The sequence below is a fragment of the Saccharophagus degradans 2-40 genome (assembly GCF_000013665.1).
GTDB classification, from domain to species: domain Bacteria; phylum Pseudomonadota; class Gammaproteobacteria; order Pseudomonadales; family Cellvibrionaceae; genus Saccharophagus; species Saccharophagus degradans.
The window spans coordinates 3390514-3448184 of sequence record NC_007912.1; the positions used below are offsets into that span (position 1 = coordinate 3390514).

48 protein-coding genes and 2 tRNA genes (2 of these 50 only partly in view) are annotated in these 57671 nt (G+C 47.4%); 16 read left to right on the plus strand and 34 right to left on the minus strand.

Annotation, left to right across the window (positions count from 1 at the left end; translation table 11 throughout):
- Both queG and SDE_RS13995 read left to right on the plus strand, forming a co-directional pair.
- Window positions 1-549 carry the 3' end of a tRNA epoxyqueuosine(34) reductase QueG gene (gene queG / locus SDE_RS13990; protein WP_011469150.1) on the plus strand. Its footprint begins 561 nt before the window's first position, so 549 of the gene's 1110 nt are visible here — the last part of the coding sequence; the start codon falls outside the window, past its left edge; the stop codon is at window positions 547-549.
- A 143-nt stretch (window positions 550-692) separates the two neighbouring features.
- Window positions 693-3248 carry a glycoside hydrolase family 3 C-terminal domain-containing protein gene (locus tag SDE_RS13995; protein ID WP_226986430.1) on the plus strand — a complete coding sequence of 852 codons (2556 nt, stop codon included), beginning with the start codon at window positions 693-695 and terminating at the stop codon, window positions 3246-3248.
- Window positions 3249-3340: 92 nt separating this feature from the next.
- On the opposite strand, the gene SDE_RS14000 is transcribed toward SDE_RS13995, so the two are convergent.
- Entirely contained in the window at window positions 3341-4576 is a 1236-nt protein-coding gene (locus SDE_RS14000; RefSeq protein ID WP_011469152.1) for an MFS transporter, read from the minus strand.
- 130 nt (window positions 4577-4706) lie between these two features.
- Complete coding sequence (orn, locus tag SDE_RS14005) at window positions 4707-5252, minus strand: oligoribonuclease (RefSeq protein ID WP_011469153.1); 546 nt, start codon at window positions 5250-5252, stop codon at window positions 4707-4709.
- Window positions 5253-5424: 172 nt separating this feature from the next.
- Here orn and rsgA point away from each other — a divergent pair, with 172 nt between their 5' ends.
- The 3 genes from rsgA to asd all read left to right on the plus strand — a co-directional run bounded on the left by rsgA (window position 5425) and on the right by asd (window position 8347).
- Window positions 5425-6456 carry a small ribosomal subunit biogenesis GTPase RsgA gene (gene rsgA, locus SDE_RS14010; RefSeq protein ID WP_011469154.1) on the plus strand — a complete coding sequence of 344 codons (1032 nt, stop codon included), beginning with the start codon at window positions 5425-5427 and terminating at the stop codon, window positions 6454-6456.
- A gap of 7 nt (window positions 6457-6463) precedes the next feature.
- The gene (locus SDE_RS14015; RefSeq protein WP_011469155.1) at window positions 6464-7294 is read left to right on the plus strand and encodes a sulfurtransferase; all 831 of its coding nucleotides are present in this window, start codon (window positions 6464-6466) and stop codon (window positions 7292-7294) included.
- A gap of 192 nt (window positions 7295-7486) precedes the next feature.
- Window positions 7487-8347, plus strand: coding sequence for an archaetidylserine decarboxylase (gene asd / locus SDE_RS14020; RefSeq protein WP_011469156.1), 861 nt, complete (start codon window positions 7487-7489; stop codon window positions 8345-8347).
- Window positions 8348-8390: 43 nt separating this feature from the next.
- Here asd and SDE_RS14025 read toward each other — a convergent pair whose 3' ends face one another.
- The 12 genes from SDE_RS14025 to SDE_RS14080 form a co-directional block, all read right to left on the minus strand.
- Window positions 8391-9779: an HD-GYP domain-containing protein gene (locus tag SDE_RS14025; protein WP_041324715.1), complete on the minus strand. Its 1389-nt coding sequence runs from the start codon at window positions 9777-9779 to the stop codon at window positions 8391-8393.
- 220 nt (window positions 9780-9999) lie between these two features.
- Entirely contained in the window at window positions 10000-11064 is a 1065-nt protein-coding gene (gene hemE, locus SDE_RS14030; RefSeq protein ID WP_011469158.1) for a uroporphyrinogen decarboxylase, read from the minus strand.
- Window positions 11065-11119: 55 nt separating this feature from the next.
- The gene (locus SDE_RS14035) at window positions 11120-12538 is read right to left on the minus strand and encodes an FAD-dependent oxidoreductase (protein ID WP_041325793.1); all 1419 of its coding nucleotides are present in this window, start codon (window positions 12536-12538) and stop codon (window positions 11120-11122) included.
- Window positions 12539-12587: 49 nt separating this feature from the next.
- Entirely contained in the window at window positions 12588-17033 is a 4446-nt protein-coding gene (gene gltB / locus SDE_RS14040) for a glutamate synthase large subunit (RefSeq protein WP_011469160.1), read from the minus strand.
- Between the two features lie 362 nt (window positions 17034-17395).
- Window positions 17396-18880 carry an SPOR domain-containing protein gene (locus SDE_RS14045; RefSeq protein WP_011469161.1) on the minus strand — a complete coding sequence of 495 codons (1485 nt, stop codon included), beginning with the start codon at window positions 18878-18880 and terminating at the stop codon, window positions 17396-17398.
- Between the two features lie 34 nt (window positions 18881-18914).
- Window positions 18915-20003, minus strand: a complete 1089-nt coding sequence (gene aroB, locus SDE_RS14050) for a 3-dehydroquinate synthase (protein WP_011469162.1) — start codon at window positions 20001-20003, stop codon at window positions 18915-18917.
- Between the two features lie 161 nt (window positions 20004-20164).
- The gene (gene aroK / locus SDE_RS14055; protein WP_011469163.1) at window positions 20165-20674 is read right to left on the minus strand and encodes a shikimate kinase AroK; all 510 of its coding nucleotides are present in this window, start codon (window positions 20672-20674) and stop codon (window positions 20165-20167) included.
- A 2-nt stretch (window positions 20675-20676) separates the two neighbouring features.
- The gene (gene pilQ, locus SDE_RS14060) at window positions 20677-22860 is read right to left on the minus strand and encodes a type IV pilus secretin PilQ family protein (protein ID WP_011469164.1); all 2184 of its coding nucleotides are present in this window, start codon (window positions 22858-22860) and stop codon (window positions 20677-20679) included.
- A gap of 3 nt (window positions 22861-22863) precedes the next feature.
- Window positions 22864-23403, minus strand: a complete 540-nt coding sequence (locus SDE_RS14065; RefSeq protein ID WP_049762653.1) for a pilus assembly protein PilP — start codon at window positions 23401-23403, stop codon at window positions 22864-22866.
- 7 nt (window positions 23404-23410) lie between these two features.
- Window positions 23411-24025, minus strand: coding sequence for a type 4a pilus biogenesis protein PilO (locus SDE_RS14070; RefSeq protein WP_011469166.1), 615 nt, complete (start codon window positions 24023-24025; stop codon window positions 23411-23413).
- A 1-nt stretch (window position 24026) separates the two neighbouring features.
- Window positions 24027-24590: a PilN domain-containing protein gene (locus SDE_RS14075; protein WP_011469167.1), complete on the minus strand. Its 564-nt coding sequence runs from the start codon at window positions 24588-24590 to the stop codon at window positions 24027-24029.
- 1 nt (window position 24591) lies between these two features.
- Window positions 24592-25659 (minus strand): pilus assembly protein PilM, encoded by a 1068-nt coding sequence (locus SDE_RS14080; protein WP_011469168.1) that lies wholly within the window; start codon window positions 25657-25659, stop codon window positions 24592-24594.
- A gap of 156 nt (window positions 25660-25815) precedes the next feature.
- Here SDE_RS14080 and SDE_RS14085 point away from each other — a divergent pair, with 156 nt between their 5' ends.
- Window positions 25816-28356 (plus strand): penicillin-binding protein 1A, encoded by a 2541-nt coding sequence (locus SDE_RS14085; RefSeq protein WP_011469169.1) that lies wholly within the window; start codon window positions 25816-25818, stop codon window positions 28354-28356.
- Between the two features lie 117 nt (window positions 28357-28473).
- On the opposite strand, the gene rpmE is transcribed toward SDE_RS14085, so the two are convergent.
- A complete protein-coding gene (gene rpmE / locus SDE_RS14090) occupies window positions 28474-28686 on the minus strand; it encodes a 50S ribosomal protein L31 (RefSeq protein ID WP_011469170.1) in 213 nt (70 codons plus the stop codon).
- A gap of 176 nt (window positions 28687-28862) precedes the next feature.
- Here rpmE and SDE_RS14095 point away from each other — a divergent pair, with 176 nt between their 5' ends.
- Complete coding sequence (locus SDE_RS14095; RefSeq protein ID WP_011469171.1) at window positions 28863-31073, plus strand: primosomal protein N'; 2211 nt, start codon at window positions 28863-28865, stop codon at window positions 31071-31073.
- Between the two features lie 3 nt (window positions 31074-31076).
- Here the strand turns inward: SDE_RS14095 and SDE_RS14100 are convergent, their stop codons facing one another.
- Window positions 31077-32177 (minus strand): carbamoyl-phosphate synthase large subunit glutamine-dependent, encoded by a 1101-nt coding sequence (locus SDE_RS14100; RefSeq protein WP_011469172.1) that lies wholly within the window; start codon window positions 32175-32177, stop codon window positions 31077-31079.
- A 334-nt stretch (window positions 32178-32511) separates the two neighbouring features.
- Here SDE_RS14100 and SDE_RS14105 point away from each other — a divergent pair, with 334 nt between their 5' ends.
- The 7 genes from SDE_RS14105 to ubiB all read left to right on the plus strand — a co-directional run bounded on the left by SDE_RS14105 (window position 32512) and on the right by ubiB (window position 38786).
- Window positions 32512-33072 carry an SPOR domain-containing protein gene (locus SDE_RS14105; protein WP_011469173.1) on the plus strand — a complete coding sequence of 187 codons (561 nt, stop codon included), beginning with the start codon at window positions 32512-32514 and terminating at the stop codon, window positions 33070-33072.
- A 127-nt stretch (window positions 33073-33199) separates the two neighbouring features.
- Entirely contained in the window at window positions 33200-33739 is a 540-nt protein-coding gene (gene hslV / locus SDE_RS14110; protein ID WP_011469174.1) for an ATP-dependent protease subunit HslV, read from the plus strand.
- A gap of 112 nt (window positions 33740-33851) precedes the next feature.
- A complete protein-coding gene (gene hslU / locus SDE_RS14115; RefSeq protein WP_011469175.1) occupies window positions 33852-35168 on the plus strand; it encodes an ATP-dependent protease ATPase subunit HslU in 1317 nt (438 codons plus the stop codon).
- A gap of 12 nt (window positions 35169-35180) precedes the next feature.
- The gene (locus tag SDE_RS14120) at window positions 35181-35585 is read left to right on the plus strand and encodes a gamma-butyrobetaine hydroxylase-like domain-containing protein (protein WP_011469176.1); all 405 of its coding nucleotides are present in this window, start codon (window positions 35181-35183) and stop codon (window positions 35583-35585) included.
- Between the two features lie 135 nt (window positions 35586-35720).
- Entirely contained in the window at window positions 35721-36470 is a 750-nt protein-coding gene (gene ubiE / locus SDE_RS14125) for a bifunctional demethylmenaquinone methyltransferase/2-methoxy-6-polyprenyl-1,4-benzoquinol methylase UbiE (protein WP_011469177.1), read from the plus strand.
- A 33-nt stretch (window positions 36471-36503) separates the two neighbouring features.
- Window positions 36504-37163, plus strand: a complete 660-nt coding sequence (locus tag SDE_RS21400) for a ubiquinone biosynthesis accessory factor UbiJ (RefSeq protein ID WP_011469178.1) — start codon at window positions 36504-36506, stop codon at window positions 37161-37163.
- 18 nt (window positions 37164-37181) lie between these two features.
- Window positions 37182-38786, plus strand: coding sequence for a ubiquinone biosynthesis regulatory protein kinase UbiB (gene ubiB / locus SDE_RS14135; protein ID WP_011469179.1), 1605 nt, complete (start codon window positions 37182-37184; stop codon window positions 38784-38786).
- 36 nt (window positions 38787-38822) lie between these two features.
- On the opposite strand, the gene SDE_RS14140 is transcribed toward ubiB, so the two are convergent.
- The 9 genes from SDE_RS14140 to SDE_RS14180 form a co-directional block, all read right to left on the minus strand.
- Window positions 38823-39620, minus strand: a complete 798-nt coding sequence (locus SDE_RS14140) for a MipA/OmpV family protein (protein WP_011469180.1) — start codon at window positions 39618-39620, stop codon at window positions 38823-38825.
- Window positions 39621-39710: 90 nt separating this feature from the next.
- Window positions 39711-41843 (minus strand): polyribonucleotide nucleotidyltransferase, encoded by a 2133-nt coding sequence (pnp, locus tag SDE_RS14145; protein ID WP_041325797.1) that lies wholly within the window; start codon window positions 41841-41843, stop codon window positions 39711-39713.
- A gap of 235 nt (window positions 41844-42078) precedes the next feature.
- Window positions 42079-42348: a 30S ribosomal protein S15 gene (rpsO, locus tag SDE_RS14150; RefSeq protein ID WP_011469182.1), complete on the minus strand. Its 270-nt coding sequence runs from the start codon at window positions 42346-42348 to the stop codon at window positions 42079-42081.
- Between the two features lie 166 nt (window positions 42349-42514).
- Window positions 42515-43456, minus strand: a complete 942-nt coding sequence (gene truB / locus SDE_RS14155) for a tRNA pseudouridine(55) synthase TruB (RefSeq protein WP_011469183.1) — start codon at window positions 43454-43456, stop codon at window positions 42515-42517.
- Between the two features lie 3 nt (window positions 43457-43459).
- Window positions 43460-43846 (minus strand): 30S ribosome-binding factor RbfA, encoded by a 387-nt coding sequence (rbfA, locus tag SDE_RS14160; protein ID WP_011469184.1) that lies wholly within the window; start codon window positions 43844-43846, stop codon window positions 43460-43462.
- Between the two features lie 31 nt (window positions 43847-43877).
- Window positions 43878-46604: a translation initiation factor IF-2 gene (gene infB / locus SDE_RS14165; RefSeq protein ID WP_011469185.1), complete on the minus strand. Its 2727-nt coding sequence runs from the start codon at window positions 46602-46604 to the stop codon at window positions 43878-43880.
- A 70-nt stretch (window positions 46605-46674) separates the two neighbouring features.
- Window positions 46675-48156 (minus strand): transcription termination factor NusA, encoded by a 1482-nt coding sequence (gene nusA, locus SDE_RS14170; RefSeq protein WP_011469186.1) that lies wholly within the window; start codon window positions 48154-48156, stop codon window positions 46675-46677.
- 93 nt (window positions 48157-48249) lie between these two features.
- On the minus strand, window positions 48250-48705 hold the full coding sequence (gene rimP / locus SDE_RS14175) for a ribosome maturation factor RimP (RefSeq protein ID WP_011469187.1): 456 nt from the start codon (window positions 48703-48705) through the stop codon (window positions 48250-48252).
- 290 nt (window positions 48706-48995) lie between these two features.
- Window positions 48996-49072, minus strand: a tRNA-Met gene (locus SDE_RS14180).
- Window positions 49073-49322: 250 nt separating this feature from the next.
- Between SDE_RS14180 and SDE_RS14185 the strand changes: the two genes are divergently transcribed.
- Window positions 49323-50327 (plus strand): XdhC family protein, encoded by a 1005-nt coding sequence (locus tag SDE_RS14185; RefSeq protein WP_011469188.1) that lies wholly within the window; start codon window positions 49323-49325, stop codon window positions 50325-50327.
- Window positions 50318-50959: a nucleotidyltransferase family protein gene (locus tag SDE_RS14190; protein WP_041324718.1), complete on the plus strand. Its 642-nt coding sequence runs from the start codon at window positions 50318-50320 to the stop codon at window positions 50957-50959. The genes SDE_RS14185 and SDE_RS14190 overlap by 10 nt, the downstream gene beginning before the upstream one ends.
- Here the strand turns inward: SDE_RS14190 and SDE_RS14195 are convergent.
- From SDE_RS14195 to ftsH, 9 genes are all read right to left on the minus strand, one after another.
- Complete coding sequence (locus SDE_RS14195; RefSeq protein ID WP_041324719.1) at window positions 50956-51909, minus strand: YbgA family protein; 954 nt, start codon at window positions 51907-51909, stop codon at window positions 50956-50958. The genes SDE_RS14190 and SDE_RS14195 overlap by 4 nt on opposite strands.
- 148 nt (window positions 51910-52057) lie before the next feature.
- Window positions 52058-52480: a hypothetical protein gene (locus SDE_RS14200; protein WP_011469191.1), complete on the minus strand. Its 423-nt coding sequence runs from the start codon at window positions 52478-52480 to the stop codon at window positions 52058-52060.
- 5 nt (window positions 52481-52485) lie between these two features.
- Window positions 52486-52965 carry a Panacea domain-containing protein gene (locus SDE_RS14205; protein ID WP_011469192.1) on the minus strand — a complete coding sequence of 160 codons (480 nt, stop codon included), beginning with the start codon at window positions 52963-52965 and terminating at the stop codon, window positions 52486-52488.
- Between the two features lie 215 nt (window positions 52966-53180).
- Window positions 53181-53265 (minus strand) — tRNA-Leu (locus SDE_RS14210).
- Between the two features lie 7 nt (window positions 53266-53272).
- Window positions 53273-53662 (minus strand): preprotein translocase subunit SecG, encoded by a 390-nt coding sequence (secG, locus tag SDE_RS14215; RefSeq protein WP_011469193.1) that lies wholly within the window; start codon window positions 53660-53662, stop codon window positions 53273-53275.
- Window positions 53663-53681: 19 nt separating this feature from the next.
- Complete coding sequence (tpiA, locus tag SDE_RS14220) at window positions 53682-54422, minus strand: triose-phosphate isomerase (RefSeq protein WP_011469194.1); 741 nt, start codon at window positions 54420-54422, stop codon at window positions 53682-53684.
- A 197-nt stretch (window positions 54423-54619) separates the two neighbouring features.
- Window positions 54620-55960, minus strand: a complete 1341-nt coding sequence (glmM, locus tag SDE_RS14225; RefSeq protein ID WP_011469195.1) for a phosphoglucosamine mutase — start codon at window positions 55958-55960, stop codon at window positions 54620-54622.
- Window positions 55961-56016: 56 nt separating this feature from the next.
- Window positions 56017-56853, minus strand: coding sequence for a dihydropteroate synthase (gene folP / locus SDE_RS14230; RefSeq protein ID WP_011469196.1), 837 nt, complete (start codon window positions 56851-56853; stop codon window positions 56017-56019).
- A 75-nt stretch (window positions 56854-56928) separates the two neighbouring features.
- Window positions 56929-57671 carry the final stretch of an ATP-dependent zinc metalloprotease FtsH gene (gene ftsH / locus SDE_RS14235; protein ID WP_049762796.1) on the minus strand. The gene runs 1174 nt beyond the window's last position, so 743 of the gene's 1917 nt are visible here — the last part of the coding sequence; its start codon lies off the right edge, out of view; the stop codon is at window positions 56929-56931.

Below are 57671 nucleotides of genomic sequence, written 5' to 3' on the forward strand. Positions count from 1 at the left end.
CCCGTGGAAACACAAACCGCAGAAAATCTGTGTGGCGACTGCACAGCATGCTTAAAGGTATGCCCAACAGATGCCTTTCCAACCCCTTACACGCTCGACGCTAAACGCTGTATTTCTTACCTTACCATTGAGAACAAAGGCCCCATTCCAGAAGAGTTTCGCGAGCCCATAGGCAACCGAGTATTTGGCTGTGACGACTGCCAAGCCATTTGCCCGTGGAATAAATACGCCACCCCCACGGACGAGAAAGACTTTCACCCGCGCCACGGGCTAGAAGCGGCGAAACTTAACACGCTGTTTAGCTGGGACGAGGCAACCTTTCTAAAAAATACTGAAGGCTCGGCCATTCGTAGAATTGGCTTTGAAAAATGGCAACGCAATTTAGCGGTAGGCATAGGCAACGGCCCTAGCTCTCCCGAAACCATTGATATACTTAAACAAAAGCTTCACACCAGCACCCCGCTTGTAGCCGAGCATATCCACTGGGCGATAAAGCAACTGCAAAACCCAGATCGCAAACGCAAGCGCAAAATCAAAGCACAAGCTTAGGCCTCACGCTCATAACCTTTTATTAACCCCCTCCCCTCTATACTTCGTCATCAACTACGGGCAACAGGCCCATACATCATCCAAGCTGCACTTAAAATATGCTGCTAAGCTTAAAAAACACTCAACTCAAAAGAAGTATGAACATGAACCTTAAACACCTCTTTCTGGTTGCTTTGGCGCTAAATATTGCTGCGTGCAATGTAAAAGAGCCCGCGGCGACAAATGATAACCACATTAGCTACCAAGCCGCTCGCGAAGCGCGCTTGGCAAAAGTTGAAGCCGAAGTTGAACGCCTGCTGCCACTATTAACACTAGAAGAAAAAGCCTCTTTGGTTCATGCGAACAGCAAATTCTCTATCGCCTCTATCGAGCGGCTAGGCATTCACGAAATGTGGATGTCTGATGGCCCCCACGGCGTGCGCTATCAAATCGAACGCCACGGCTGGGCACCAGCAGGCTGGACAGATGACAACTCCACTTACTTACCACCGCTTACTACCGTAGCCGCCAGCTGGAACCCCGAAATAGCTGCCCTTCACGGCGATGTACTCGGCGCAGAAGCTCGCCACCGCCGTAAAGATGTAATATTAGGCCCAGGCGTAAACTTAGCTCGCCTGCCACTTTATGGTCGTAACTTTGAATATATGGGTGAAGACCCCTTCTTGGCATCACGTCTTGCTGTGGCAGAAATTAAAGCCATTCAAGAAAATGACGTGGCCGCCTGTATCAAACATTTCGCGCTTAACAATCAAGAGCTGAATCGCACCGGCGTAAACGCCAAACCCGATGAACGCACATTACGCGAAGTGTATTTACCCGCCTTCGAAGCCGCCGTTAAAGAAGCGGGCGTGCACACCATAATGGGGGCCTACAATGAATTTCGCGGTACCAACGCCAACCAAAGCAAACATTTAGTAATGGATATTCTAAAAGGCGAATGGGGCTACAAAGGCGTGTTACTCACAGACTGGAACGTAGATATCAACACTTACGATGCCGCTGTTAACGGCCTCGATATCGAAATGGGTACAAATGTAGATAGCTACGACGACTACATGCTTGCCCAACCAATGATCGACATGATTAAAGCGGGCAGCATTCCAGAGTCAGTACTTGATGATAAAGTTCGTCGCATACTGCGCGTGCAACTCAGCATAGGCATGATGGACAAATACCGCTTATCTGGTGAGCGCAATACTGCCAAGCATCACGAAGCTGCACGCAAAATTGCATCTGAAGGTATTGTGCTACTAAAAAATGAAAACATTCTGCCGCTAAATAAAAACAAAATTAAAAACGTATTGGTGCTTGGCCCCAACGCAGACAAAGTGCACGGTTTAGGCGGTGGCTCGTCAGAAGTGCCAGCACTTTATGAAATAACCCCGTTACAAGGGTTAAAACAGAAGCTGGGAGATAATGTAAACATTACCGTTATGCGCGCACGCTATGACGGTGTGTTAATGCCTATCGCCAGTGATTATGTTACTTCTCGTCACTGGACCGGCACACCTGCATGGAACATGGTGCGTTACTCGGATGCTGCGCGCACCCAAGCTATTGGCGACTCCGCCATTGTTGATTCGGCTTATTCTTCGCCTGCAGGCACGACTAAAGAATACGTCACCATGACCGCCACAATTAAACCGTTAAAATCGGGCGAGCACACACTCAAAACATCGGTGATGGGCGATTTCGAATTAAAAATTAACGGTAAAACCACAGTAAAACATAGCAGCACTAGCGGCGATGTAGTAACCCAAAAAATCGCCCTCAACGGCGGTGAAACATACAGCTTCGAAATTTTATACAGCGGCAATAAAAACTTTACCTTGGGCTGGGATGCACCGGGAGATTTATTTACCGCAGAAAAAGAATACATAGCCGCCGCGAAAAAAGCGGATGTAGTGTTTTACTTTGGCGGCCTAACCCACGGCGACGACCGCGAAGCAATTGACCGCCCTCACATGAAGCTGCCTAACCATCAAGACCCAGTTATTAGCAAAGTATTAGCTGCAAACCCGAACACGGTTGTATTTTTAATTGCAGGCTCTGCTGTAGAAATGCCGTGGGCCGATAAAGCTAAAGCTATTGTGTGGGGCTGGTATGGCGGTATGGAGGCCGGTAACGCCTACGCCGATATGCTATTTGGCGATACCAACCCCAGCGGCAAAATGCCAATAACTTTACCAAAGGCACTGGAAGATACTGCTCCAATCGCACTGAATGATTACAACCCTGTTGAATCACTCTACACCGAGGGCGTGTTTATTGGTTACCGCTGGTTCGAAAAACAAAACATCGAGCCGCTATTCCCGTTCGGTCATGGTTTGTCTTATACCCAGTTTAAGTACAACAATATAAAGCTCTCTAGCGCGAACATTAAAGGCGACCAAACCGTCACCGTAAGCGCAACCATTACCAATACTGGCAAAGTGGCCGGCGCTGAAGTTGTACAACTGTATTTGCATGACGAGCAAGCAAGCGTAGAACGCCCAGCAAAAGAACTTAAAGGTTTCCAAAAAGTGTTTTTAAAGCCGGGTGAAAGCAAAGCGGTAAATATTACGCTTAATAAACGCGCCCTTTCATTTTGGGATGAAAACAGCAACGACTGGCTTGCAGAAACAGGTAAATTTAATGTGCTATTGGGCGCATCAGTAAGCGATATACGCTTACAAACTAGCTTCCAATACCAGCAGTAATTAGCACAGCACTTAAATATTTAAAAAACTGAAAGAATTAAAAGGCCCGCATTAACATCCGTGAATGCGGGCTTTTTGTTATTTAAATAACCTTACTTTTTTACGCGATAGGCCATATACCCCATAAGCGTTGCGGCAGACACATAAACCGCCACACCAGACATAAGCGCCTGAATACTCATACCGTTATCAATTAACACGCCAAATAAAATAGGACTAACCGCTGTAGACCAAACTGCGAACGAACTCGTCATAGAACGAATTGCGCCTAGCTTCTCGGTGCCGTAAACCTCGGCCCACAAAGCGGCACCTATTGGGCCACCGCAACCAATTGAAACGCCAAGTAAACCAAGCATTGCCCAAGCCACCCAAGGCCCATTAGCGAAAGCAAGTAACAGCAAGGCGAATACAATTGGCAGCGCTTTGAATGGCAGTAATCGAGTTGCGCTAAAGCGATCAATTAAAAAGCCCACCCCCATTGAACCTAAACCGTGCACAACACCATAAAAAATAAAGCACGCGGCAAACCATTCGGGGCTCCACTGTTTTTGTGCAAGAATAAAACCTTGATGAATAAACACCCCAGTTACCACAAATGGACCAGAGAGCATTACCGGCAAAGCCAACCAAAAACGATAATCCCTTAGTACCTGCTTGCGCCCCACAGCTTGGGTAGCTGGTTGGTCTTTTACGCTCGCTTCTAAACTTTGCGCTTTTATCTCTGAGTCTACCTGCAAACCAAGCTGGTGTGCCCGGCGCACAACAAACAGCATACAAGGAATAAACACAACGGGAATAAGTAACGCGAATGCCGCCCAGCTCATTTGCCAACCGAATTTAGCTATAAACAACACTGCTAAAATAGGCAGTATTACCTCGCCCACAGGCACACCCATTGTTGCAATACTTAGCGCCTTACCTCGGTTTTTATCGAAGCTGCGCGCCATTGTGGTTATACCCGTATGGGGGAACAAACCCTGTCCGAATAAACGCACAAGAAAAAAACCAATCACCAACAAAACAATATTGTGCGTAAACGCGAGCGTTAAACAGCCAACAAAAAGCCCCAAAGCCACGGTACTGGCAAATCGCCGCAGCGACCATTTATCAATCCAGCCGCCTACAAACATTAATGCCGAACCCGACACCAAGGTTGCAAAGGAATAAGCTGCACCGTAGGTTGATGCACTTAAGTTAAGATCCGCCTGAATTGCAGCGCCGTACCAACTAATAAAAAAAGATTGGCCAAAATTGCCAAAGAAAACGGCGAGAAAACCAAAAACGAGCAAGGGCCAGCCCTGCTGTAAGAACTGCCAATAATTACGCACAACACACCAACTAGAATAAATTACATCGACACCATGCTAAGCGCTGCCCAGCACAGAAATATTACGACAAAACAATTAACAACGTTGCGATCAAGCCGCTAGATCGCAACGTACGAGGAAAGGAAATACATTACAACTTAATAAAATGCTCACGATAGTGCTTAAGTTCAGCAATAGAGTCTTTAATATCGTCTAGCGCCAAGTGTGCGCCTTTTTTTGTAAAGCCGTTCAACACTTCGGGCTTCCAGCGTACAGCTAACTCTTTAAGTGTACTTACATCTAAATTGCGGTAGTGAAAATACGCCTCTAAACGCGGCATATAACGCGCTAAAAAGCGTCTATCTTGACCTATCGAGTTACCGCAAATGGGCGATTTACCTGCTGGCACCCACTGCTGCAAAAACTCGATAGTTTGTTGCTCGGCCATCGCGGTGCTAACAGCGCTATTTAAAACGCGCTCTGTTAAACCCGATTTACCGTGCTGATTGGTATTCCATTCATCCATACCATCCATCACCGCTTTGGGCTGCGCTATGGCTAGCATTGGGCCTTCTGCGAGCACATTTAACTGCGCGTCGGTCACTATGGTGGCAATTTCTATGATTACATCGCGGTCGGGTACCAGACCGGTCATTTCTAAATCAATCCAAATTAGGTTGTTATCGCTGATTGTCATCGTATTTTCCACTACAATAGCCAAAATCTCAGTTTAGCAGCTCGCTCGGCCCCTCGGCTATGCAGCGGTTACTTATACTGGGGTGAATAGGCAATTTAATTTAGCTTTTAATTTCGCATGCACCACAACCGTGAAGAACCCTATGCCCCACTGCCAAGAGCAACACTAACCCATGGCCAAACGAAGATTAAGCAAGCGTCAAGTCGACCGCATTCGCGAACGCCAGTCCCAACGGTTAGACACCTCAGTAGCCGCACCAGATGGAAAACAACTAGGCTCAGAGCAAGCGGGGCTAGTAATAGCCCACCACGGCAAACAAGTGCAAGTAGAAACACTTGATAACAGCGATGACTCACCGCGTCGTTTGCGCTGCCATTTACGCGCCACACTCGGTAGCGTTGTCACAGGCGACCGCATTGTTTTCCAAGAAGATGATAGCAGTGGCATTATTGTGGCCATTCAACCTCGTTCTAGTACACTAGTGCGACCAGACAGCTACGGTAAACTTAAGCCTGTGGCTGCCAACGTCGACCAACTACTTATTACCATAGCCTGTGCACCAGAGCCTTTCTCTGGGCTAATTGACCGCTACCTTGCCGTTGCCGAAAACCTACATATACGGCCTGTATTGCTATTCAATAAACTAGACTTGTTGCAAAGCGATGAAATAGATAGCGCAATTGCCAATAAAGTGGCCAAATTGCGCACGCTATACACCTCCCTTGGTTACCGCTGTATTGACACCTGCGCAAAAAATGGCGACGGCTTAGACGAACTACGAAACACCCTGCAAGACAACACTAGCGTGTTTGTTGGGCAGTCTGGGGTGGGTAAATCGTCCATAATCAAAAAATTATTACCCGACCAAGAAATTGCCATTGGCGCCCTTTCCGATGCTATTGATAAAGGCCGCCACACCACCACCCACTCGGAATTGTTTCACTTTCCCTTTGGCGGTGACTGTATAGATTCACCCGGTATTCGCGAGTTTGGCCTTTGGCACCTTAGCCCAAAAGAAGTGACCTACGGGTTTATCGAAATTAGAGACATTGCTGGCCTGTGCAAATTTAGAGACTGCTCACACACTCACGAGCCCAGCTGTGCAGTGTTAAACGCCGTTGAAGACGGAAGCTTGCACCCAGAGCGTTACGAAAACTTCCAACGCATTGTCCAATCGCTAGACGACGTAAACATGCAAGGTTAATTCACACATGCCAGATAGACTGCCCTTAATCGCCGAGCCTGCTGCGGTACACGCCTTTTTAAAAACGCACCGAGAAGCCGTTTCCACTTACCCTGTGTGCATTGTCGACCTGTGCAGCGAACAAACCTATCGCCACGGTCATATTGAAGGGGCTATCTCTATACCTGTGGGTATTTTAATGAGCGGCCAACCGCCAGCGGCAGGTAAAATTGCGTCGCAAGACCAACTGTCACGCTTATTTTCTTACCTAGGCACCACCAGCGATACCCACTTTATAGTGTATGACGACGAAGGCGGCGGCTGGGCCGGGCGCTTCGTGTGGACGCTCGACGTAATAGGTCATAAACATGTTACCGTTATCGACGGAGGCCTCATTGCGTGGCAAGGTGACGGCCTGCCGCTTGTGACAGAACCGTTTAGCCCAGAACCCGAAAACTACCCCGTAACCATTGATTCCACGCAAATTGTTACTGCACAAAATATCGTCGCGTCGCTAGGCGCCCCTGATTTCGCTATTTGGGATGCACGCAGCCGTGCGGAATACACAGGCATGAATAAATTCGCCGCCCGCGGGGGGCACATTCCTGGCGCAACCCATTGCGAGTGGACAACGCTAATGGATCCTGCGCGCAATTACCGTATTCGCACAGATGCCAAAGCGCACCTCGATAAGCTCGGCCTAAACGCAGAGAAAAATATTGTCACGCACTGCCAATCTCACCACCGCTCTGGCTACACCTATTTAGTTGGTAAATATTTAGGCCTTAACATTAAAGCTTACGACGGTAGCTGGTCGGATTGGGGCAACACCGATGGGTTGCCCATCGAGGGAATTTAAACGTTTAAGCTAAATTCGAAGCAATCGCAGCTGGAATTTTTGACGAGATACGACGAGAATGCACGACTAATAATTTAAGTACAAAACAGCCGTTAAATAAACCAGCGCGGGCCATTTGGTTGCAACCATAATTTACGCCACCGAAGTTAGCCGCAATTCAAATATAAAAAACGCCCCAAATTGGACCAAAGAATGAAAGACGACTTATTCATAGCATTGCAACGCATTATTCCGCACCACGCCTTTTCGCGTCTTGTGGGCTGGTTTGCAGCTACTAAAATACGCTGGATTAAGCATTTATTTATTACAAAATTTATTAATGCTTACAACGTAAATATGGCAGAAGCATTAGAGCCCAACCCAGAAAATTACGCCAACTTTAACGACTTTTTTGTGCGCGCACTAAAACCAGATGCACGCCCAATTGCCAGCGAAGCAAACGCAATAGTCAGCCCCGCCGACGGCGCAGTAAGTCAGCTAGGGGAAATATCTGGCGATAAAATTTTTCAGGCTAAAAACCACTGGTTTTCTATTAAAGAATTGCTGGCCTGCGATGACGAATTAGCCGAGCAATTTATGGGTGGTAGTTTCGCAACAATCTACCTCTCTCCTTCTGATTACCACCGCGTTCACATGCCAGCAGCTGGCCTGTTAACTCAGATGAACTACATCCCAGGGGATTTATTCTCGGTTAATCCTGTTACCACAGAAAACGTTGCAGGTTTGTTCGCGCGCAATGAGCGCATTGCCGCAATATTCGATACGGAGTTTGGGCCTATGGCCGTGGTTATGGTGGGCGCAATGATCGTAGCTTCCATAGAAACCGTGTGGGATGGGCAAATCACACCTGCAAGCCGAGAAGTTAAACGCAACGTCTACAGTAAACCTCGCGAAATAAAGCTAGGTAAGGGCGATGAAATGGGACGTTTCAAATTAGGCTCAACCGCTGTACTGCTGTTTCCAAAGGGCGCGATTAAATGGAAGGAAGATATTAAAGCGGAAACCACCCTAAGAATGGGGGAAATGATTGCAGAGCTGCAAACACAGGCCTAGTTTGCAACAACGCCCAGCCAAAGGTTGGGCGCTGCGCATTAAATTAATTAAAGCCGGGCAGAAATTTTACCTTGCGCTTAAACAATGAGAGTAAGCCTTTGCTCTCTTTCATTGCGATATAGTTATCACGTATACCCGCCACATCGATATCGTAAGAGCCTGGCTCCAAATCTTGTACAATTTCCACCCGCTCTAACTCACTTGGATGCACCTTACCTGCATCGACTTTTTGCTGCTTTTCTTTTTCATCTGCAGCCAAATCAACCAATACCATTTCGTACAAGGGCTGCTTGTACGCATCGGTAACAACCATTACTTTTGGCTTTAAACGGCGCTCGAAGTTTTGCTCTACAACTACGCCCACTTCACCGGTAGATAATTCCACTAAAGTGCCAGTTGGGTACAAGCCAATAGCGCGAATAAACTCTACTACCAACTCCTCTTGGAACTCAATTTCGCGCAAGTCATATAGCTTGGCTACAGCTTTTGAGGGTGGCAGAGGTTTTTCCTGACCGCGCGGGTTGGTTGTTTCATCGTAGAAGGTAACTATGCCTGCAATTTTACCCAGTAATGGGATTTTATCCCCACGCAAGTGCTGCGGAAACCCAGAGCCGTTTACTCGTTCGCAGTGGGTTTTTACTACGGAGGTAATACGCGGTTGAACGTCGGATAATTTACGTAAGATCTCAACACCGTAATCTACAAACTTTTCGTAGGCTTCTTGTTCATCCGATGTACGATCAGGCTTTTCTAGCAGATAGGTAGGTAACTTAGTTTTGCCTATATCCTTTAGAAGCACCCCCATGGCTAGCACGTCCAAATCCTGCTTTGGCAGGCCAATATGGCGCCCAAACAAGATAGCCCAAACAGCCGAACGCACTGCGTGGCTATAGGTGTAAGCATCTTTTTCACGTACGCGACTCAACCACGTAAACGCATCTGGGCTGCGAATAACACTATCCACCATATGCCCTGCTACCCGTTTAGCTTCGCGCACTGGGAAGTTGGAATGATCTTGATTCACCTGCTCCATCACCGCACCCACAGCATGGTAAACCTGCTGATGCAGCTCTTTTGCCTTGCCCATTTCTTTTTCTAGCGGGGCAATAGTGGTGTAGGTGTTGCGGCGTATTTTAAGCGGAGCCACATCCGGCATTGGCGCGCGTCGCGCGTTGCGGTCGGGCTTGCGCGAACTAACAGACGCGCGACTTGATGATAATTTACGCAGGGTGTTTTTAAGCGGGGCTGTGCCCTTTTGGACATCGATATAGACGAAGCTACAGTGAACCTTAAGCTCTTTTATCTCGTCGAGATCGCGAATATAAAAGCCCTGCAAAGGGAACGGTGTTTGCGACCACGGTCTATCTAGCCCGGATACAAACATCCCAACTGTGAGTTCATTAACTTGAAGCTTTACTTGCTTAATTGCCACACAAATTCCCTTACAACGGTAGTTTTGTCCATCCCTGTCAATCATTTCACAATGATTGAACATCAGCTGGAGCAGCATACCTCATTCTAAAGGCGGTGTATTTACCCGCCACTTTCTATCGGCTGATTATAAACCAGTCAATTACAATGAAGAAATAGCTGCCGGCTAATGTATTCACAATTTTGCTAATCTATACCGCAATTTGTGTGATTTAATAGAGTTACTTATGATATTGAGCAGAAAGTTCGCCAACTGCACGAATAAATGCTCCAGCATGCTCTGGGTCAACGCCAGGCGTAATGCCGTGCCCCAAGTTAAATACATGGCCTGTTCCCGCTCCATAGCTCGCTAAAATACGCGCTACTTCTTCGCGAATGCGATCTGGTGATGCGTACAGTATGCTTGGGTCCATATTCCCTTGCAGAGCCACCTTATCGCCAACACGCGCTCTCGCTTGACCGATATCAGTAGTCCAATCCAAGCCCAAACAGTCTGCCCCAGCGTCAGCCATAGCTTCTAGCCATTGTCCGCCGCCTTTAGTGAAAAGTATAACCGGTACTTTTCTGCCTTCGTTCTCGCGCTTTAAGCCTTTCACAATTTTGGCCATAGGCGCAAGCGAGAAGGTTTTGTAAGCGTCGTGAGATAAAGCCCCACCCCACGAGTCAAATATTTGAACAGCCTGTGCTCCGGCATCAATTTGCGCGTTTAAGTAGGCGATAACAGAGTCGGCAAGCTTATCCATCAACTGCGCAGCAGCTTCTGGATGGTTATAGATAAGCGCTTTGGTTTTTTGAAAATCTTTACTCGAACCGCCTTCCACCATGTAGGTTGCAAGGGTCCAGGGGCTGCCAGAAAAACCTATTAATGGAACTCGCCCATTTAGCTCACGGCGAATAGTGCTCACTGCATCCATTACATAGGGTAAATCTTGAAGGGGTTTAATCACTTCGAGCTTTTCGATATCTGCAGCAGTAGAGATAGTCTTCTTAAACTTGGGGCCTTCACCGGTTTCGAAGTAAAGCCCTAAACCCATCGCATCGGGAATGGTGAGAATATCGGAAAACAAAATTGCTGCGTCTAGGGGATAGCGCTCAAGCGGCTGAAGCGTCACTTCACAAGCGCGCTCGGGGTTAGTACACAACCCCATAAAATCACCTGCTTGCGCACGTGTAGCGCGATATTCAGGTAAATAGCGCCCAGCTTGGCGCATCATCCATACGGGGGTTTGGTCTACAGGTTGGCGCATTAGCGCCCTTAAGAAACGATCGTTTTTTAGAACAGTCATGCGATTAGGGCGCCAATTTGCTTGAGCCCTCTACCCAATAGGCGAGGGCTTATTATTAAATGTCTAAATAATCTAGAATACCTTCCGCGGCTTCGCGGCCTTCCCAGATTGCAGTAACAACCAAGTCGGAACCACGCACCATATCACCACCAGCAAAAACTTTATCGTTAGTGGTTTGGTATTTAAACTTTTGCTCTGCAGGCGCTACAACACCGCCCCAGTTGTTTAAGTTAATACCATGTGTTTCGAACCAAGGCTCTGGGCTTGGACGGAAACCAAAAGCAATAAGCACTACGTCGGCAGGAATAATTTCTTCACTACCAGGTATTGGCTCTGGGCGACGGCGACCATTCTCATCAGGCTCACCCATTTGAGTAGTCACAACTTTAACGCCTTCAACGCGGCCTTCGCCAACAATAGCGATTGGTTGACGGTTGAATAAGAACTCAACACCCTCTTCGCGCGCATTTTGCACTTCGCGTACAGAACCTGGCATGTTGGCTTCATCGCGTCGGTATGCACAAGTAACTTTTTCAGCACCCTGACGAATAGAGGTACGGTTGCAGTCCATAGCGGTATCACCACCACCAAGTACCACAACTTTTTTATCTTTAACGCTAATGAAGTCTGCAGGGTCTTTTTCAAAACCTAAGTTGCGATTCACGTTAGATACTAAAAACGGCAGTGCGTCGTATACACCAGATAAATCTTCGCCAGGGAAACCACCTTTCATGTAGGTGTAGGTTCCCATACCCATAAATACAGCGTCGTATTCTTCAAGAATTTCTTCCATCTGAATATCTTTACCTACTTCGGTATTCAAGCGGAACTCTACACCCATGTCGGTGAAAATTTCGCGACGACGAGACATTACTGTTTTTTCGAGTTTGAACTCTGGGATACCAAAGGTTAACAAACCACCAATTTCTGGGTTGCGATCGAATACAACAGGTTTAACACCGTTGCGAACTAAGATATCTGCACAACCTAACCCAGCTGGGCCTGCGCCAATAATTGCCACGCGTTTTTTGGTCCAGGTTACTTTGGACATATCCGGGCGCCAGCCCATCGCAAAGGCAGTGTCTGTAATATACTTTTCTGCGTTGCCAATCGTTACCGCACCAAAACCATCGTTAAGTGTACAAGCACCTTCGCACAAACGATCTTGCGGGCACACGCGACCACACACTTCAGGCAAAGAGTTGGTTTGATGGCATAGCTCAGCGGCTTCAACGATATTCCCTTCAGAAACCAGTTTTAACCAGTTAGGAATATAGTTGTGCACGGGGCACTTCCATTCGCAATAGGGGTTACCACACTCTAAACAGCGGTGTGATTGATCTGCCACCTGCTCTTGCGAAAAGGGCTGATAAATTTCTACGAATTCATGTTTACGAGTGGATATATCCTTTTTAGTAGGATCTTGCCTACCCACTTCTATAAATTGAAAATCGTTTTTTAAACGGTCAGCCATAGTTTCAGCCTCAACTACCTTTAGGGGCGACATCGTCGCCCAAAATCAATTATTCACCGCGCTTTTTAACGCTTACCAACAAAGAGTCTAGGCCTGCGGCCTTGGGCTTAACCAACCAGAACTTACCAACGTAATCGTTGAAGTTGGCCAGTAAAGTTTTACCCCACTCACTCTCTGTTTCCTCTACGAACTCTTCTATAACACTGCGTAAATGGTTGCGATGCGCTTCGAGTGCCTCGGTATTTACACGGGTAATATCAACAAGCTCGTGATTGTAGCGGTCAACGAAGTTATTGTTTTCATCTAATACGTAAGCAAAACCACCGGTCATACCCGCGCCAAAGTTAACGCCGGTTTCACCCAAAACAGTTACTACACCGCCAGTCATGTATTCACAACAGTGATCGCCGGCGCTCTCTACCACTACGTGGGCGCCAGAGTTACGTACACCACAGCGCTCACCTGCGCCGCCTGCAGCAAATACTTTACCGCCTGTCGCACCGTACAAGCAGGTGTTACCCATAATGCTTGTATTTTGGCTCGCAAACGTTGAACCCTTAGGAGGACGAATAACAAGCTTACCGCCAGCCATGCCTTTACCAACGTAGTCGTTAGCATCGCCTTCTAGGTACATATTCAAGCCGCCAGCGTTCCAAACACCAAAGCTTTGACCCGCAATACCGGTCAACTTAAGGGTAATTGGCTTATCTGCCATGCCTTGGTTGCCGTAGCGCTTGGCAATCTCACCCGAAATACGTGCGCCAACAGAGCGATCACAGTTGGTGATATGGAAGTTAAACTCACCACCTTGCTTAGCTTCAATAGCTGGCAACACCTCCTCGACCATACGCTCAGCTAACAAACCTTCATCGAAAGGTCGGTTGCGATCCACACCACAGAACTGCGGTTTAGTTTGCAGATATTCGTCGGTATAAATTATCGGGCTTAGGTCCAGCTTTTGTTGCTTACTGGTTTTACCGTCTAACAGCTCTAACAGCTCTACGCGGCCGATAAGCTCTTCTAGGGTGCGCACACCCAGTTTCGCCATCCACTCGCGGGTTTCTTCAGCAACAAATGAGAAGAAATTAATCGCCATTTCTTTGGTGCCGATGTAATGATTACGACGCAGTTTATCTTGCTGGGTAGCAACACCGGTTGCACAGTTGTTTAAGTGACAAATACGCAAGTACTTACAACCTAATGCCACCATTGGTGCAGTACCAAAACCAAAGCTCTCGGCACCCAAAATAGCTGCTTTAATTACATCTAAGCCAGTTTTTAAGCCGCCGTCGGTTTGTACGCGCACTTTACCGCGCAAGCCATTTGCACGCAGCGTTTGGTGGGTTTCAGAAAGCCCAAGCTCCCAAGGCGAACCCGCATAACGAATAGACGTGAGCGGACTTGCCGCAGTACCGCCGTCATAACCAGAAATAGTAATCAAATCGGCATAGGCTTTAGCTACACCCGCTGCGATTGTTCCTACACCTGGGCGAGAAACAAGCTTTACCGATACCAATGCATGCGGGTTTACTTGCTTCAAATCGAAAATGAGCTGAGCTAAATCTTCAATTGAATAAATATCATGGTGTGGTGGCGGAGAAATAAGCGTTACACCGGGCACGGAATATCTTAAGCGCGCAATCAGGGCGTTAACTTTTCCGCCTGGCAGCTGTCCACCTTCACCAGGTTTTGCGCCTTGTGCCACTTTAATTTGAAGCACATCCGCGTTAACCAAGTAGTGGGGTGTTACCCCAAAGCGACCACTCGCAATCTGCTTAATTTTGGACATTTTTAATGTGCCAAAACGAATGGGGTCTTCACCGCCCTCACCGCTATTCGAACGACCACCTAGGGTGTTCATCGCTTCCGCTAGAGCTTCATGAGCCTCTGGGCTTAAAGCGCCTAAAGACATAGCCGCAGAATCGAACCGGCGAACAATCTCAGAAACTGGCTCCACCTCATCAAGAGGGATAGGCGTTGTACCACCGCGCAAGCCAATTAAGTCACGCAACGTTGCCACCGGGCGATTGTTTACAAGCTCTGCGTAGTCACGCCACTCGCTGTAGTTACCTGACTTCACCGCTTTTTGCAGTGTTTGAACTACGTCTGGGTTAAACGCGTGATATTCCTGACCGTGTACATATTTCAGTAAACCACCCGGTGCGATGGGCTTGCGTTTTTTCCACGCGTCCACGGCAATAGCTTTTTGATCCGCCTCTAAATCGACAAAGCCTGCGCCTTTAATGCGGCTGGGTGTACCTACAAAGCAGGTATCAATTACATCTTCATCTAGACCAATAGCTTCGAACAGCTGAGCACCACGGTATGACGCCACTGTTGAGATACCCATCTTAGATAGGATTTTCAATAGGCCTTTGTCCAAGCCTTTTTGATAGTTACGGTAAGCATCGCCGGTATCCATTAACAGCTCACCAGACTCGATGAGGTTATTGAGCACGTAATAGCTCAAGTATGGATAAACCGCTGTAGCACCATAACCAATTAAAGTGGCTGCGTGGTGCGAATCGCGAATGGTACCGCTCTCTACAATTATATTGGCATCGCAACGCAAGCCTTCACGCGTTAGGCGGTGATGCACAGCACCAGTAGCCAGCAAAGCATGAATGGGTAAGGTACCTTCTTTAAGCTCAATATCACTAAGGATAACTAATGCCGTACCTTGCTTTACAGCAACAACGATTTTTTCTAGCAGCAGTTCAATAGCTTGCTTTAAATTCAACGTGGACGCGTCGTAATTTAAGTCAAAACGCTTGGCGTCATAACCTTTACGATTCAAATCCAATAAAGCGCGGAATTTAGCTGGCGACAATACAGGGCTAGATAAAATAACGCGGTTGGCGTGATCTTCTGTTTCATCAAATACAGATAGCTCGCGGCCAATACACGTCTCTAAAGACATAACAATGGCTTCGCGTAGCGGATCAATCGGCGGGTTAGTAACCTGCGCAAATTGCTGACGGAAGTAATCGTAAAGCGAGCGCTCTTTCGCAGACAGTACTGCCATAGGAGTATCGTCGCCCATAGAGCCTACTGCTTCTTGCCCTGCTTCAGCCAGCGGGCGCAATACTTGATCGCGCTCCTCAAAGCTTACTTGGAACATTTTCATTGCGGTTTTAACTTCATCCGCAGTCAGGCCATTCTCGGCTACATCGCCAGCAAGCTTAGATTCGATGCGCAAGGCGTTATCTTGCAGCCATTTTTGATATGGCTGGCCCTTTTTAAGCATCTCATCGATATCTTTGGTGTGGTGTAACTCACCAGTAAACGTATCTACAGATAAAATCTGACCTGGCCCTAAACGGCCTTTAGCCACCACATCTTCTGGTTTGTAATCGTAAACGCCGATTTCAGACGCCACCGTGATGCAATCATCTTTGGTGATAACCCAACGAGAAGGACGCAACCCGTTGCGGTCAAGCGTACATACAGCGTGACGGCCATCAGTCAACACTAAGCCCGCAGGACCATCCCACGGCTCAATGTGCATAGAGTTATATTCGTAGAACGCTTTAAGCTCATCATCCATATGCTCAACATTTTGCCAAGCAGGTGGCACAAGCATACGCACTGCACGATGCAATTCCATACCGCCCGTTAACAGCAATTCAAACATGTTATCTAAGCTGGATGAGTCGGAACCGGTACGGTTAACCAATGGAACAATTTCGTCCACATTGGGAAGTAAATCTGTTTGGAATTTTTTAGTTCGCGCCACAGACCAGTTGCGGTTACCCATAATGGTGTTAATTTCACCGTTATGAGCCAGCATGCGGAATGGCTGCGCCAACGGCCAGCGGGGCATAGTGTTTGTGGAGAAACGCTGGTGGAATACACATATTCCCGTTTCTAAGCGAGCATCAGCCAAGTCTAAGTAATAACGCGGCAAGTCTACAGGCATCATAAGCCCTTTAAAGGACAATACGCTGCTACTTAAACTCGCAATATAAAACGCTTCGTCTTTCGCCAGTCTTATCTCTGACTTTCGACGGGCTACAAATAGCTTGGAATTAAATGCTTGTAGATCGGCATCTGCACCATTTACCAGTAAGTGGTAGATAGATGGCTCGGATTCGAGCGCTATAGGGCCTAAACATTCAGAGTTAGTTGGCACTTCTCGCCATAGGATTTCTGTTAACCCTTGTCTTGCTAACTCTTCTTCTACAACAGTTTTAGCAGCTTCAGCAGCTTTACTGTCTTTGCTGAGCATAACAGCACCCACACCATAGGTGTCGGCGAGCGTGAAATTCAATTCGGCCGCTACAGTACGAAGGAAAGAATCAGGCTTCTGAATTAGCAAACCACAACCATCACCTGTCTTTCCATCCGCAGCGATACCGCCGCGATGCGTCATGCAGGTTAACGCTTCTATGCCGGTTTGCAGTAACTTATGGCTCGCCTGTCCCTTTAAATGGGCAATAAGGCCAAAACCACAGTTGTCTTTAAACTCATCCAGCCGATATAGACCAGTACTCATAGGCTTATTCACTTCGTTCGAACATTAACTTCTAGGCGAAATCTTCAGGATACCGCTAGTGGCTCCACCCCTGCGCCATATTTAAACAGCTAACTTTAAGGGGCGCGTAGTTTTCTACGCAAGATTCACACCCAACTCATGTTTTGCACACACCTTCGTTGAAATACCGAAGGGTTCAATTCGCTTTTACGCGGCGCAGCAGTACGATAACTCGTAAAAACCTACTGCCTTAGACAAAAAAGCCCCTAATTTAAGGGGCTGCATACAAATGGGCGCAGAATGTTAACTGCGAAACGTAAGAATGGCAAGTACAAATAGAAAGATGCGCGGTTAGTCTTCTTTTAAAATTAGGGAAAAAGAAGTTATTTTCGTCTATTTTCGCGGATATCAGCCTGAATAGTCTTGAGCTGCCTAGGCCAAGGCCCGCTCTGTCGCTGCGTTAGTGGTAAGTCGGCAATGGCGGATAACGCCTCCTCCTTGGAAGAATACACGCCAATAATCACCACGTACAACTGCCGCCCTTCGCGAATTCCCTGATAGATACGCAAATTAGCACTATTGGGCTGCCTACGCACAAACTGCAGTAACGCCTCCTTTTTGCTCGCAGCAAGCACTTGCAGCGTGTAGGCGTCTCCGTTTTGTGCAAGCAAATAGCGCTCGTGCTCTTCTATAACGCGCTCATCACCACTAACTTGCGGTACTGGTGCTTTTTGCGGTGCAGTAGGCTTAGGCTCATTTACAACTTTTGCAGCCGGTTGATCGCCCCCACTAATTACCTCCTTTTGAACGATCTCAGAAGGAGCGCTACTTACACTCACTTCATCGACCGGTGCCACATCGTTTTCGACACTCTCCACCACCCCCTCAGGGAGAGTATCAAGCACCACTCTCTCACCTTCAGAGCGCTCAGGCTCGACCTTTGGCTCTTTCGCAACAGCTTCTTTTACCTCTACAGGAGGCAGAGGAATCGATTTCTCAACCCTTTGCGAAGTGCTTGATTCAGCTTTTTGGTCTCCGTCATCGCCTGCGAAGAACACCCAAATTAAGACCCCCAGTAGCACTGAAAACGCGACCAAATGGGCTACGGGCAGCCCACCAGCAAAACCACCCGCACGACCAGCTTCAACCTCTTCATCCAGCCCGTGCTGTGACTGCGCATTAAGTAAACTTAGCGCCACACCGGGCACTCCTTTGGATGCATTCCAAAGCGACTGGACCCCCTCAGAAGAAATCTCGCGACCACTCACCCCTCTCAAAAAGCCTGACAATTCTGTGGGTGAAAACGAAGGCACATCGAAATCGTAAACAGGAACATCCAACAAACCGAGAGCGTCAACTCTAGAAACAAAGTCTTCGCTTGCGAAAAGAACCAAATGAAAACCGCTCCCCCCTATTTGCTGCCCCTGCAATAAACTTATCAGCCCTCCGAGAGACTGATCATCAAGCTCTTGCGCATCATCAACAACTAGCACCCCTAGCCGCTTATCATCAGCTAGCGCACGGGTAAAATGACGCAAAGCGACCAGCAGCTCCCCCGAAGAAGCTCCACCCTCAACTGGCAAACCAAAATCACCCGCTACCTCTGCCAGCAACGACGTGAAATCTTCAGAGAAAGCAGCCGCGCTTATTTGAACGACATTAGCTTCTGGCTGTAACAAGGAGACCAACTGAAGCGACAGGGTGGATTTACCCGCCCCCGATCGCCCCTGCACAATAGGCAAACCTTCCCCAAAACGAATGAAGTGTATAACCTGCTGCAGCAGCCCATTGCGTGCTGGGGTTGAGTAATAATAAGGCAAACCATCGCCACTGCGCTCGGTACTCGCAAATATATCCTCCTGATCCATATCTCCCAGCCTCTTAAAGATTGCGTTTTACCCGCTAACCCAGCTGCCCAGTACGACCCAAAGTCGCAGCTAGCGCGTCAGCATCAAATGAATCGGTCACAATGGAAGAACCCGGTTTATTTGGTAACACCAAGCGCAAACCACCATCCAAGACCTTTTTATCCACAGCCATGTACTTCATAAAATCTTCTGGCGACATCGATTCCGGCGGCGCAATAGGCAAACCTGCAGCAGCAATCAGCGCTACTGCACGCTCACAAAACGGCTTATCTATCCATCCCATCCGACAAGACAATTCACAGGCCATCACCATACCGGCGCCCACCGCTTCACCATGCAGCCAATTACCATAACCTTGATCACTCTCAATCGCATGGCCAAACGTATGCCCAAGATTCAATATCGCGCGAATACCTGACTCGGTCTCATCTTGAGCAACAACATCGGCTTTAATTTGGCAAGACCGCTCAATTGCGTACTCGAGTGCATCAACATCCCTTGCCATCAATGCCTTTACATTAGACTCTAACCAGCAGAAAAATTCATAATCTGCAATAAGACCATATTTGATAACCTCTGCCATTCCGGCAGACAGCTCTCTATCAGGCAATGTTTTTAATACATCGGTATCAATAACCACCACATTCGGCTGATGGAAAGCACCAATCATATTCTTGCCAAGCGGATGGTTCACGCCGGTCTTCCCCCCCACAGAAGAGTCAACCTGAGACAGCAGTGTGGTTGGCACTTGAATAAAACCAACACCACGCTGATAAGCTGCAGCAGCAAAGCCGGTCATATCACCTACAACACCACCCCCTAAAGCCACCAATGTGGTCTTACGATTGTGCTTCCCTTCTAGCAAAGCATCAAATATTTGGTTTAGCGCTTCTAAATTTTTATAAGACTCCCCATCAGGCAATACAACCTTATGCGCTTTATCCATCCCCTCGAACAACGAGAAAAAACTGTCGCCATACAGCGCATCGATCGTTGTATTTGTAACAACCAGCACCTGTTTCGCCGCCAAATAAGGTAAAAACTTTTCAGGGTTAGCTAACAGGCCAGCGCCAATAAAAATCGGATAGCTCCTATCCCCCAAGTCTACATGTAAGGTCTTCATGATCTAAATAGCTCAAAATTTGAATAGTTTTATGGTGACTTAGCACATCGCCAGCGCAAAACAACGCTAAAGCAAATTGACTACAAAGTGGCATGTTAGCGGTTATTCACACTCCCGCCAACACGATAAGATTTAATTAGAGGAAATTTGACAAAAGTGCGTTAGGCATTCAGCAGTTCAGCAATATGCTGAACAACGAAACGAGGGGAGCGCCCATCAGTTTCAACCACACACGTTGCCACCTCCCTATAAAGGGGGTCGCGCAATTTTATAAGCTCAATAATTTTTGCGCGCGGGTCAGCCACTTGGAGAAGAGGCCTTTTTTTATCTTTACATGTGCGCTCTACGAGCTGATCAATACTTGCAGTCAAGTAAACCACAGCACCTGCTTGAGACAGCATTTCACGATTAACTTCACGCATTATTATACCACCGCCGGTTGCGATGACAGCACCTGAGGAATGCACAAGCTCACCCAAAACTGCAGATTCACGTGCACGAAACCCTTCCTCACCCTCTACGTCGAAGATCCAAGGAATGTCCGCACCAGTGCGCTCCTCGATTACCGAATCTGTGTCATAGAAATGAAATGCAAGACGGGCAGCTAATAACCTACCGATGGTAGATTTGCCGGCCCCCATGGGGCCGACCAATACAACGTTATCAATCACATTTATTCAGTAAAGTTAGAAGCCATAATACGAGGAGTGATAAAGATCAATATTTCGCGCTTATCTTCGGATTTGAAGTCGTTGCGGAATAATTTGCCTACAAAGGGTATATCACCTAACAATGGCACTTTAGTCTCACCGGTAAAGGTATTGGTTGTGTAGATACCGCCAAGCACAATAGTTTCGCCATCAGCCACTAACACCTGAGTCTCTAACTGAGTAATATCAATTACAGGTATGCCACTGTTTGCATCGATAGAACTAATTGAATCTTGGTTGATAACCAAATCCATTATTACTCGATTATCTGGCGTAATTTGAGGCGTAACTTCAAGCTTAAGTACAGCCTCTTTAAATGACGTAGTCGTACCACCACTTGCCGACTCCTCTTGATAAGGTATTTCAGTACCCGACTCGATAGAAGCCTTTTGTTTATCACCAGTAATAACTTTTGGCTGAGACACAATTTCTGCGTAACCAGAGTTTTCTAACGCTGAAAGCTCCATGCCTAGCAAGAAGTTCGAACTAATAACGTTCCAAGTGAAGGCCCCCGCGGGATTAAACACTCCTAAATCAACCAAAGACGAATCCAATAAGCTTCGCTCATCATCAGTCACGCCATCACCATCAGTATCGACGAACAAGGCTTCTGGTCCAGAACCGTCCGCAGCAGTCAAGCCAGTAAGACGCCCTGTCATTTCGAACTTTGTGTCACCAGAAACAGAAGTTTCCACCGCATCACCAGCCATTCGCACTCCAAGCTCTTTCCTGAAGTCGCTATTCGCTATCACGATGCGAGCCTCTATCATCACCTGACGAACAGGGATATCAATGCGGTCTACCAACCTACGAAAGTCGTCTATTTTCTCTTCCGTGTCAGTCAAAATTATCGAGTTAGTGCGCTCATCAACTATCGCCTGACCTCGTTCAGAGAGAATGCTACCCGTTGAGTTTCTTTCGCTGCCAGAACCGGAACCGCCGGGTGCTCCGCCGCTTTCACCACTTGAGGTATCAATAAACAAGTTAAACAACTCACGCGCATTGGCATAGCGAACGCGAATATACTCTGTACGCAACGGTGCCAACTCTTGCAACTGCTTTTGAGTCTCAATCTCTTGCCGCTCTCTAGCTGCAATTTCTGCGGCCGGCGCTACCATTAACACAGAACCCACTTGGCGCTTATCTAAGCCCTTGGTTTTTAACACCAAATCCAAAGCTTGGTCCCAAGGCACATTTTCCAACCGAAGCGTAATACTGCCTGAGACGGTATCGCTGGCAACCAAGTTAAGGTCAGTAAAGTCAGCGATCAACTGCAAAACGGACCGAACCTGAATATCCTGAAAATTTAGGGATAACTTATCACCAACATAAGCAAAGCGAGACTTCTTCTCTTCTATCTCGGCCTTACTTAATGGCTTAACACTCACCACGTACTTATTATCTGCCTGATAAGCTAGGTAATCGTACTCACCATTAGCTGTCACATGGATAACCGCAGCACCACCTTCTTTTAAAGTGGAAACCATGGATACAGGGGTTGCAAAATCTAAAACATCTAACTTCCTGCGCAAACTTTCAGGCAATTCAGTATCCAAGAAACGCACCTCAATACCGGTGGCCACTTCCTGAATATCCACATCCACTCCAGGATTAGTGAGGGAGATTATAACCTTACCCTCTCCAACCTCGCCGCGACGAAAATCCACAAGTGAAATCGCGGAACCGGCACCTACACGCACCTCTTCTGGACTGTTATTTAATACAACACCAGCAGGAGAATGTGCAGCAACAGCACTCGACTTTGATACATCAGCACCGATTTCTACAATTAGCTCATTCCCTTCCAAGCGAGTCGTATAAGGCGCCAAATTACTTAGGTTAACAATCAATCTTGTCTTACCGCCCGCATCAAGCACTACGGCACTGTCGACATCACCAACAGAAACAGAGTATTTCTTTTGTGCAAGACTATTTGTGGTGCTGGAAAAATCCAAAACAATTCGTGCTGGCTGCTCGATGGTATACCCCTGAGGCGCATTAGGCACAGAATCAAACAACATTCTAATTTCCGCTTTAGCCCCTGGCAGCTCAGCAAACCTCAAATCTTGAAGGGAGGCACCATTCACCAGGCCAGAAAACGCCAACAAGCCAGCGATTAATATTAATTTTGTATTTTGCGTGAACATGCTTTAATCCTTCTCAGATAATGCGAGAATGCGAGGCCTTTCTATCCAGCCCTCAAGACCATCAGAAACAATTTCGAGCAACTCAATCTGCGTCTGCGCAGTAGATGTTATCCGACCGTGATTTTTCCCTATGAAATTACCTTCGGCCACCCGAGTCACAAACCCCGTTGGATCCGCGATTAACGCCCAAAGTTTTCCACTTTTAGTTATCGTGCCAACCATAGTAAGCTGACCCAACTCATATGACTCCAGATATTCCTTCTCCCTGTTCATATCTGGTTTAACGTCACTTCCTGTCCGACCATACACGCGCTGAGTAACATCTACAGGGCGATCAAACGGGCTTCGCTCAGCAGCGGCTGAATATACAAATGATTCGTATGGCCGAAATGGTGGCAATGGCTCAATAGCCCTAGCAGGCTTTGCCTTTACAGATTTAACATAATTTTTAAGCTCGGAGTGGTCGCTTGCACCACCACACCCATAAATGAGCACCACGAAGCACCACAGCAATAAACTCTTTGAAAACCGCAAGTAATTCATATTCAACCTACTCCTGAGCTTTATATTTGTAGGTTTTAGCTAGGATATCCAAACGCAACTGGCCTGTTTCCTTATTCTTGATCGAGATCTCAAAATCCCCGAGGGTCACGATCCTTGGCATGCCTGCCACCCCGCTCACAAACGCCCCAAATTCATGATACCCCCCTAAAACCTCAATCTTTATCGGTAGCTCAACGTAAAACTCTGTATTTCTAGACTCTAGGGGGTCTATTTTAATCATTTCCAAACGACTATCTGCTACTTTAGAATCCAAATCTTCTAGCAAGTCTGGAACCTCAATTTCTTCCGGTAGCTGCTTAATTACCTCACCAAAAGACTCTTCCATCTTGACCATCTGAGTTCGATAAGCATCTAGGTTTGCCGCCTCATGCGCTTTCCCCTCGAAAGATACTTTCAACGTTTTCTCTTGGCTTTTTGCTGCCTCCAAAGTTAAGTTTTTATCCTTAACCACAAAGAAGAAGCCCCCTGCAACGATTAAACTGAAAGCAATTAAAAAAAGAAAAATCCGCCCTGGTAAAGGCCATACTCCAACCCGATCCCAATCGACATCGTTTATATCGAAATTCTGAAGCTGCTCAATATATTTATTTAAATCAGCCATGTTAGCCCTGAGCCTCCCCATCGCCTGGCAGCACCATTTTCAAATGGATTGTGAATTTTGCCGCTTGCTCTCCCAGCTCAGGAACTGCATCAACAGTTTTCAAATCTGGCTCATCAAAATATTTAGAAGCGTTTAACTTCCTCATAAATGCTGACACACGACTATTTGACTCGCTTACACCATCGATAGTGAGAGCATTCCCAACTCGCTTGAGCGATGTAACATAAATCCCATCTGGCACAGCTTTAGCAAACTCATCAAAATAGCGAACAATAAGCGGCCTAGTGCCTTGCAGGTCTTGAATAACCTTCATCCGATCAGATAATTCTCTGCGCTTCTTTTTAAGCTCTTGAATTTCCTTTACCTGCTCAGAAAGCATTTTAATTTCGTTATTCAGTATATTGTTTCGCTCATTCTGATAAGCAATAGCATTATCAACACTTGCTATCCAAACATACGCAACCAAGCCAGCGAGAATACATACCCCCACCAGCTGCGTGAAAAACTCTTTCTTTTTCTCTTGGCGATACTCTTCACGCCAAGGAAGTAAATTTATGCGAGCCATATTATTCGAAGCTCCTTAGCGCCAAACCAACTGCGATCATTAGCGACGGCGCATCATTCGATAGCGCGGTTGCGTTAACGCGAGAGGAAACAGACATATTGGCAAATGGATTTGCGATGGTAACCGAAGTGCCTAACTTTTCTTCTACTAGGTTAGACAATCCCTCCAAGCTAGCAACACCGCCCGCAATAACGATATGGTCTACATCGTTATACTGGCTCGAGGAAAAGAAGAACTGCAAAGAACGTGTAACCTGTTGAACCACAGCATCCTTGAAAGGCTCCAACACTTCTGGCTCATAATCATCAGGTAAGCCACCTTGTTTCTTAGCCAACCCAGCCTCTTCAGCAGAAAGGCCGTATCGACGCTGAATTTCTTCCGTAAGCTGCTTACCGCCGAACAACTGCTCACGCGTGTATATTGTTTTTCCGTCGACCAACACACTTAGCGTCGTCATGGTCGCCCCAATATCGAGTACCGCCACAACCTGTTCGTCTTGATCTTCTAGTTGCTCTTGCACAAGCGCAAATGCACGCTCCATGGTATAGGCTTCTACATCAATCACTTTAGGGTTGAGGTCGGCAAGCTCTAGCATGGTTGCGCGAATATCGACGTTTTCCCTTCGGCACGCAGCCAAAAGCACATCAACACGGTCTTCACTTTTGGCTGAGGGCCCCTGAATATCGAAGTCAATGGCGACCTCTTCTAAGGGGTAGGGAATATATTGGTCTGCCTCGATAGATATCTGCAACTCCATATCGTCTTCGCTCAGATCCGCTGGCATGTCGATCACCTTGGTGATAACCGACGAGCCTGCGACCGCGACGGCAGCATCTTTGATTTTGGTACGAGAGGTTTGCACAACAGCTTTGACCGCCTGCGCGACAGCCTCCACATCATTGATGTTTTTCTCGACCACGGAGTTGGCAGGAAGAGCGCGCACGGCGTAATTCTCAACCCGATAGCTATCTCCATGCCGGCTAAGCTCCAAGAGCTTTACGGACGTTGAACTCACGTCCAATCCCAGCATGGGGTTCTTTTTCTTAGTGAACAAGTTGAGAATACTCATTTTTCTATCTAATTCCGCTACTTAGCTTACGTTTATGTTATAGCACTTTAAGTATAGGCTGCAACAAGCGCTTGCATAGGTAAAGTGTGAAAAAGGTCTTATAATGGCAATTCATCGTCATTTTCACGCCAAAATTGAAGGCTCATGTAATCCACAATGAAAATAAAATCCAAATTTTTAGCCGTTACCCTATGGTTCATCGCCGCTGGCATAGGTTGTAGTTTAGTCGGATTATCCGGAACATACCTTTACCTTAGCCCACAATTACCATCGGTGGATACATTACGTGACGTACGCCTCCAAACCCCGCTTAGAATCTACTCTGCTGATGGAAAATTAATCGGCGAATTTGGCGACCAACGCCGCACCCCCGTTAAGTTTGACGACATTCCGCCACTTTACATTCAAGCCCTGCTCGCGGCTGAAGACGCTCAATTTTTCACCCATCACGGCGTATCAATTAAAGGGATTAGTCGCGCAGTGGTAGAGCTTGTTACCACGGGTAAAAAAGGCTCTGGGGGCAGCACCTTAACCATGCAGGTTGCCCGAAATTACTTCCTCACCAAACGAAAAGCTTTTATACGTAAGTTCAACGAGATTCTTCTAGCCCTAAGAATTGAGAAAGAGCTCACAAAAGAAGAAATTTTTGAACTTTATGTCAATGTTACCTTTTTAGGGAAGCGTGCCTACGGCATTGAAGCTGCCGCACAAGTCTATTACGGCAGAACACTTAACGACTTAACCTTACCCGAATTAGCAATGATAGCAGGCCTTCCTCAGGGCCCCTCCTTCCAAAACCCTATTATTAACCCAGAGCGCGCCAAGGAGAGACGCAATTGGATTCTAGGACGCATGTTTGAACTTGGCTCTATCAACGAGGAAACCTACGCTCAAGCCGTTGCCACCCCCGTCACAGCCAAATACCACGGTGTAAATTTAGACGTATACTCGCCTTATGTTTCAGAAATGGCACGAAAGAAAGCAATCGAGCTATTTGGCTATGCCGCATATACGGATGGCTACCGAATATACACAACCGTCGACAGTCGATTACAAGACACTGCTCAGCAAGCCGTTGTAGAAGGGCTGATCACTTACGACCAACGTCACGGCTACCGAGGCCCCGAGCAAAACCTTCCGCTCGACCAACTCGACATTAAAACAGATGAGAGCGGGCTATCAACGACCGACTACGGCCCCTGGCTTGAAACACTCAAAGCCACCCCCTCTTACGGCAACCTCAAGCCGGCACTAGTGACCGGCGTAGAAGATCAACGTATTCACGTACTTACCGAGGAAAACGAAATACTCACCCTCGAGTGGGATCAAGGCTTATCCAGCGCGCGCCCTTATATAACCGAAGACTCGCGCGGCCCTTCCCCAAAACTAGCCGAAGAAATTGTCGCACCGGGCGACCTGATTCGCATCAAGCAGCAAGATGGCATGTGGAGACTGAGCCAAATTCCAGAGGCTCAAGCTGCACTTATCTCTCTATCGCCGCAAAATGGCGCTATTAGAGCGCTCGTCGGCGGCTTTGACTTTCACCAGAGCAACTTCAACCGTGTAACACAAGCCCGCAGACAGCCAGGCTCTAACTTCAAACCATTTGTATATACCGCCGCGCTAGAGCACGGCATGACCGCCGCCTCCATCATTAACGACGCCCCAATCGTATTCGAAGATGGGCAACTCGAAAGCACATGGCGACCAGAAAACGACGGCGGACGCTTTTACGGGCCTACTCGCCTAAGGGAGGCGCTGTACCGATCCAGAAACTTGGTTTCGATCCGAATCTTACGCAACACAGGTATCTCCAATGTGATTGACGGCATGTCGCGTTTTGGTTTTGACGAATCTGAACTTCCCCGCGACCTATCTCTAGCGTTAGGCAGCCACGATTTAACCCCTTTGCAAGTGGCAACCGGTTACGCGGTATTCGCCAACGGGGGCTATAAGGTTGAGCCTTATTTAGTGGAAAAAATTCTAAACTTCGATGGTCGCGCCGTGTTCGAAGCCTTACCGCCAACAGTATGTAACGGCTGTGACGATGGCGAATATCTCGCGCAACTTAGCAGCCAAAACGATTCGGGCGCCGAAGAGGATAGCTCTAACAACCCCTACCAAATTCAGGGCGACCCCTTCCAGTTCGACTTTGAGGTTAAGAGCCTGCTAGGTATTTTAGAGCCTAGCGATTACCCCAAAGCACCAAAGGTGCTCGACGACCAAGTCGCTTACATCATGGACTCAATCCTAAAAGATGTTGTTCAAAAAGGTACTGGCTACCGCGCAAAAGCCCTAGGTAGAACTGATTTGGCAGGGAAAACCGGCACCACCAACGGCCCCAAAGACGCTTGGTTTTCCGGCTACAACGGTAATCTTGTGGCCACTACTTGGGTTGGGTTTGATCAGCATTCGCCACTTGGTAAAAATGAATACGGCGGCTCTGCAGCATTGCCAATTTGGATAGACTTTATGAAGGAGGCGTTAAAAGGCAAGCCGAATACACATCGCGCCCAACCTCCAGGCATGGTTACCGTACGCATAAACCCAGAAACGGGCGAACGCGCTAGGATTGACGACCCAGACGCGATATTCGAAACATTTAGAGCGGAGCATGTGCCACAGTTTAAATCACAGAACGACGCCACCAATCAGGCCATGCCGTACGAAGAGAGTATTACAGAAGACCTTTTCTAGCGTCTTATTAGGAAGGGCAAATATCCAGCCCTTCCTATAAGCTGCAACTTCAATTAGCCGCAGACACAAAAAAGCCGGCGAATAGCCGGCTTTTTAATAACTAACGCGAATCGCCAATTATTTAGATTTGATAGCACCAAAACGCTTGTTGAAGCGATCGATACGGCCGCCAGTATCGGCAGTCTTCTGCTTACCGGTGTAGAATGGGTGGCATTCTGAACACACGTCAATATGAATATCTTTAGCTAAAGTTGAACGAGTTTTAACAACATTACCGCAACTGCACGTTGCATTCATATCGCCGTAGTTTGGTTGAATATCTGCTTGCATGATAAATGCCTCTAATGATTTTAGTGCACCGCCATTCGATCACTTGTGTCGAACACGGTACATCGTTTATGTTACCGGCCTAAATTTAAGACCGCGCATGGTACCAGAAAGCGCACGCAAAGCAACACAAAATCGTCTACATATCGATCACTCTGCAATAGGCCAACGCCAACTTAATGAATAAGCTCTACCTAGAAATCGCCCTACCCGTTCCTTTGCGCCGCACATTTGACTACCTCACCAATTTTCAGGGTGACCCAAATGGGCTAATAGGCTGTCGCGTACAGGCGCCGTTTGGCAATCAAACCTTAATTGGCATAATCATTGGGGTGAAGGCGCAGTCGGAAACTCCTGCCGACAAAATGAAAGACATTCACACCATTATTGATGACACACCACTTATATCTCACCTAGATTTGCAGCTATTTAGCTGGGCTGCCAATTACTACCACCACTCTCTAGGCGAGGTATTACACGCGTCCATCCCCCAAAAGTTGCGCCAAGGCGAACGCCAAGAGCACGAACAACTCATAAGCGCGTGGAAACACACCCCCGAAGGGATGGGATTGCCAGAAACAGCATTAAACCGCTCTAAAAAGCAGCAAGAAATACACAGGTACCTGCTACAAAACACACAATTTACCCGCTCCACGGCACAAAGGCTTGGTTTTTCCACCTCTGCAATAAAAGCACTTAAAGACAAAAATCTTATCGAAGAAATTTTAGTTAAAGACTCGATTGAACAAGTGCAAACAAATAATAGCTTGCTCAACAATACGCCACTCACCCTAAACCAAGAGCAAACAGCCGCACAAGAAAGCGTTATTTTTCACCGCTTTGGGGCCTACCTGCTTGATGGTGTAACAGGCAGCGGCAAAACCGAAGTGTACCTACAACTGGTGGCCAGAGCCTTACAAGCAGGCACACAAGCACTTGTACTTATTCCTGAAATAGGCCTGTCTCCCCAAACAGTAGGCCGATTTAAAGACAGGTTTAGCGTAGAAATAGCCGAACTCCATTCCTCCATTAACGAAGCCAAACGCGCCGAACATTGGCAAGCAGCAAAAAGCGGCCGTGCAAAAATAGTGATAGGCACGCGCCTAGCTGCCTTAGCCGCACTTAACAAACCCGGCATTATCATTGTGGATGAAGAGCACGACCTCTCATATAAACAACACGACGGCTTTCGTTATTCGGCGCGAGACATATGCGTTTACCGAGCCAAACAGCACAACATTCCCGTGGTATTAGGCTCTGCAACCCCTTCACTAGAAACCCTAAACAACGCCATTACTGGTCGCTACCAACATTTAAAACTCACCCAGCGAGCAAGCACAGCCACACCGCCTCATATCGAAAGTATCGACATTCGCAACCAGCAATTGACAGCAGGACTGTGTGAATCGGCAATAGAAGAAATTAGGCACACCCTACAACGCCAACAGCAGGCGCTGGTATTTCTTAATCGCAGAGGGTTTGCCCCGTCGCTCTTTTGTCATCACTGCGGCTGGCAAGCCAAATGTACGGGCTGCGAACTACCTATGACCTTTCACTCGCACCCAAGACACCTACACTGCCACCGCTGCGACAGGCAAAACGGCGTACCTCGCGCCTGCCCAAGCTGCAAAAACCAAGCATTCAGCCATCGCGGTAGTGGTACCGAGCAAATCGAGCTCTTTTTGGCGAAGCAGTTTCCAAATACTCCAGTAATACGTATAGATAGAGACACCACCAGCTCTAAGAAGGCGATGCAAAAGCTATTAGAGCCCGCTTACGCAGGCACGCCTTGCATACTGGTTGGCACACAAATGCTAGCCAAGGGGCACCATATTCCCGGTATTAACCTCGCTGTTATTGCCGATGCAGATCAAGGCCTTATGAGTGCCGATTATCGCGGTGTAGAACAAGTTGGCCAACTTGTTACTCAAGTGGCCGGCAGGGCTGGGCGCGCATCGTCAACGGGTAAAGTACTTATCCAAACCCACCAACCAGACCACCCGTTAATGCGTGTGCTTATTGCGGAAGGCTACAATAGCTTTGCGGTGCAACTGCTAGCAGAACGCAAACATTCCGGCCTACCACCTTACGGATACTCTGCTTTAATTCGCAGCGAGTCCAAGCGGCCCGAAAACGCGCTTGCCATATTACAACTGATACATGGCGCGATTAAAAATACTGGCAACAAACACACCATCACCACCATCGGCCCAATGGCAGCCCCTATAGAAAAAATAGGCAACAGGTTTAGGTTTCAATACCAACTTTTCTGTAATTCAAGAAAGGAGCTTCACGCAACTTTAAAAGCCGTGCTAAGCGAGGTAGAAGTTAAAGCGGAGGCGAGAAGAACGCGCTGGTCGGTGGATATTGATCCGGTGACCAGCGCTTAAAGATCAATCTATTTCACAGCTTCTTACTGGATCTCCATCAGTATCTGGGTCCCCATTTTCAGGGTCCGGATCAAAATCATTTTCGGAAGCCACACCACTACACAAGTAAAGAGGCGCGCTTCTCGCTATAGTAACCGTAGTAGAAGAGCACCCTTCAGTAATGCAAGGCCCATCATATACACCGTTACCTAAATCGCGTACGCCGTTCTGATTCGTATCAACGAACGCCTCTCCAAGCGTGTACATACCATCTTCATTCTCATCTACGAACGGCTCAGGTAAATCGACAAACGTCTCTCCTTCGTCATACAGGAAATTACCATTAAGATCTGTAAATGACTCAGCCCCCTGAGTAAAAGCCATCACACTCGCATTAAAGTCTGGTGCATTTTTACTGCTGCCTGCGCTTTCCCAATTAACGGAACATGAACCATTTGAAAGAGTACACGATGAACCAACTAGTCCCGATTCAGGGCTCCAAAAACTTACCTGAATACCATCGAATGCGGGGTTTCCAAACTGATCGCTCGCCCGAATATTAAGTGTTACGGACACACCATCTGTATTTCTGGAGTTATCTACCCCCCAATCAGGGCCTGCTGAAAGTGAGAACCGATTTGCCACAGGAATCCCACTTGAAATAATAATATCGCTGGATGTGGCAGTAACATTGGAGCCATCCAATGAGGCAATCACTCGGACAGGCGTAGCAACAGTACCACTTGCGAGCGATACAAATGCATTTCCTTCACTATTGGTTCTAATACCTTGAGTAGAGCCCTTAAGCTGAACCCCGCCCACATCGGTGCTCAATGAAAAGCTTAAAGCCACGTTTGATTCTGGGTTTCCTGAACTATCCGTCGCCCGAAACGTGAGGATTGTATTTTCATTCCCACCTTGCCCCCGCAAATAAATTTGCTTGGCGGAAGCTGAAACAAAAGAAATATTGATCACTCCGTCATCTACTTCCACTTCAGTTTCGCCTCCAGGAGAAGGGGTAGAAATATTCGGATTATCCCCAGGTGCGCCACCACAGGCCACCAGCAGTACAATAAATCCAATTAATGCAGTCAACCTGCTCAAAGAAACTGTTACGTAGTCCATAATTTCCACTCGCTGGGTAAATGAATGAAGGTACTTGAGAGCAACTTACCAGCACCATCATAACTTGCCATTTGCAACGTCTAACATTTTAGCTTAAATATTAACGCCTACAGGCTCATTAAAGCTCGATAATAGCTTAGAACATTGAGCTAAGCCAATAAAACCCAAGCAAATTTTGGTTTTGAGGCGCTATAGTTGTGATAAGCTAGACGTTCTCAAGCTGTGCACCAGCGCGCATTTTTTTCTAATTTGTAAATCGAGCAACGCCCACCATTAACAGGTTCTCGTATACACTAACGCCCCCGTTCACTCCCATTAGGACAGCAATAGCACCATGGCCCGAGATTACGCCAAGAAAAAGCCCCCTCAAGCAAGTAAACGCAAAGCAGAACCGCGGGTACCAGCGTGGGTTTGGTTGTTTACGGGAGCCGTGCTAGGTGCATTTATTATGTTTTTGATGCGACTTGCGGACATGTCTCCGCAAGAAACGGCCAAAGAAGTAAAAGAAAAAACAGCCGCTAACTCGGCCAAGAACGAGGAGCAAAAGCCTCGTTTCGACTTTTATGAGCTGTTAAAAGACGCAAAAGTGCCCACCCCAAAACCCGATACTAGCGGCCCCTCTGGTGCAGCCACCGAACCGGAAGCACCGGCGACTGAATATATTTTGCAAGTGGCATCATTCAAAAATAAAACAGATGCCGAAGCGCTGCGAGCGCAATTAATTTTGCTAAATTTGGAAGCCACAGTGCAGGACGCCAAAGTTAGAAACGGTGAAACTTGGTACAGAGTGTTAGCGGGCCCTTACCAATCACGCTCAAGAATGTCTAAAGCGCGCAGCACGCTTATATCTAACCGCTTCGAAGCCCTTGTGCTAAAACGCAATATCGAGAATTAATTCGTACATCAATCTACGCTAAGTTGAGCCAATCCCCTTGGCTCGACTTGAAATAGCCCAAGCCACCCCCACTTTCTCTATCAAGCAGCCTTCGCGGCACTCCCCCATTTAGAAGTAGGATATATCTGTGGAACAATATCGCGGCACCACCATACTGTCTGTGCGCCGAGGCAATAAAGTTGTCATTGGTGGAGACGGCCAAGTTTCTCTTGGCAACACTATTATGAAAGGCAACGCTTGCAAGGTGCGTCGCCTGTATAAAAACCAAGTTATTGCAGGTTTTGCTGGCGGCACCGCTGACGCATTCACCCTGTTTGAACGCTTTGAAGCTAAGCTAGAAGCACACGACGGCCAACTTGTACGCGCAGCTGTTGAACTAGCCAAAGATTGGCGAACAGACCGCGCCCTGCGCCGCTTAGAAGCTTTGCTTGCCGTAGCAAACAAAGATGCCTCACTGATAGTAACCGGTAATGGCGATGTTATTCAGCCAGAAAACGACCTTATTGCCATCGGCTCTGGCGGCGCCTTTGCCCAATCGGCAGCGCGCGCACTACTAGAAAATACCGAGTTAGAAGCCAGAGATATTGTCGAGAAAAGCCTCGGCATAGCCGGCGATGTGTGTGTTTACACCAACCACCACTTCACCATTGAAGAGCTGAGTTTCTAATTTCAATCATTCGCAAACATTGCGAACACGACTTGATACTGCACAAAAGTGCAAAAATAGATTTTACCGGCGCCAAATCGCGTATTTGGGCTGACGACTTCGGGAATTAATTATGTCCACTATGACACCACGTGAAATAGTTCATGAATTGGACCAGCATATTGTTGGTCAGCAGGATGCCAAAAAAGCAGTAGCCATTGCGTTGCGCAATCGCTGGAGAAGAATGCAGCTAGATGCCAAGCTACGCACAGAAATCACCCCTAAAAATATTTTAATGATAGGCCCAACCGGGGTGGGTAAAACTGAAATAGCCCGCCGGTTGGCCAAACTTACCAACGCACCATTTATAAAAGTAGAAGCCACTAAATTTACAGAGGTGGGCTATGTTGGCCGCGATGTAGAGTCAATTATTCGCGATTTGGTGGATAGCTCTATAAAAATGATGCGCGAACAAGAAATGACCAAAGTGCGGCACCGCGCTGAAGAAGCCGCCGAAGAAAGAATTCTTAACGCATTGCTGCCACCGGCCAGAGGCGAGGATGGCGCAGTAGAAGATTCCTCTACTCGCCAAATATTCCGCAAGAAATTGCGCGAAGGTCAGTTAGACGATAAAGAAATTGAGATAGATGTTTCTGCCACCCCAGTGGGCGTAGAGATAATGGCTCCTCCTGGCATGGAAGATATGACCAGCCAGTTGCAAAATATGTTCTCGAGCATGAACACGGGCAAAACAAAAAAAACAAAACTTACTGTTAAAAAAGCATTCAAAAAATTAACAGATGAAGAAGCGGCTAAGCTTGTTAATGAAGAAGAATTAAAAGCACAAGCCATAGATGCCGCCGAGCAAAATGGCATTGTGTTTATCGACGAGATAGACAAAGTAGCCAAGCGTGAAGGCAATAGCGGCGCAGATGTATCGCGCGAAGGTGTACAGCGCGATTTGCTGCCACTTATTGAAGGCTGCACGGTTAGCACTAAGCACGGCATGATCAAAACAGACCACATTCTGTTTATAACCTCTGGTGCATTCCATGTTTCCAAGCCCTCAGACCTTATCCCAGAGCTGCAAGGGCGCCTACCTATACGTGTTGAATTGCAAGCGCTTACGCCAGACGATTTTGAGCGTATTCTTACAGAACCAACAGCATCGCTTACTGAACAACACCAATCGTTACTGGCAACAGAAGGCACACAAATCGAATTTACCGCCGACGGAATCCGTAAAATCGCCGAAATTGCTTATCAAGTAAACAAAAGCACCGAAAATATTGGCGCCCGACGCTTGCACACAGTGCTAGAAAAATTATTGGAAGAGATTTCGTTTGCCGCCGGTGAAAGCGATAACAACGTAACTATCGATGCTGCATTTGTTGATGGCCAGCTTGGCGAGCTCACCAAAAACGAAGATTTGAGCCGATTCATCCTTTAACGGAGCACGAGAGTGACTACAGTAACCCCAAGTAAAATAAAGCTTCACCGCAAATCCTGCGTGTTAGAGGTTGAGTTCGGCGAACAAAGCTATCACTTAAAAGCCGAATATCTGCGTGTATATTCGCCTTCAGCCGAAGTAAAAGGCCACGGCCCAGGTGAAGAAGTGCTGCAATTAAACAAGGAGAATGTCGCCATTACCGGCATAGAGCCCCTAGGTAACTACGCTATTAAGCTTATTTACAGTGATGGCCACGATTCCGGCATATATTCTTGGGGCTATTTAAAAGAGCTTGGTGAAAATTACGAAGCAAACTGGGCCGACTACCTAGAACGGGTAGAAAAGCACAAGACTGAGCAAGCAGAAGCAGAAGCCACAAAAGATGTGAGCGCAGTAAAGTGGGTTAACCCCAACTAGTAAACCTTCAGGGCCGAGCAATCGGCCCTTTTCCTCAATACTCCCCCAAAACCTACCCGCTCACCACTAATGGCCACCACTGGCTGGACGCGGTAGAATAGCTGCCTTTCGCGAATACGCCATTAGAGGTCAACCATGTCTGACGAGCAAACCACACACTTCGGTTACGAAAAAGTAGATGTTAAAGACAAAGCTAGACGCGTTGCCGGCGTATTCCACTCTGTGGCAGCTAAGTACGACATTATGAACGATGTCATGTCCGGCGGAATTCACCGCATTTGGAAACAGTTCACCATTGAGCTGTCTGGCGTACGCTCTGGGCACAAAGTATTAGATATTGCCGGCGGCACTGGCGACCTTACTAAAAAATTCTCCCGCATTGTAGGCCCAACCGGCCAAGTAGTGTTGGCAGATATTAATGAATCCATGCTCAATGTCGGCCGAGATAAGCTTATAGACAGCGGCGTTGCCGGCAACGTGGTGTACACCCAGGCCGATGCACAATACCTTCCCTTCCCAGACAATACTTTTGATTGCATAACGATTGCATTCGGCTTGCGTAATGTTACCGATAAAGACTTGGCAATTGCGTCCATGTTGCGCGTGCTAAAACCCGGTGGGCGCTTATTGATACTAGAGTTCACCAAACCACAAAATGCATTGGTAGAAAAAGCGTACGACTTTTACTCATTTAAAATTTTGCCCACCATGGGACAAATAATTGCCCAAGATGCAGACAGCTACCGCTATTTAGCAGAAAGTATTCGCATGCACCCAGACCAAGAAACGCTAAAAGGAATGATGGATGCAGCTGGTTTCGCACAGACCAAATACCACAACATGACAGGCGGCATAGTAGCGTTACACACCGGAATTAAACCTTAAAGCAGCAACGAAAACACATACAACGAGCGCACTATGAACCAACAGCCAGATGGAAACACCGTAACGCCCACTCCACTCGCTAGCGCTCTGGCTATGACGATAGAGCTAGCTATCAACAAAGCGTTAACAGCCGACCCTGCCACCCGAATAAAGCTCAATGCGCTAAACGGTAGAACTCTTCAAATAAACTGCAACCAACCTACACTTAAATTACAATTTTTGTTTTGTGAAAACCAAGTACTGGTAAACGGCAACCCCCTGGACGACGCAGATGCACAAGTCAGAGGCAGCGCAGAGGCATTTTTACGCGCCGCCACACAGCAAAATAATCACACGCTGGCCGATACAGGGTTAACTGTACAGGGTAATGCCAACCTACTTACCCATGTTCAAGAAATTGCAAAAAACATAGATATAGACTGGGAAGACCTGCTCGCCCCTATTGCGCCCCCCGCACTAACTCATATAGCCGCTACGGGCATTCGTGCGCTAACAAGCTGGGCAAAAGAAACCAAAAACTTTATAGAAGAAAACGCAGCCAATGTGCTTACTGATGAGCTACGCGCAATACCTGCGCAGCAGGAGCTAAATATCTTTTATGACGATGTGGACAATGTCGCAGCCAGAGCACAGCGCCTAGAAGCTAAGCTAAACGCGTATTTTGCGCAAAAAAACAACATTAAAAACAACTAACCAAACGGAAACAGTTAAGTGCGCAGACTTGCTCGACTTACCCGCATTATTCATACATTTTGCCGCTACCGCTTAGACGCCTTACTGAAAGACGTAGAGGTAAAGTCGCGCTACAAATTATTACTCTTTCCCTTCTGGTTTTACCCCAAGCCCGATATAAGCCGCGGTCGTGCGCTGCGCAACAGTCTCGAAGAACTTGGGCCAATTTTTATAAAGTTTGGTCAGTTACTGTCTACCCGCCCCGACCTTATTCCCGATGACATCATCGAAGAACTTAACTACCTGCAAGATAGAGTCGCTCCATTTAGCAATGAAGAATTTAAACGTATTGTTGAACAGGCGCTTGGCAATAACACTAACGCTCTGTTTAAAGAGTTTTCTGAAAAACCATTAGCATCAGCCTCTGTTGCACAGGTACACACTGCTACGCTGCACACAGGTGAAGATGTTGTCGTAAAAGTGGTGCGCCCCAATATAGAAAAGATAATCCAAAAAGATGTTGCTCTACTGGAGCTGTTAGCGCGCACCATCGAAAAGCTAAGCCCAGAAGGCCGCAGATTTAAATTAAGCGAAGTAGTGGCAGATTATAAAGACACTATTTTTGACGAGCTGGATTTAAAACGCGAGGCAGCCAACGCAAGCCAGTTGCGCCGCAACTTTGAAGGCTCGCCCCTGTTGTATGTTCCCGCCGTGCACTGGCAATACTGCACAAACAAAGTAATGGTAATGGAAAGGATTTACGGCATTCCTGTTACCGATATGGAAAAAATTAACGCACAGAGTACAAATTTAAAACTGCTTGCAGAACGCGGAGTAGAAGTATTTTTTAAGCAGGTTTTTGAACACAACTTTTTTCATGCAGACATGCACCCCGGCAACGTTTTTGTGTCGCCAGCCAACCCGCAAAACCCAAGTTATATGGCTGTGGATATGGCCATTATTGGCTCACTCACAAAAGAAGATCAGTACTACCTTGCGCGCAACTTACTCGCCATGTTCCGCAGAGATTACCGCCAAGTAGCAGAGCTGCATGTAATGAGTGGCTGGGTACCGGCGAATACGTCTATAAGTGGTTTTGAATCGGCAATACGTACCGTGTGTGAGCCTATTTTTGAACGCCCACTTAAAGATATATCCTTTGGTGAATCGCTGGTAAATTTATTTAGAACCGCTCGACGCTACAATATGCCAGTACAACCACAACTGGTACTGCTGCAAAAAACCCTGTTAAACATAGAAGGGCTAGGTCGACAGCTCTACCCAGACTTAAACCTGTGGGATACGGCACACCCATACTTAGAAAAATGGCTAAAAGAGCGCTACCAAGTTAAAACGCTTTTCAACAACTTAAAATACCATGCACCAGAATGGCTAGAAAAATTCCCAGAAGTGCCCCACTTGGTATTCAACGCTTTAGAAAAGCTGAACAACCAGCCAGCTAACGAGCATAAGCAGCAAATAAGCTCCGCAACACAACGCACAAACAAAGCCCTAACCTGGCTTGGCTATGGCACCCTAATGGCGGGCCTAGCAATTACTCTGGCGACGTATACCGCAATCCCACAATCGGCCATTGTGCTTATTGCTGCTGGCGCCACCTTGTTAGCTGTAACCAAACGATAATGTGTGCGATTGGACGGAGTACGCCGTCCAACCCACTTAATTTCGCTTATAAAAAACCCACGCCACACCAGCAGATATTACCCAGTGATTTGTTGTTTCCATTAATGGGCTACCTTCAAATACAACGCCCTCTAAATTGTCGTAACGAATACTTGTACCGTAAATAATGTTGCCGTACCTCGCTTTGGCTCCAACCTTTACAAACGCGCCACTGTAACCGGCAGTTGCGGCATAGGCTGGCCTTTCTACCGTAGCAAATGCATCTTCAACACTGTAATAATAACGGTGGTATTTTTCTGAGGCGTAAATTACGCCTACATCCGCCTTTGCGTCCCACTCACCGTAAAACTTTGGCCACTGATAGGTAAGTTTGGGGGCAAAGTTATAACCTATATACTCAACTTTAGACGTATCTATTGCCACCACACCGCGCAACGGCAGTCGAGCCGCCCAACCTGTGTGGAAATTTTTACCGGTTATGTTGATATTAAACGAAGGCCCAATTTGCGCTGCGCTCGCAAGCTCCGGCATACCGGCTCGTAAACGGTTATCGTGGCTATCGCCATTAAGCGCTAAATCTGCACTTAAATTAAATTCAAAACGATCGGAAGCGTATATTTCGCCCTCCACACCTTTGCGATCTATTTTAAGAAAATCACCGTGATACTTAACAAATGGAAAAGGTAAAAATTGTATTTGTGTTTCTTTCGAACCGCGGTAGTCGTGAATATATTGCCCACCGAGACCAATACCTAATTCCATTTCTCCATCAAACACTGCACTCGCATTGACTGCATAGCACAATGCCAACGCACCTATCCAATAACGCTTCACCTAGCTTGCCCTCAAATTCCAAACATAAAAAAACCCGCTTGCTTATTCATAACGAATCGCGCAGCGGGTTTTGTTAACAGGTTAAGGCGATTACTCTTCGCCTTCTCCTGCTGGAGCTTCTGCAGTTTCTGCTTCTGGAGCAGGCAGTAACTCTTTGATGGATAGCTTAATACGACCGCGCTGGTCAATATCCATACACTTCACTTCAATGTCTTGACCTTCTTTCAAGTAGTCAGAAACATTTTGTACTCGCTCGTGAGCGATTTGTGAAATGTGCACCAAACCATCTTTACCAGGCAAGAAGTTAACAAACGCACCGAAATCAACGATACGTACAACTTTACCTTGGTATACAGCACCAATCTCTGCTTCTGCAGTAATCTCTTCAATACGCGCGATAGCAGCTTGCATACCGTCACCATCGTCGGCGTAGATTTTGATTGTGCCGTTATCGTCGATATCGATAGATGCGCCAGTCTCTTCAGTAATAGAACGGATAGTTGCACCGCCTTTACCAATGATGTCACGAATCTTGTCTGGATCGATTTTCATGGTGTGGAATTGCGGCGCGTTCTCAGACAACTCTTTACGTGGAGAAGCGATAACACGGTTCATTTCCGCAAGAATGTGTAAACGCGCGTCCATGGCCTGCCCTAAAGCAATTTCCATGATCTCTTCAGTGATACCTTCAATTTTGATATCCATCTGTAGAGCGGTAACACCATCGGCAGTACCGGCAACTTTAAAGTCCATATCGCCTAGGTGATCTTCATCACCCAAAATGTCGGTAAGAACAGCAAAGCCGTTGTCTTCTTTAACCAAGCCCATTGCAATACCAGCAACAGGTGCTTTCAGAGGTACACCAGCATCCATCAACGCCAAGCTCGCACCACATACAGAGGCCATAGAGCTAGAACCGTTAGATTCAGTGATTTCACTTACTACACGCATGGTGTAAGGGAAATCTTCTTCTTTTGGTAAAACTGCGCCAATACCGCGACGTGCCAAACGGCCGTGACCAATTTCGCGACGACCTGTAGCCCCCATACGACCACACTCACCTACAGAGTAAGGAGGGAAGTTGTAGTGCAACATAAACGGATCTTTACGCTCGCCTTCTAATGCATCAATAATTTGTGCATCGCGGGCCGAACCTAAAGTAGAAACAACCAAAGCCTGAGTTTCACCACGGGTAAACAGTGCAGAACCATGAACCTTAGGTAAAACACCCACTTCTACGTGTAGTGGACGTACAGTCTTACTGTCGCGGCCATCGATACGCGGCTCGCCTGCAACAACACGTGAACGAACAATTTGCTTTTCGATTTTAGCAAACAGGCCTTTAACTTCATCTGCAGATACGCCAGATTCTTCGGTAGCCAATTCAGCAACCGCTTGATTGCGCAACTCAGACAAACGATCGTAACGCTTTTGCTTGTCGGTAATGCGGTAAGCAACACCTACAGAATCCGCAAAACCGTGCTCAACTTTAGCCTTTAGCTCTGCATTAACTTCTTCTGGCTTCCAATCCCAAACAGGTTTGGCGGCGTCTTTGGCAAGTTCAGCTACAGCTTGCACAACAGCTTGCATTTCTTGGTGAGCGTATAGCACTGCACCTAGCATAATATCTTCTGGCAGCTCTTTAGCTTCAGATTCAACCATAAGCACTGCATCGGCAGTACCCGCTACAACCATGTCTAGCTCAGACGTTTTTAAAGTTGAGTAAGTTGGGTTTAATAAGTAGCCCGACTCTTGCGTATAACCTACACGCGCGGCACCAATTGGGCCGTTAAATGGAATACCAGAAATAGCGAGAGCAGCAGAGGTACCTATCATGGCAACAATATCTGGATCAACGTCTTTCTCTGCAGAAATAACAGTACAAACTACCTGCACTTCATTTAGAAAACCGTTTGGAAACAATGGTCTAATCGGACGGTCGATTAAACGAGACGTTAAAGTCTCTTTCTCTGAAGGGCGCGCTTCGCGCTTGAAAAAACCACCGGGGATTTTACCCGCAGCATATGCTTTTTCTTGATAATGAACAGACAGCGGGAAGAAATCTTGCCCTGGCTTGGCTTCTTTAGAACCTGTAACAGCAACTAATACTGAAGTTTGGCCCATTGAAGCTAATACTGCACCAGAAGCCTGACGCGCAATGCGACCTGTTTCTAAAGTTACAGTGTCATTACCATATTGAAATTTTTTAATTACCGGATTCACTTTTTTATCCTTTTGACTTGGAGTGCCCCATTGCACTCTTTTTACCTTTTATTACCAATACATACTAATACGGGTAGCCGCTACAAAGCCTGTGGCAACGCAAATAGCTACCCTCTCCATTCCAGCAACAATTCTTCATACTGAAACCGAGCTATCACACCCACGTTTTTGGGGAATTCCAAAAACCTAGGAGCAAAAGACGAAAATGCCCGCAACTAGGCGGGCACTTTGTAGCTTAGCGGCGTAGACCCAAGCGTTGGATCAAGCTCGCATAGCGTTCAACATTTTTGCCTTTCAAGTAATCCAGCAACTTACGACGCTGGTTTACCATACGAATCAAACCACGGCGAGAATGGTGATCTTGCTTGTGATCTGAAAAGTGACCTTGCAACTTGTTGATATTAGCAGTGAGAAGAGCAACCTGAACTTCAGGAGAACCAGTATCGGTCTCAGCAGTTTGATATTCCTTCACAATGGCAGATTTTTCAGCAGCACTTAGTGCCATAACAATAACCTCTATTTACAGTTAATATGCGAAACCGCAGCTAGCTGCAGCATAATGTGGCCTGTCCGCGCATATTTACAGACAGGTTAGCGGAGAGCTGAACTCTCCTACCTTTTGCCTTAGCTCTACGAGCTAAAGCAAAAAATTCTTTAAAATCAATAGCGTACTACGATTGACTCACTAAGCGCTTGGGCGCCACGGTGCCTTCATCGGTGATTTCCGCCACTCCATAGAACTTTCCGCTGGAGTCAAAGACGCGCACTTTATCACCTTCATCCCCTAAGCGATAGACCCGAGAGTCCATAACCGCCTGCCCTCTAGAGAAGTAGAACGCACTATTGTCGTCTAATTCCAAACTTGGGAAATCCGCAACCGCTATATCAGTTGGCAATAAGTGATGATCGAGCACTTCAGCAAGCCTTTCGCCGCGCTCTTGCTCTAGTTCTTCAATAGTTATCGACTGGTCGATAGTAAAAGGGCCGGCTTGGGTACGGCGTAATTTAGCTACGTGACCGCCAAGCTCTAAATCTGCGCCTATATCCGATGCCAAGCTTCGAATGTATGTACCTTTACTGCAAAAGACCCGTACATCGGCCTCAGCTACTGCCCCCGGTCTAAATGCCAGTAATTCGAATTCGTAAACAGTTACTGGACGTGGCTCTCGCTCCACCTCTATACCCTGACGCGCCAACTTGTATAAAGGCTGGCCGTTGCGCTTAAGCGCAGAATACATAGGGGGAACCTGATCGATATCGCCAATATAAGCCTTAATAGCTTTGAGCACGTCAGCCTTAGTAAGCTTAGAGGCATCAATGCTTTCCAACACTTCGCCGTCTGAATCGGCGGTATCGGTAACCTCGCCAAAGCGAAATGTGCTTACATATTCTTTATCGGAATCGAGCAAAAACTGCGAGAATTTGGTGGCATCGCCAAAACAAACCGGTAAAACCCCTGTTGCGAGCGGGTCTAAACTGCCTGTGTGGCCTGCTTTATTTGCGAAAAAAAGGCGTTTAACCCTTTGCAATACGCCGTTGGAGGAATCTCCAGCCGGTTTATCTATAACTATTACGCCCGATATTGGGCGACCAGGTCTTTTACGATTACCCACTAACTACTCGCCTTCGTCTTCCGAGCGCTGCTTATCTGCCGCTACAGCTCGATCGATTAAGTTAGATAGATTTTGCCCCTGAACAGCTGTGCGATCGTAAAAGAACGACAACCGAGGTGCTGACCGCATGGTCAATTCTTTGGCAATAACGTTGCGCAAAAAACCAGCTGCTTTATTTAAAACCTTAACAGCAACTTCGCTTTCACTCTCTTCCTTCGCACCAACCACAGTAACGTAAACCTTGGCAATGGAAAGGTCGCGAGTAACATCGACGGAATTGATATTCACCAAACCGAGGCGCGGGTCGCGCACTTCGGTTTGAATGACGCGCGCCAAGCTACGCTGAATAGCATCGGCAATACGGTCTGAACGGAAAAACTCTCGTGGCATTTAGGCCAACCTCTTACAGAGATGCTCGCGATTAAAGCTCGCGAGCAACCTCTTTAACATCGAAGACTTCGATTTGATCGCCAACTTTAACGTCGTAGTTCTTAACGCCAATACCACACTCGGTACCGTTACGAACTTCACTTACGTCGTCTTTAAATCGACGCAATGACTCTAGCTCACCTTCGAAAATAACCACGTTTTCACGCAATACACGGATCGGCTTGTTGCGATGAACACTACCTTCAACAACCATACAGCCAGCAACCTGACCGAACTTAGGTGAACGGAAGGTTTCACGCACTTCAGCAATACCCACAATCTCTTCAACACGCTCAGGATCAAGCATACCGGAAAGCGCAGATTTAACTTCGTCGATCAATTGGTAAATAATGCTGTAGTAACGAATTTCGATAGACTCAGTTTCGGCCAATTTACGCGCAGAAGCATCGGCACGCACGTTAAAACCAAGCACAATCGCGCCAGTAGTTAACGCCAAGTTTACATCGTTACCGGTAATGCCGCCTACGCCGCCACCTACAATATTTACTTGTACTTCGTCGTTACCTATATCCAATAAAGCTGCCTGAATAGCTTCTAAAGAACCGCGAACGTCGGTTTTTAATACCACAGACAATACTTTAGTTTCGTTCTCGCCAATACCTGCGAACATATTCTCAAGCTTAGCTGCTTGCTGGCGCTGCAACTTCTCTTGGCGCTCACGCTCGGCGCGGAATTCTGCAACTTCACGAGCCTTACGCTCATCCGGCACAACAAGGAATTCATCGCCAGCTTGCGGAGGCGTATCTAAACCTAAGATTTCTACAGGAGAAGATGGGCCCGCAGTTTTTACCTGCTCACCAAATTCGTTAGTCATTGCGCGAACGCGACCAAAGCTTTGACCAGCCAATAGAATGTCACCAGACTTCAAGTCACCGCCCTGTACCAACACAGTAGCAACAACACCGCGACCTTTATCCATGCGCGATTCAACAACAACACCGCGAGCAGGAACATCTTTAGGTGCAGACAACTCTAGCAATTCAGCCTGAAGCGCAACGGCTTCTAGCAACTCTTCAATACCTTGACCGGTATGTGCCGACACTTCAATAAACTGTGTATCGCCGCCCCAGTCTTCAGGGATAACCTCTTTAGCAGACAATTCGTTTTTAACACGATCTGGGTCTGCAGATTCTTTATCCATTTTGTTAATGGCTACAACCAGAGGCACACCCGCTGCACGAGCGTGCTGAACGGCTTCTTCTGTTTGCGGCATCACACCGTCATCTGCTGCAACCACCAGAATCACAACGTCGGTACATTGCGCACCGCGAGCGCGCATGGCGGTAAACGCGGCATGCCCAGGTGTATCCAAGAAGGTTAACTCGCCGTGACTTGTTTGAACTCGGTATGCACCAATGTGCTGGGTAATACCACCGGCTTCGCCAGAGGCAACCTTCGCTTTACGAATGTAATCGAGTAGCGATGTTTTACCGTGGTCAACGTGGCCCATTACGGTCACAATTGGCGCGCGAGGGATGGTCTCGCCATCCACATTAGCAGCCACTTCTTCTTGTAGCTTAATTTCAATAGCATCTGCACTTATAAGCACAGCTTTATGACCAAGCTCTTCAACAACTAACTGCGCAGTTTCTTGGTCTATTGGTTGGTTAACTGTCGCCATTGTGCCCATTTTCATTAAGCACTTAACAACTTCACCAGCCTTTACGTTCATACGCTGAGCCAATTCACCTACAGTGATTGTCTCTGGAATTTCCACATCGTAAGTAATTTTTCCTGTTGGCTTTTTAAAGCCATGCTTATTCGAAACTTTAATTACAGGGCGCGGACCACGATTTGCCGACAAACGCTTTGGTTTAGGCGCGTGAATAACTTCTTCAATCTCTTCTTTATCTTCAACGTAGTCCAAAGCAGAAGCCACTTTTTTCGGGCCAGCAACTTTCTTAACCGCTTTACCGGCTTTCTTGTTGTGCTTTTTACCGTCTTCGTCGAATTCTTCGTCTTTCTTGTCGTGTGGCTTTTTCAGCTTAGCCAAGTCTTCCACATGCTTAGTCGGACGAGCATCTTCTTTTGCAGCCGCTGCAGGGCCAGGAGCTGGCGCAGGCTTAGCCGCTTTTTCTTTGCGAGCTTTTTCAATTGCTGCAAGACGCTCTTCTTCCGCTTTTATTCGAGCAGATGCTGCACGTATACGCATTTCTTCGGCATCGTCTACTAGCGAAGACGCGGTAGTAGTTTGCGAAATAACAGGGGCAGCTGGCGCAGCAGGCTCTTCAACTGGCGCCTCTTCTATAGCCTCCACAACGGGCTCAGGTTCTGGCGCCTCTACCACTTCTGGCTCCGCTGCCACTTCCGGCTCTTGCACTGGCTCAACAACAGGCTCTTCAACCTTGGCCACTTCTGCTTCAGCCACAGCTGCTGACTCTTCAATTTCGTCCGCCACTTCGTCGCGTTTCACATAGGTACGCTTTTTACGTACTTCTACGTTTACAGTTTTGCGGCCACTGCCCGACCCTGTTTTTAGCGTTGTAGTAGTTTTACGCTTTAGGGTGATTTTCTTTGGCTCTGCCACGGTTTCACCGTGACTAGACTTAAGAAAAGTCAGTAGCTTTTGTTTTTCTTCGTCAGACACGACGTCGTCAGGAGACTGGTGCGTCAACCCGGCTTGCTGCATTTGCGATAAAATACGCTCAACAGGCGCACCCACTGACTTGGCGAGTTCACTTACAGTTACTTCAGCCATAAATATGTCTCAGTTCCCATTCTTTACTAAATTAATATTCCAACTACCGGCATTACGACAAGACCAAGCACTAGGCTTCGTCTGCAAACCAGGGCTCGCGGGCTTTCATAATTAACGCAGCCGCGCGCTCTTCGTCCATGCCGTCAATTTCCATCAGCTCATCAACCGCCTGCTCCGCGAGATCTTCCATACAGATCACACCGCGCGCTGCAAGAGTTTGAGCCAAAGCGTCATCCATGCCTTCCATGTTAACCAAATCATCAGCAGGCTGATTTTTCTCTTCGCCAGCCAATGCTTGAGTCAACAAGGCATCTTTCGCTCTATTGCGTAGCTCTTCTGCAATTTCTTCATCAAAGCCTTCAATGGCCAAAAATTCTTCCAAAGGCACGTACGCGACTTCTTCTAAGGTGGTAAAGCCTTCATCCACCAACACGTCGGCCACATCTTCATCTATATCAAGTGCATTGATAAACACATCGCGTGCACTGCCCGCCTCGGCGGCTTGTTTTTCATTCCACTGGTCAACGCTCATCACGTTGATTTCCCAACCGGTAAGCTCTGACGCCAAGCGCACATTCTGACCGCCGCGACCAATAGCTTGCGCTAAATTATCTTCGGCTACAGCTACATCCATAGAGCCGGCTTCTTCATCTACAACAATAGATTCAATTTCTGCCGGCGCCATTGCATTAATAACAAATTGAGCCGGGTTATCATCCCATAGAATAATATCAATACGCTCGTTACCCAATTCGTTAGATACTGCCTGTACACGCGAACCGCGCATACCAACACAAGCACCAACCGGGTCTATACGGCCGTCGTTTGTAGCTACTGCAATTTTTGCTCTAGAGCCTGGGTCGCGCGCCGCAGCATTTAAAGAAATAACTTCTTCTGCTATTTCAGGCACTTCGATTTTAAACAGCTCGATTAACATCTCTGGGCATGCACGGCTCAAAAAGAGCTGTGGGCCACGCGCTTCTGGACGCACATCAGCCAGTACGGCACGCACGCGATCGTTCATACGAAATACTTCACGGCCAACTAACTCTTCGCGAGGAAGCAAACCTTCAGCATTGCCGCCAAGATCCACAATAATATTATCGCGAGTCACTTTCTTTACGGTACCGGCAATTAATTCACCAACACGGCCGCGGTACTCATCAACAATTTGTGCGCGCTCTGCTTCACGTACTTTTTGAACAATAACTTGCTTAGCGGTTTGCGCTGCAATTCGACCAAAATCTACGTTTTCAATAACTTCTTCGTACACATCGCCAGGCTTGAGCGATGGATCTTTCTCAATAGCTTCTTCGGTAGTGAACTGAGTTCCAAGCTCGGCCAAGGTATCGTCGTCTACAACTAACCAGCGACGAACAGTTACATAATCGCCATCTTTGCGGTCAATCGTTACTTTAATATCAGCATCTTCGTCGTAACGTTTTTTGGTGGCTGATGCCAAGGCCAATTCGATTGCTTCGAATATAATACCTTTATCAACGCCTTTTTCGTTTGATACAGCGTCCGCGACGAGCAATATTTCTTTTTTCATTGAGTTGCCTCTATATGTTCCTTATATACGGAAAAACATAAAAGAATTAGAGTCACAATAGCTTTGCCGAGGCAAAACTGATTCAAGTAACAATTAAAATTTAGGTACCACCTGAGCTTTATCGATAAGCTCAAACGGCAAGATGTACTCTTCGGCATCAATCAGCAGGATGACTTCATCATCTTCAACCGCTGTTAACTTGCCACTAAAGTTTCTGCGTCCATCAAACGCGGTTCGCAATCGCAAAGACACATGCTCGCCAACAAAGCGCGTAAAATGATCGAGAGTGAATAACGGGCGGTCCATCCCAGGAGAGGAGACTTCTAATGTGTATTCCCCAGAGATTGGATCTTCCACATCGAGCACAGCACTCACTTGACGACTCACATTTTCGCAGTCTTCAACGCCAACGCCAGCTTCTTTTTCTATAAAAATACGTAACAGTGATTGCTTGCCCTGCATGCGCAGCTCAAGCCCCCAGAACTCACAGCCCAAGGATTCAACCACAGGAGCAAGCATTTTCTCTAACCGGGTTTCTTTTCCCGCCATATTCGTATTTTCTCTACAAACAAAAAATGGGCATAAAGCCCATTTAAACAATAATTCTTGCGCTAAACGCCGGACTGGGTTTTAAAATACCCAGATACGAAAAAACCCCATAAAGGGGCCCCGCGCGACGCTAGATACGCCAATTGCAAACCAGATAACTGGCCCGGGCTCACTCGCAAGCTTGCAAAAACGCGGCAATCTTATCATGAAACCCTACGGCTGGTAACCGTATAAAGAACGACAGATTAATCTGCCAGCTAACCGGCAATAGCGATTAGCTTTAGAATAAGTGGTAGCGGGGGCTGGATTTGAACCAACGACCTTCGGGTTATGAGCCCGACGAGCTACCAGGCTGCTCCACCCCGCACCAAATCCGGTTGATAAGTTCTCTCAACCGAGGCGCAGCATTGTATGCATGAAGCCCACCTAGGTCAAGAACAATTATAAAAAAGTTACTAATTAATTACGTTTTAATTAAAAACAGCTATTAAGAACAAATTTCGAACAAGCAAAGCCGAATAAAAATAATTTTTAACTTTCACATTTTTTACAACAATCACCTTTGCTTTTAGTTCACCCTAAGCCCATTACCCTTTTTCAAAAAATAAGGCAAAAAAATGAGCAACCATCTAACCCATATTTTACAAGAATGGCTAAAACGCAAAACCAGCCATAAATGGGCACTTGGGGTAGTCGCTAACACAGAAGGCCCCGTTTACCGAAAAACAGGGGCAATAATGCTGCTTAGCGACAGAGGGGATCAATTAGGGATGTTAAGTGGCGGCTGCCTTGAAGGTGACATACTTTTGCATGCGCAGCGCGCCATTTTAAAAAACGAAAGCACGCGAGTTATTTATGACGCTAACGAAAAAGGCGGCTTAGCCTGGCGACTAGGCATAGGCTGCGGCGGCAAAGCAGAGATAGTTATTCACCCATGCAACAGCGCAAACCATTTCCTTGAACTAGAACAACTTCACCAAACACTCTCTGCGCAGCGGCCCGCAACCTACAACCTCAACCTAGAACACGCAGAAGCAACCATTAGCGCAAGCTCACATGCAAGCAGTGGCAACTCGCTAAATACAACAGAAGTCTTCAACCACAACAACAGCCAATGGCTACGCATACACGCCCAACCAAGACCACACCTTGTTATTAGTGGCGCAGGCGTAGATATGCAGCCTATAGCAGCGCTTGCTGCTCAACTAGGCTGGAAGGTAACCCTAGTAGATAGCCGTCAAGCTAACGCCAGACAAAGGCACTTCCCAAGCGCTGACAATGTATTTTGTTGCTCCATTGACGAATTGCCACAGGGTACGCTTGCACAATGCGACGCACTTATTATTGCAAACCACAACCTCAACATGGATGCCCAAGCCCTAAAAGCTGCTCAATTATCAAGCGCTCGCTACATTGGCCTACTCGGCCCTGCAGCCAGAAGAGAAAAAATTTTTGCGCTTGCGGAAATAAAAGAGAGTGACAGCAAAGCTATTGCTGGGCCAATGGGGCTTGCCCTAGGTAACGACCTACCAGAAAGCATAGCCTTAAGCGTATTGGCAGAATGCCATGCCGTTCTTTTCGGCAGCTCAGGCCAACCGCTAAGCAACCACTATTGGAATTAGATCCGGTGATAAACACTCAACTAAAGCTCAATATTGCCATTTTGGCAGCGGGTGCGGCCTCTCGATTCGGCGCGTGCAAATTACTTGCGCCCCTCAACGGCAAACCCGTTTTAAATTACAGCCTAGACGCGGCATCCCAGACCGACGCCCACGAAGTATTTATTATCACCGGCGGCTGGCATCAAGATATAGAAAAGCACCTTGAGCTACGCAACGCAGAAAAAGAACATTTTTTATATTGCCAAAACTGGCAGGAAGGAATGGGGGCATCCATAAAACTTGCCGCCAATATCAACAAAGATAAAAGCACAGCACTGCTAATAATGCTTGCAGACCAGCCTCTCATTGGCGCCGAACAGTTGAATCTACTTATAAAGCACTGGCGCGACCAACCAGAGCAAATATGCTGCGCACAATTCAACAACACACTGGGAGCACCCGCGATATTCCCTATAAGCGCTCAACAAGAGCTACTTACACTTCCAAACAACCTGGGCGCGAAGCGGCTACTTACAAACCAAACCGTAAACACAGTCAGCATCCCAGAAGCCACATGGGACATAGACACACCAGCCAACCTCTCTCAAGCCCACACGCTACTCGCAGCAAAAGCAAAAACAGGCGCCAATTAGATTTGGTTGCGCAACCCCAAATCATTAGCATAAGGTTCTAAGTAAGCCTGCGCTTTAATGTAGTCACTGCCGTGCATTTTTAGGTAATGCTTCAAAAGAGCGACCGGCACAGCAAGGTTAACAATTCCCTTACGGTACTCTTCTATCGACGCCGCCAACGCTTGGCGCGCCTCACCGGGCACCTCTTCGCGCAAATACCCAAGCATATGATAGAGCGTATTTGAATGCCCCTTACGCGACGCAGGCTTAGTAATAGCCTCCATAAACGCTGCAATATAAGTAGCCGCGAATGAATCGATTTGCGCAGTGCCCGCGCGGGCAACCATTTGCCCCAACTCACGATATGGCTTTTGCCCATGAGCCATAAGCATGTACTTGTAGCGGCTGTGAAACTTAACGATTTTATTTGCCGTAGGCTGCTCACCCACAGAACTGCGCCAATCGCTATAGGCAAATACTCGCGCAATAAAGTTTTCTCGCAACAAGGCATCGTTTAAACGCCCTTCCTCTTCCAAAGGCAACAAGGGGTTTACCGCCTTTAACGCTCGGGCAAAAATGCCTGCATGCTTACCGGGCAACACACCCCCTTTAGGCGTATACACTTTTGCACTATACAGCCCACAGCTAGGGCTGTTTTTCATTAAAATATACCCGCAAAGGGAGTGACTTAGCCTACCAATCTCATCCCCATAAGCGGCGAGCGCGTCCGTTACATCTACACTGGCATCAACAGTACCAACGGCTCGCGGCGCATCAATACTCCCCACAAGTCGAATGGGCTCGCGCGGCACACCCATCCCTATCGCTACCTCTGGACAAAAACCCTGAAACTCAAACACACGAGACAAATGATCTAAACAGAAACGAGACTGCTTGTGGCCGCCGTTAAAGCGAACCTCCTCCCCCAACAAACAAGAGCTTATACCTACAGGTATTTTATTTTCTTCCACGCGACAACCTCCTATGCACATTACTTGAGTATATACGCGCTACACAGCAATGCAGATGAGAGCAACAACAAAATAAGCGACTAAGAAAATAAGGAGAGAAACAAGAAGAATGAGAAGAGATAAACCAGAACAAAATGAAAGGGCAATATTATCGACTACGCCCCTCTGCGCTGCCGCCAAATAAACCTTTTACAACAAAACCAACCAAACCAATTACACTTACACTGCTGCCACCAATTAAGGTAACCAGCACATTTGAGTTATATTCAAAATTATGGGTTATTCCAATCCACCAGATTAGCGCCCAAAGGGCAATACTCCACACACACATAAAAGAAAACACACAAATAGCGGCAACCTTGCGCATACCTCTATTGGCAATTTTCTCGTTTAAATCTTCGCGAGTGTGCAACTGAGCCAGGAGCTTTTCGCCCTCTGCGGCACTAAACGCATGCTCTTCACCCTTTGCCTGCTCGCTAGGAATAGGCGCCGGCGCAGCAATAACCTTGCTCTTTAGGGCCTCGTTTAACCCTTGCGCGCGCGATTGCGTTTTTTTGCCGGTATCAGACACTAATACTAAGCTCCAGCCAGCATGTGCTTGTAGTGCTCGGCAATAGTACGATTATCAATAACCGCACCAGCATAAGAGCTATCACCATGGCGCCAAGTTTGGTACCAAGGTGTACCCGGCTGATGAGTTAAGTCCGACAATTGCGGGCCAGAATAATGCTTATAGTTATTCCACACCGCATCAATAATTTCATCTTCGGCATCGCTAAAACCAGCAGCTTCAACCATGGCCTCTATTTGCTTATCTGTTACTTGCACCTCATCTGCGCGAAAACGCTTAAAACAGTGATACAAATCTTCAATGACTGGGCCAAACTTCCACGCGTAAACGTCATCTTTAATAAGCGGAGCATCGCACCAACCCAAGGAGCAGCCGTGCGCAATATACACCAGCTTTTGCAACTGCATTGGCGTCAACGACCCACCTTCTGAAGCCGCTTTTTGCAAAAACTTATAAGCCACATCTATAGCGCTATGACTAGACATTTCTGCCCTCCTTACACCCACCCAAATAGAATAAAAAACAAACTAAGCTCTTTATTCATTAATGTCAATAAAACTGTATAAACAAACAGCCAACACTTGCTATATGGTGCCAAAGCACTTTATTTAAAGCCCAAAGACCCATTACTTATTAACACTAGAGATAACTTTTAGACATAAAAAAAGCACCCCTATTACTAGGGATGCTTTTTTAAAGATGGTGCCCAAGGCCGGACTTGAACCGGCACGGCTTACGCCACTACCCCCTCAAGATAGCGTGTCTACCAATTCCACCACTTGGGCAATTTTACTATTCGGCTGGAAGCTCAGGAACGTCTTCGCTCGAGTCAGCTTCTGCTTCAATATCTACTGAAGGGACATCAGAAGCATCAATTGGTGCGGTCTCTTCAAGGGACGGCAATTCTACTTCTTCTGAGATAGAAAATGAAACATCTTCTGTAATATCAGCCTGTTTTTTTGCAATTATTGCCAGCGCAAAACTAGTAATAAAAAACACAGCAACTAACAGTGCCGTCATGCGCGAGAAAAAGTTACCGGAACCGCCAGAACCAAACAAAGTTTGCGATGCACCTGCACCAAAGGAAGCACCCATTTCTGCGCCCTTGCCCTGCTGCATTAAAATCAAACCAATAATTGCCAAAGCAACCAACAGGTGAACTATAAATATAATATTTTCCATCTTTCACTCTCTAGTTAATCTACTCTGCCGCTCGACATATTGCGACAAAGTCACGCGCATCAAGGGAAGCCCCCCCCACCAATGCACCATCGATATCTTTTTTAGCAAATAATCCTTCAGCGGTATCAGGCTTAACGCTACCGCCGTATAAAATACGGATTTGTTCGCCTTCTGGCCCCAATATTTCCCTAATGTAGGAGTGCACATCTTGAGCTTGCTCTGGTGTAGCCGCACGCCCCGTCCCTATAGCCCAGATAGGCTCGTAGGCAACAACACCTTTCGCCAACCCTTCTAAGCCACACGCATTAACCACCTTTAACAACTGGCGACCAATAACGTCAAACGTTCTATCTGCTTCGCGATCAGCTGTGGTCTCGCCTAAGCACAAAATGGGAATCATTTTAGCCTCGCAAACGGCTTGAAACTTTTCCGCAATTAAATCGTAACCTTCGTTGTGATAATGACGGCGCTCACTGTGCCCCACCATCACATACCTGCACCCCATATCGGCTAACATTGCCGCGCTAACTTCGCCGGTGAAAGCCCCGTTTTCTCGGGTGCTTACATCCTGCGCACACAGGGATATATTTGTGTTCTCCAGCATGCCTGCGGCTTGCGCCAAATACGGGTATGCGGGGCTAACACTCACTTCCGTTTGATGAACTCCAAACCAAAGTGAAGATAAATCCTCAAGGCGCTTCTGGTTAGTACGAAAATCTCCGCACATCTTCCAGTTGCCTACAATTAGTCGCCTTCGCATTTCTAACCTCAGCTCTGCTTTTTGGTACGCCTAAACTGACTTTCGGCGTATACATGTAGTAGAGGTAACGCTTTAGGCCACAGTGCCCAGTAAAACGGGCGCCAATGGTAGCGAAGAACGCGCACAGATACAATCCGAATATGAACTTTTGGCGTACAGGTAGGGGCCCAATGTGCGGCCCCGCAAAGAAAGGGCAATTAAGCTACTGCTTCGCCCACTATATCGGCTAATTCTTGAGCTAAAGAAGCTACCAGCTGGTGCTCTTGCCCTTCCACCATCACCCGTATAACTGGCTCGGTACCCGATGCACGCAATAAAACACGCCCTTTTCCATCCAAACGTTTTTCTGCGCTGGCTATAGCCGCCTGCACCTGCTCGTGGCTATCAAGGTCTACCTTATTGGTGACCCGCACGTTAATCATAACTTGCGGCATTTTTTGCATGCGCAACTTAAGCTGGTGCAACGACTGCTTTTCTGCCTTCAAGGCCAACAGCACTTGCAGCGCAGCAATAATACCGTCACCGGTGGTAGTAACATCTGAGCACACAATATGACCAGATGACTCGCCGCCAACCTGCCAGCCGTTATTTTTCATCGCCTCAATAACATAGCGGTCGCCAACTTTAGCGCGCTCAAACGGAATACCTTGGTTTTTAAGGCCTAACTCAAAGCCGAAATTACTCATTAAGGTACCAACAACACCGGAACAACCGCCGTTTTTATGCTTGTGCGACGCGATAATAAACAAGAGCTGATCGCCGTCGAGCACCTCGCCTTTTTCATCTACAAACATAACGCGGTCGCCATCGCCATCGAAGGCAATGCCCATATCTGCACCGGTTTCTAATACGTGCTTTTGCAGCTGGTTGAGCTTAGTAGAGCCACAATCTAAATTAATATTGAGGCCATCTGGCTTATTCGCAATAGGAATTACATTGGCACCAAGCTCGCCAAATACTTTGGGGGCAACCTCGTAAGTGGCACCGTTGGCGCAATCCACTACTATATTCAGGCCGCGCAAGTTAAAGCCCCAGGGCAAAGAACCCTTACAGAACTCGATATAGCGACCTTCGGCATCGGCAATTCGGCGCGCCTTACCCAATTTAGACGCGGTGGTCATAGCGCGATCTAACTGGTCTTCAATAGCCAACTCCACGTCATCTGGCAATTTGGTGCCGTCGGTATTAAATAGCTTAATGCCGTTATCGGTGTACGGGTTATGAGAAGCGCTAATTACGATGCCGGCACTGGCCTGAAAGGTACGCGTCAAATAAGCAATTGCCGGCGTAGGCATGGGGCCCAACAAGCCTACATCTACACCCGCACTTATTAAGCCGGCCTCTAATGCTGATTCAAACATGTAGCCAGAAATACGGGTATCTTTACCAATCAATACCAAACCGCCACTTTTATCGCCATTTTGCTGAGCGAGCACCTTGCCCACAGCCCACCCCAATTGCAGGAAGAACTGAGGAGTAATAACACCCTCTCCCACCAACCCACGAATACCGTCGGTACCAAAATATTTCCGTGCCATCGATTCACTCCAAATCAATTACTGTTTTTGTATTCCGTCACCATAATGCATGTGCATTAAAGCTTTTGTATTGTTGTTAATAGCGATAACACGTCATGGGTCTCGGCCACATCGTGCACTCTAATAATTTTTGCGCCATTTTGTGCGGCTATAAGGGCCAAAGCCAAACTACCTGCCAACCTGTCCTGCGGCTCTCGGCCTAGCAGGCGCCCAATCATAGACTTGCGGGACAACCCCGCCAGCACAGGGTAACCAGTAGTACAAAGGCTGGGCAGGGATTGTAACAGCTTCACATTATGTTCGTCTGTTTTGCCAAAACCAAAGCCGGGGTCGAGAATAATGTTTTCTTTTTTAACGCCTGCGGCAATTGCTGCTTGGGCGCGCTCAAGTAAATACGCTCTCACTTCGGCAACCACATCATCATAATGGGGCTGCGCCTGCATAGTACTAGGCTGCCCCTGCATATGCATAAGGCACACAGGCACACTTGCAGCTGCAGCCACCTCCAGCGCACCCGGCTTCGAGAGCGCCCGAACGTCATTCAATAGCCCTGCCCCTACGTCCACCGCCGCACGCATTAACGCCGGCGTGCTGGTATCCACTGAAATTACCGCATCTATGCGCGAGGCCAGCGCCTCAACGACTGGCAGCACCCTCGCCATTTCTTCTTCTTGAGTAACCTTGGCGGCACCGGGACGGGTTGATTCGCCCCCCACATCAATAATCGACGCGCCCGCGGCGACCATAGCTTCTGCCTCTTTGAGGGCATCGTCTAGAAGCAACTTACCCGACGAAACAAACCGCCCGCCATCAGAGAAAGAATCTGGCGTAACGTTAAGCACACCCATTATTTGCGGCGATGTTAAATCAGAAAGAAAGGAGGGAGAACGCATTGGTGGAACCTAAAAGAATAAAGACCAGCAGAGCTGGTCTTTGGAAGGACAATATATAAAACGTTTAGCTACAGATTAATGCTCGCTAGCAGGGCCGCCTAAGGACGAATCCGATGCTTTGGTTTTTTCCGCTGTGCTACCAGAGTCGGTTTCGCCAGCTGAAGCACCACCATCAGTCAAATCGTCACTCCAACTTTTGGGAGGACGTATCTTTCTGCGCGCCATTAAATCTGATACTTGGTCGGAATCTAAAGTCTCATACTCCATAAGCGCATCTTTCATGGCTTCTAGAATATCGCGATTCTCTTCAAGTATTTGTTCTGCTCGCTTGTAGCAAGCATCGGTAATATTTTTAACTTCTTCGTCGATCAAACGCGCGGTGTGCCCAGAAATCTTTTTAGAGCCAATACCGTCACTATCTCGAGCATCGTAATCTAGAGGGCCAAGCGTGTCTGACAAACCGTAGTTTACAACCATAGCGCGGGCAATTGCCGTGGCACCACGAATATCGCCGTATGCACCGGTAGATACCCCATCGGCGCCATAGATCATCTCTTCTGCAATTCTGCCGCCATATGCACAGGCGATATCGCCCATCATTTTGCGCTTGCTCTCACTAATACGATCGCCTTCCGGCAAGAAGTGCGTTACACCTAAAGCGCGACCGCGAGGAATAATAGTAACTTTGTGAATAGGGTCGTGCTCTGGCGACAAGTAGCCAACAATAGCGTGACCGGCTTCGTGATAAGCCGTGCTCTCTTTCTCTTGCTCGGTCATCACTAAAGTGCGACGCTCGGTACCCATAAGGATTTTATCGC

Bases quoted from the DNA above. Each gene is read 5' to 3' on its own strand.
- SDE_RS14205 (WP_011469192.1), bottom strand. From the start codon at position 52,965: ATGTCTAGTCATAGCGCTATAGATGTGGCTTATAAGTTTTTGCAAAAA.
- hemE (WP_011469158.1), bottom strand. From the start codon at position 11,064: ATGACTGTTCTAAAAAACGATCGTTTCTTAAGGGCGCTAATGCGCCAA.
- infB (WP_011469185.1), bottom strand. From the start codon at position 46,604: ATGGCTGAAGTAACTGTAAGTGAACTCGCCAAGTCAGTGGGTGCGCCT.
- asd (WP_011469156.1), top strand. From the start codon at position 7,487: ATGAAAGACGACTTATTCATAGCATTGCAACGCATTATTCCGCACCAC.
- SDE_RS14095 (WP_011469171.1), top strand. From the start codon at position 28,863: ATGAATAAGCTCTACCTAGAAATCGCCCTACCCGTTCCTTTGCGCCGC.
- aroB (WP_011469162.1), bottom strand. From the start codon at position 20,003: ATGAAGACCTTACATGTAGACTTGGGGGATAGGAGCTATCCGATTTTT.
- gltB (WP_011469160.1), bottom strand. From the start codon at position 17,033: ATGAGTACTGGTCTATATCGGCTGGATGAGTTTAAAGACAACTGTGGT.
- nusA (WP_011469186.1), bottom strand. From the start codon at position 48,156: ATGAAAAAAGAAATATTGCTCGTCGCGGACGCTGTATCAAACGAAAAA.
- orn (WP_011469153.1), bottom strand. From the start codon at position 5,252: ATGACAATCAGCGATAACAACCTAATTTGGATTGATTTAGAAATGACC.
- SDE_RS14045 (WP_011469161.1), bottom strand. From the start codon at position 18,880: ATGGATCAGGAGGATATATTTGCGAGTACCGAGCGCAGTGGCGATGGT.
- SDE_RS14065 (WP_049762653.1), bottom strand. From the start codon at position 23,403: ATGAATTACTTGCGGTTTTCAAAGAGTTTATTGCTGTGGTGCTTCGTG.
- pilQ (WP_011469164.1), bottom strand. From the start codon at position 22,860: ATGTTCACGCAAAATACAAAATTAATATTAATCGCTGGCTTGTTGGCG.
- SDE_RS13995 (WP_226986430.1), top strand. From the start codon at position 693: ATGAACCTTAAACACCTCTTTCTGGTTGCTTTGGCGCTAAATATTGCT.
- rpmE (WP_011469170.1), bottom strand. From the start codon at position 28,686: ATGCAAGCAGATATTCAACCAAACTACGGCGATATGAATGCAACGTGC.
- SDE_RS14080 (WP_011469168.1), bottom strand. From the start codon at position 25,659: ATGAGTATTCTCAACTTGTTCACTAAGAAAAAGAACCCCATGCTGGGA.
- SDE_RS14075 (WP_011469167.1), bottom strand. From the start codon at position 24,590: ATGGCTCGCATAAATTTACTTCCTTGGCGTGAAGAGTATCGCCAAGAG.
- SDE_RS14035 (WP_041325793.1), bottom strand. From the start codon at position 12,538: ATGGCTGACCGTTTAAAAAACGATTTTCAATTTATAGAAGTGGGTAGG.
- SDE_RS14085 (WP_011469169.1), top strand. From the start codon at position 25,816: ATGAAAATAAAATCCAAATTTTTAGCCGTTACCCTATGGTTCATCGCC.
- hslU (WP_011469175.1), top strand. From the start codon at position 33,852: ATGTCCACTATGACACCACGTGAAATAGTTCATGAATTGGACCAGCAT.
- folP (WP_011469196.1), bottom strand. From the start codon at position 56,853: ATGCGTTCTCCCTCCTTTCTTTCTGATTTAACATCGCCGCAAATAATG.
- rsgA (WP_011469154.1), top strand. From the start codon at position 5,425: ATGGCCAAACGAAGATTAAGCAAGCGTCAAGTCGACCGCATTCGCGAA.
- SDE_RS14015 (WP_011469155.1), top strand. From the start codon at position 6,464: ATGCCAGATAGACTGCCCTTAATCGCCGAGCCTGCTGCGGTACACGCC.
- rbfA (WP_011469184.1), bottom strand. From the start codon at position 43,846: ATGCCACGAGAGTTTTTCCGTTCAGACCGTATTGCCGATGCTATTCAG.
- secG (WP_011469193.1), bottom strand. From the start codon at position 53,662: ATGGAAAATATTATATTTATAGTTCACCTGTTGGTTGCTTTGGCAATT.
- rpsO (WP_011469182.1), bottom strand. From the start codon at position 42,348: ATGGCACTAAGTGCTGCTGAAAAATCTGCCATTGTGAAGGAATATCAA.
- glmM (WP_011469195.1), bottom strand. From the start codon at position 55,960: ATGGCACGGAAATATTTTGGTACCGACGGTATTCGTGGGTTGGTGGGA.
- tpiA (WP_011469194.1), bottom strand. From the start codon at position 54,422: ATGCGAAGGCGACTAATTGTAGGCAACTGGAAGATGTGCGGAGATTTT.
- ubiE (WP_011469177.1), top strand. From the start codon at position 35,721: ATGTCTGACGAGCAAACCACACACTTCGGTTACGAAAAAGTAGATGTT.
- SDE_RS21400 (WP_011469178.1), top strand. From the start codon at position 36,504: ATGAACCAACAGCCAGATGGAAACACCGTAACGCCCACTCCACTCGCT.
- SDE_RS14105 (WP_011469173.1), top strand. From the start codon at position 32,512: ATGGCCCGAGATTACGCCAAGAAAAAGCCCCCTCAAGCAAGTAAACGC.
- SDE_RS14185 (WP_011469188.1), top strand. From the start codon at position 49,323: ATGAGCAACCATCTAACCCATATTTTACAAGAATGGCTAAAACGCAAA.
- rimP (WP_011469187.1), bottom strand. From the start codon at position 48,705: ATGGCGGGAAAAGAAACCCGGTTAGAGAAAATGCTTGCTCCTGTGGTT.
- SDE_RS14070 (WP_011469166.1), bottom strand. From the start codon at position 24,025: ATGGCTGATTTAAATAAATATATTGAGCAGCTTCAGAATTTCGATATA.
- SDE_RS14100 (WP_011469172.1), bottom strand. From the start codon at position 32,177: ATGGACTACGTAACAGTTTCTTTGAGCAGGTTGACTGCATTAATTGGA.